Source organism: Bacillus sp. FSL W8-1141 (assembly GCF_038593205.1).
Taxonomy (GTDB): domain Bacteria; phylum Bacillota; class Bacilli; order Bacillales; family Bacillaceae; genus Bacillus; species Bacillus altitudinis.
The window spans coordinates 2,171,857-2,229,527 of sequence record NZ_CP151973.1; the positions used below are offsets into that span (position 1 = coordinate 2,171,857).

The 57,671-nt window shown below is 41.9% G+C and carries 58 protein-coding genes (2 of these 58 only partly in view); 8 read left to right on the top strand and 50 right to left on the bottom strand.

Going from position 1 to position 57,671, the window contains the following annotated elements:
- Positions 1 to 1,578, bottom strand: the 5' portion of a protein-coding gene (locus tag NSQ52_RS11040) for a M20/M25/M40 family metallo-hydrolase (protein WP_212360039.1). The gene continues 36 nt to the left of window position 1, outside the view; the window shows 1,578 of its 1,614 coding nt (coding positions 1–1,578); it begins with the start codon at positions 1,576 to 1,578; its stop codon lies off the left edge, out of view.
- Between the two features lie 140 nt (positions 1,579 to 1,718).
- Between NSQ52_RS11040 and namA the strand changes: the two genes are divergently transcribed.
- Together namA and NSQ52_RS11050 are read left to right on the top strand one after the other, a co-directional pair.
- Positions 1,719 to 2,735 (top strand): NADPH dehydrogenase NamA, encoded by a 1,017-nt coding sequence (gene namA / locus NSQ52_RS11045; RefSeq protein WP_024718910.1) that lies wholly within the window; start codon positions 1,719 to 1,721, stop codon positions 2,733 to 2,735.
- A gap of 119 nt (positions 2,736 to 2,854) precedes the next feature.
- Positions 2,855 to 3,619, top strand: coding sequence for an alpha/beta hydrolase (locus tag NSQ52_RS11050; protein WP_041091946.1), 765 nt, complete (start codon positions 2,855 to 2,857; stop codon positions 3,617 to 3,619).
- 44 nt (positions 3,620 to 3,663) lie between these two features.
- On the opposite strand, the gene NSQ52_RS11055 is transcribed toward NSQ52_RS11050, so the two are convergent.
- Entirely contained in the window at positions 3,664 to 4,971 is a 1,308-nt protein-coding gene (locus NSQ52_RS11055; RefSeq protein ID WP_039165881.1) for an aminotransferase class I/II-fold pyridoxal phosphate-dependent enzyme, read from the bottom strand.
- Positions 4,972 to 5,110: 139 nt separating this feature from the next.
- Complete coding sequence (gene rnz / locus NSQ52_RS11060) at positions 5,111 to 6,040, bottom strand: ribonuclease Z (RefSeq protein WP_039165882.1); 930 nt, start codon at positions 6,038 to 6,040, stop codon at positions 5,111 to 5,113.
- Between the two features lie 222 nt (positions 6,041 to 6,262).
- Here rnz and zwf point away from each other — a divergent pair, with 222 nt between their 5' ends.
- Positions 6,263 to 7,738: a glucose-6-phosphate dehydrogenase gene (zwf, locus tag NSQ52_RS11065; protein ID WP_058336671.1), complete on the top strand. Its 1,476-nt coding sequence runs from the start codon at positions 6,263 to 6,265 to the stop codon at positions 7,736 to 7,738.
- Between the two features lie 50 nt (positions 7,739 to 7,788).
- Here the strand turns inward: zwf and NSQ52_RS11070 are convergent, their stop codons facing one another.
- The 9 genes from NSQ52_RS11070 to NSQ52_RS11110 all read right to left on the bottom strand — a co-directional run bounded on the left by NSQ52_RS11070 (position 7,789) and on the right by NSQ52_RS11110 (position 17,399).
- Complete coding sequence (locus NSQ52_RS11070; RefSeq protein WP_008342268.1) at positions 7,789 to 8,511, bottom strand: GntR family transcriptional regulator; 723 nt, start codon at positions 8,509 to 8,511, stop codon at positions 7,789 to 7,791.
- A gap of 175 nt (positions 8,512 to 8,686) precedes the next feature.
- Positions 8,687 to 10,093: a glycoside hydrolase family 1 protein gene (locus NSQ52_RS11075; protein WP_058336670.1), complete on the bottom strand. Its 1,407-nt coding sequence runs from the start codon at positions 10,091 to 10,093 to the stop codon at positions 8,687 to 8,689.
- Positions 10,077 to 11,423 carry a PTS cellobiose transporter subunit IIC gene (celB, locus tag NSQ52_RS11080; RefSeq protein ID WP_342473338.1) on the bottom strand — a complete coding sequence of 449 codons (1,347 nt, stop codon included), beginning with the start codon at positions 11,421 to 11,423 and terminating at the stop codon, positions 10,077 to 10,079. The genes NSQ52_RS11075 and celB overlap by 17 nt, the downstream gene beginning before the upstream one ends.
- Positions 11,424 to 11,448: 25 nt before the next feature.
- Positions 11,449 to 11,781, bottom strand: a complete 333-nt coding sequence (locus tag NSQ52_RS11085; protein WP_017357943.1) for a PTS lactose/cellobiose transporter subunit IIA — start codon at positions 11,779 to 11,781, stop codon at positions 11,449 to 11,451.
- 3 nt (positions 11,782 to 11,784) lie between these two features.
- Complete coding sequence (locus tag NSQ52_RS11090; protein ID WP_017367558.1) at positions 11,785 to 12,096, bottom strand: PTS sugar transporter subunit IIB; 312 nt, start codon at positions 12,094 to 12,096, stop codon at positions 11,785 to 11,787.
- Positions 12,097 to 12,674: 578 nt separating this feature from the next.
- Positions 12,675 to 13,460 (bottom strand): SDR family oxidoreductase, encoded by a 786-nt coding sequence (locus NSQ52_RS11095; protein WP_041091776.1) that lies wholly within the window; start codon positions 13,458 to 13,460, stop codon positions 12,675 to 12,677.
- A gap of 13 nt (positions 13,461 to 13,473) precedes the next feature.
- Positions 13,474 to 14,319, bottom strand: a complete 846-nt coding sequence (locus tag NSQ52_RS11100) for a GRP family sugar transporter (RefSeq protein WP_201297802.1) — start codon at positions 14,317 to 14,319, stop codon at positions 13,474 to 13,476.
- A gap of 315 nt (positions 14,320 to 14,634) precedes the next feature.
- Entirely contained in the window at positions 14,635 to 16,044 is a 1,410-nt protein-coding gene (gene gndA / locus NSQ52_RS11105; protein ID WP_025207592.1) for an NADP-dependent phosphogluconate dehydrogenase, read from the bottom strand.
- Positions 16,045 to 16,142: 98 nt separating this feature from the next.
- On the bottom strand, positions 16,143 to 17,399 hold the full coding sequence (locus NSQ52_RS11110) for a DNA polymerase IV (RefSeq protein WP_007501120.1): 1,257 nt from the start codon (positions 17,397 to 17,399) through the stop codon (positions 16,143 to 16,145).
- A 120-nt stretch (positions 17,400 to 17,519) separates the two neighbouring features.
- Here NSQ52_RS11110 and NSQ52_RS11115 point away from each other — a divergent pair, with 120 nt between their 5' ends.
- Together NSQ52_RS11115 and NSQ52_RS11120 are read left to right on the top strand one after the other, a co-directional pair.
- Entirely contained in the window at positions 17,520 to 17,801 is a 282-nt protein-coding gene (locus tag NSQ52_RS11115) for a hypothetical protein (RefSeq protein ID WP_008342247.1), read from the top strand.
- Between the two features lie 64 nt (positions 17,802 to 17,865).
- Positions 17,866 to 18,645 carry a membrane protein insertase YidC gene (locus tag NSQ52_RS11120; RefSeq protein WP_045034397.1) on the top strand — a complete coding sequence of 260 codons (780 nt, stop codon included), beginning with the start codon at positions 17,866 to 17,868 and terminating at the stop codon, positions 18,643 to 18,645.
- Between the two features lie 126 nt (positions 18,646 to 18,771).
- Here NSQ52_RS11120 and NSQ52_RS11125 read toward each other — a convergent pair whose 3' ends face one another.
- Genes NSQ52_RS11125 through mce form a run of 4 tightly spaced genes read right to left on the bottom strand, consistent with a single transcriptional unit; the run spans position 18,772 to position 22,267 of the window.
- Positions 18,772 to 19,236 carry a chemotaxis protein CheW gene (locus tag NSQ52_RS11125; RefSeq protein ID WP_008342245.1) on the bottom strand — a complete coding sequence of 155 codons (465 nt, stop codon included), beginning with the start codon at positions 19,234 to 19,236 and terminating at the stop codon, positions 18,772 to 18,774.
- A 14-nt stretch (positions 19,237 to 19,250) separates the two neighbouring features.
- Complete coding sequence (locus NSQ52_RS11130; protein ID WP_035390776.1) at positions 19,251 to 20,372, bottom strand: tripeptidase T; 1,122 nt, start codon at positions 20,370 to 20,372, stop codon at positions 19,251 to 19,253.
- Positions 20,373 to 20,388: 16 nt separating this feature from the next.
- Entirely contained in the window at positions 20,389 to 21,852 is a 1,464-nt protein-coding gene (locus tag NSQ52_RS11135; protein WP_047945445.1) for an acyl-CoA carboxylase subunit beta, read from the bottom strand.
- The gene (mce, locus tag NSQ52_RS11140) at positions 21,845 to 22,267 is read right to left on the bottom strand and encodes a methylmalonyl-CoA epimerase (protein WP_217967007.1); all 423 of its coding nucleotides are present in this window, start codon (positions 22,265 to 22,267) and stop codon (positions 21,845 to 21,847) included. The genes NSQ52_RS11135 and mce overlap by 8 nt, the downstream gene beginning before the upstream one ends.
- A 101-nt stretch (positions 22,268 to 22,368) precedes the next feature.
- On the opposite strand from mce, the gene prli42 reads away from it, so the two are divergent.
- On the top strand, positions 22,369 to 22,461 hold the full coding sequence (gene prli42 / locus NSQ52_RS11145) for a stressosome-associated protein Prli42 (protein ID WP_017357951.1): 93 nt from the start codon (positions 22,369 to 22,371) through the stop codon (positions 22,459 to 22,461).
- A gap of 39 nt (positions 22,462 to 22,500) precedes the next feature.
- On the opposite strand, the gene NSQ52_RS11150 is transcribed toward prli42, so the two are convergent.
- The 6 genes from NSQ52_RS11150 to NSQ52_RS11175 all read right to left on the bottom strand — a co-directional run bounded on the left by NSQ52_RS11150 (position 22,501) and on the right by NSQ52_RS11175 (position 27,019).
- Positions 22,501 to 23,010: a L,D-transpeptidase gene (locus tag NSQ52_RS11150; protein ID WP_008342241.1), complete on the bottom strand. Its 510-nt coding sequence runs from the start codon at positions 23,008 to 23,010 to the stop codon at positions 22,501 to 22,503.
- 52 nt (positions 23,011 to 23,062) lie between these two features.
- Positions 23,063 to 24,016: an aromatic acid exporter family protein gene (locus NSQ52_RS11155; protein ID WP_007501130.1), complete on the bottom strand. Its 954-nt coding sequence runs from the start codon at positions 24,014 to 24,016 to the stop codon at positions 23,063 to 23,065.
- 111 nt (positions 24,017 to 24,127) lie between these two features.
- Positions 24,128 to 24,850 (bottom strand): amino acid ABC transporter ATP-binding protein, encoded by a 723-nt coding sequence (locus NSQ52_RS11160; RefSeq protein ID WP_008342240.1) that lies wholly within the window; start codon positions 24,848 to 24,850, stop codon positions 24,128 to 24,130.
- On the bottom strand, positions 24,843 to 25,502 hold the full coding sequence (locus tag NSQ52_RS11165; RefSeq protein WP_024718895.1) for an amino acid ABC transporter permease: 660 nt from the start codon (positions 25,500 to 25,502) through the stop codon (positions 24,843 to 24,845). Before NSQ52_RS11165 ends, NSQ52_RS11160 begins: the two co-directional genes overlap by 8 nt.
- Positions 25,503 to 25,621: 119 nt before the next feature.
- Positions 25,622 to 26,386 (bottom strand): transporter substrate-binding domain-containing protein, encoded by a 765-nt coding sequence (locus tag NSQ52_RS11170; RefSeq protein ID WP_008342238.1) that lies wholly within the window; start codon positions 26,384 to 26,386, stop codon positions 25,622 to 25,624.
- Positions 26,387 to 26,581: 195 nt separating this feature from the next.
- Positions 26,582 to 27,019, bottom strand: coding sequence for a BrxA/BrxB family bacilliredoxin (locus NSQ52_RS11175; protein ID WP_024718894.1), 438 nt, complete (start codon positions 27,017 to 27,019; stop codon positions 26,582 to 26,584).
- 167 nt (positions 27,020 to 27,186) lie between these two features.
- Between NSQ52_RS11175 and NSQ52_RS11180 the strand changes: the two genes are divergently transcribed.
- Positions 27,187 to 28,080: a YegS/Rv2252/BmrU family lipid kinase gene (locus NSQ52_RS11180; RefSeq protein WP_326241961.1), complete on the top strand. Its 894-nt coding sequence runs from the start codon at positions 27,187 to 27,189 to the stop codon at positions 28,078 to 28,080.
- A gap of 14 nt (positions 28,081 to 28,094) precedes the next feature.
- Here the strand turns inward: NSQ52_RS11180 and NSQ52_RS11185 are convergent, their stop codons facing one another.
- From NSQ52_RS11185 to NSQ52_RS11225, 9 genes are all read right to left on the bottom strand, one after another.
- On the bottom strand, positions 28,095 to 28,388 hold the full coding sequence (locus NSQ52_RS11185) for a YesK-like family protein (protein ID WP_008342236.1): 294 nt from the start codon (positions 28,386 to 28,388) through the stop codon (positions 28,095 to 28,097).
- Between the two features lie 68 nt (positions 28,389 to 28,456).
- Positions 28,457 to 29,713 (bottom strand): dihydrolipoamide acetyltransferase family protein, encoded by a 1,257-nt coding sequence (locus tag NSQ52_RS11190; RefSeq protein ID WP_342473339.1) that lies wholly within the window; start codon positions 29,711 to 29,713, stop codon positions 28,457 to 28,459.
- Between the two features lie 19 nt (positions 29,714 to 29,732).
- Positions 29,733 to 30,716: an alpha-ketoacid dehydrogenase subunit beta gene (locus NSQ52_RS11195; protein WP_096881610.1), complete on the bottom strand. Its 984-nt coding sequence runs from the start codon at positions 30,714 to 30,716 to the stop codon at positions 29,733 to 29,735.
- A 12-nt stretch (positions 30,717 to 30,728) separates the two neighbouring features.
- Complete coding sequence (locus NSQ52_RS11200; RefSeq protein ID WP_039165916.1) at positions 30,729 to 31,721, bottom strand: thiamine pyrophosphate-dependent dehydrogenase E1 component subunit alpha; 993 nt, start codon at positions 31,719 to 31,721, stop codon at positions 30,729 to 30,731.
- Between the two features lie 17 nt (positions 31,722 to 31,738).
- Positions 31,739 to 33,163 carry a dihydrolipoyl dehydrogenase gene (gene lpdA / locus NSQ52_RS11205; RefSeq protein WP_135009229.1) on the bottom strand — a complete coding sequence of 475 codons (1,425 nt, stop codon included), beginning with the start codon at positions 33,161 to 33,163 and terminating at the stop codon, positions 31,739 to 31,741.
- Complete coding sequence (gene buk, locus NSQ52_RS11210; protein WP_026050108.1) at positions 33,153 to 34,280, bottom strand: butyrate kinase; 1,128 nt, start codon at positions 34,278 to 34,280, stop codon at positions 33,153 to 33,155. The genes lpdA and buk overlap by 11 nt, the downstream gene beginning before the upstream one ends.
- 27 nt (positions 34,281 to 34,307) lie before the next feature.
- On the bottom strand, positions 34,308 to 35,402 hold the full coding sequence (gene bcd / locus NSQ52_RS11215) for a branched-chain amino acid dehydrogenase (protein WP_024718888.1): 1,095 nt from the start codon (positions 35,400 to 35,402) through the stop codon (positions 34,308 to 34,310).
- Between the two features lie 25 nt (positions 35,403 to 35,427).
- On the bottom strand, positions 35,428 to 36,321 hold the full coding sequence (yqiS, locus tag NSQ52_RS11220) for a phosphate butyryltransferase (protein ID WP_008342231.1): 894 nt from the start codon (positions 36,319 to 36,321) through the stop codon (positions 35,428 to 35,430).
- 125 nt (positions 36,322 to 36,446) lie between these two features.
- The gene (locus NSQ52_RS11225; RefSeq protein WP_041506974.1) at positions 36,447 to 38,519 is read right to left on the bottom strand and encodes a sigma-54-dependent Fis family transcriptional regulator; all 2,073 of its coding nucleotides are present in this window, start codon (positions 38,517 to 38,519) and stop codon (positions 36,447 to 36,449) included.
- Positions 38,520 to 38,668: 149 nt separating this feature from the next.
- On the opposite strand from NSQ52_RS11225, the gene NSQ52_RS11230 reads away from it, so the two are divergent.
- Entirely contained in the window at positions 38,669 to 38,905 is a 237-nt protein-coding gene (locus NSQ52_RS11230) for a DUF2627 domain-containing protein (protein WP_017357960.1), read from the top strand.
- 33 nt (positions 38,906 to 38,938) lie between these two features.
- Here the strand turns inward: NSQ52_RS11230 and NSQ52_RS11235 are convergent, their stop codons facing one another.
- The 19 genes from NSQ52_RS11235 to spoIIIAF all read right to left on the bottom strand — a co-directional run.
- Positions 38,939 to 39,676 carry a glycerophosphodiester phosphodiesterase gene (locus tag NSQ52_RS11235; protein WP_274660593.1) on the bottom strand — a complete coding sequence of 246 codons (738 nt, stop codon included), beginning with the start codon at positions 39,674 to 39,676 and terminating at the stop codon, positions 38,939 to 38,941.
- Between the two features lie 226 nt (positions 39,677 to 39,902).
- Complete coding sequence (locus tag NSQ52_RS11240; RefSeq protein ID WP_019743381.1) at positions 39,903 to 41,003, bottom strand: Rap family tetratricopeptide repeat protein; 1,101 nt, start codon at positions 41,001 to 41,003, stop codon at positions 39,903 to 39,905.
- A 449-nt stretch (positions 41,004 to 41,452) separates the two neighbouring features.
- On the bottom strand, positions 41,453 to 42,256 hold the full coding sequence (gene spo0A / locus NSQ52_RS11245; protein ID WP_342473341.1) for a sporulation transcription factor Spo0A: 804 nt from the start codon (positions 42,254 to 42,256) through the stop codon (positions 41,453 to 41,455).
- Between the two features lie 283 nt (positions 42,257 to 42,539).
- Positions 42,540 to 43,817 (bottom strand): SpoIVB peptidase, encoded by a 1,278-nt coding sequence (gene spoIVB, locus NSQ52_RS11250; RefSeq protein ID WP_007501161.1) that lies wholly within the window; start codon positions 43,815 to 43,817, stop codon positions 42,540 to 42,542.
- A gap of 198 nt (positions 43,818 to 44,015) precedes the next feature.
- Positions 44,016 to 45,749: a DNA repair protein RecN gene (recN, locus tag NSQ52_RS11255; protein ID WP_342473342.1), complete on the bottom strand. Its 1,734-nt coding sequence runs from the start codon at positions 45,747 to 45,749 to the stop codon at positions 44,016 to 44,018.
- Between the two features lie 34 nt (positions 45,750 to 45,783).
- Positions 45,784 to 46,233: a transcriptional regulator ArgR gene (argR, locus tag NSQ52_RS11260; RefSeq protein ID WP_007501163.1), complete on the bottom strand. Its 450-nt coding sequence runs from the start codon at positions 46,231 to 46,233 to the stop codon at positions 45,784 to 45,786.
- 367 nt (positions 46,234 to 46,600) lie between these two features.
- Positions 46,601 to 47,455, bottom strand: a complete 855-nt coding sequence (locus NSQ52_RS11265; RefSeq protein WP_007501164.1) for a TlyA family RNA methyltransferase — start codon at positions 47,453 to 47,455, stop codon at positions 46,601 to 46,603.
- Positions 47,452 to 49,353 carry a 1-deoxy-D-xylulose-5-phosphate synthase gene (gene dxs, locus NSQ52_RS11270; RefSeq protein WP_007501165.1) on the bottom strand — a complete coding sequence of 634 codons (1,902 nt, stop codon included), beginning with the start codon at positions 49,351 to 49,353 and terminating at the stop codon, positions 47,452 to 47,454. Before dxs ends, NSQ52_RS11265 begins: the two co-directional genes overlap by 4 nt.
- Before the next feature lie 151 nt (positions 49,354 to 49,504).
- Positions 49,505 to 50,395 carry a polyprenyl synthetase family protein gene (locus NSQ52_RS11275; protein WP_284725452.1) on the bottom strand — a complete coding sequence of 297 codons (891 nt, stop codon included), beginning with the start codon at positions 50,393 to 50,395 and terminating at the stop codon, positions 49,505 to 49,507.
- Positions 50,385 to 50,645 carry an exodeoxyribonuclease VII small subunit gene (locus NSQ52_RS11280; protein ID WP_003215880.1) on the bottom strand — a complete coding sequence of 87 codons (261 nt, stop codon included), beginning with the start codon at positions 50,643 to 50,645 and terminating at the stop codon, positions 50,385 to 50,387. Before NSQ52_RS11280 ends, NSQ52_RS11275 begins: the two co-directional genes overlap by 11 nt.
- The gene (gene xseA / locus NSQ52_RS11285; protein WP_274660595.1) at positions 50,629 to 51,987 is read right to left on the bottom strand and encodes an exodeoxyribonuclease VII large subunit; all 1,359 of its coding nucleotides are present in this window, start codon (positions 51,985 to 51,987) and stop codon (positions 50,629 to 50,631) included. Before xseA ends, NSQ52_RS11280 begins: the two co-directional genes overlap by 17 nt.
- 70 nt (positions 51,988 to 52,057) lie before the next feature.
- Positions 52,058 to 52,909 carry a bifunctional methylenetetrahydrofolate dehydrogenase/methenyltetrahydrofolate cyclohydrolase FolD gene (gene folD / locus NSQ52_RS11290; protein ID WP_007501171.1) on the bottom strand — a complete coding sequence of 284 codons (852 nt, stop codon included), beginning with the start codon at positions 52,907 to 52,909 and terminating at the stop codon, positions 52,058 to 52,060.
- Positions 52,910 to 52,920: 11 nt separating this feature from the next.
- Positions 52,921 to 53,316, bottom strand: a complete 396-nt coding sequence (nusB, locus tag NSQ52_RS11295) for a transcription antitermination factor NusB (RefSeq protein WP_012010530.1) — start codon at positions 53,314 to 53,316, stop codon at positions 52,921 to 52,923.
- A 209-nt stretch (positions 53,317 to 53,525) separates the two neighbouring features.
- Positions 53,526 to 53,933 (bottom strand): Asp23/Gls24 family envelope stress response protein, encoded by a 408-nt coding sequence (locus tag NSQ52_RS11300; protein WP_017357965.1) that lies wholly within the window; start codon positions 53,931 to 53,933, stop codon positions 53,526 to 53,528.
- A gap of 25 nt (positions 53,934 to 53,958) precedes the next feature.
- Entirely contained in the window at positions 53,959 to 55,308 is a 1,350-nt protein-coding gene (gene accC, locus NSQ52_RS11305) for an acetyl-CoA carboxylase biotin carboxylase subunit (RefSeq protein WP_024718863.1), read from the bottom strand.
- An 11-nt stretch (positions 55,309 to 55,319) separates the two neighbouring features.
- Positions 55,320 to 55,802, bottom strand: coding sequence for an acetyl-CoA carboxylase biotin carboxyl carrier protein (accB, locus tag NSQ52_RS11310; protein ID WP_024718862.1), 483 nt, complete (start codon positions 55,800 to 55,802; stop codon positions 55,320 to 55,322).
- 194 nt (positions 55,803 to 55,996) lie between these two features.
- Positions 55,997 to 56,629 carry a SpoIIIAH-like family protein gene (locus NSQ52_RS11315; protein WP_173408461.1) on the bottom strand — a complete coding sequence of 211 codons (633 nt, stop codon included), beginning with the start codon at positions 56,627 to 56,629 and terminating at the stop codon, positions 55,997 to 55,999.
- A complete protein-coding gene (gene spoIIIAG, locus NSQ52_RS11320) occupies positions 56,629 to 57,300 on the bottom strand; it encodes a stage III sporulation protein AG (protein WP_035390787.1) in 672 nt (223 codons plus the stop codon). The genes NSQ52_RS11315 and spoIIIAG overlap by 1 nt, the downstream gene beginning before the upstream one ends.
- On the bottom strand, positions 57,293 to 57,671 hold the 3' portion of the coding sequence (gene spoIIIAF, locus NSQ52_RS11325; protein WP_024718859.1) for a stage III sporulation protein AF. Its footprint extends 254 nt past the window's final position; only the last 379 of its 633 coding nucleotides appear in the window; the start codon falls outside the window, past its right edge; it ends in the stop codon at positions 57,293 to 57,295. Before spoIIIAF ends, spoIIIAG begins: the two co-directional genes overlap by 8 nt.

Below are 57,671 nucleotides of genomic sequence, written 5' to 3' on the forward strand. Positions count from 1 at the left end.
TAAGAGCGATGGCAAAACGCCAAAAGAGAATGGGACATGCAGCCGTTCTGTCCATTTGTGCGCATCCTTTCCTAATGGACCAACGTTGATGACAGGAACGTTAAGAGCTTCTTTTTCTCCTTGTGGTAACGAGTAGCCTTTTTGGTATAGCGGCATGTTGGCTGTATAATCGGCTATATCTTGATTTTCAAGCTGTAAGTAGCTTAAATCAGATAAACCAGGAAAATATTTGACTTCTTCTACTTCGATTCCATAGATCTCTTTTGCTTCTCTTTGAATCTTCTTTAAGGTCGTTTGAATATGCAGATCGTTTGTTGAAGAAACAGATGGGTAAAATGGCGGACTATAAAACAACACAATCAGTGCTCCATCTTCCTTACAAAGGGTCGTCAGTTCTGATACAATTTTGGTTGAAAAATCACGATCCCCAAGCTCACCCCGGTTGGCAAAGGCGTAGTTGACAATTCGCTCGACCTCCTGCTTGCCGGATCGTTCAGCAGCTTTTTCGTACAGCTCATGATACGTTAACACCGTGATGTTTGTATCGATGGGTGTAAAATGTTTAAAGCGTTGAAATGCAGCGGTTTTCTGTTTGAGATTGGCTTCGATTTGGGCTGCTGCTTGTTTCGCAGTTTCATAGAGGAGCCCGTGAAGCTCTTCACTAGAGCGGTTCATCATCAGCACATTAAATAAAGAAACAGCCGTGTGAGGCGTTTGAACAGAGTAAGCTTCTTTCAAATCCTTTTGCATCAAATTGGTCGGAGGCGGTGTCACTTCACCATCTACTTCCTCACAATAATCACTATTTAGTTCTAACAGCCTGTTTAATTCAGATACCATAAAATTTGCATTTAATCCTGAGAAGGGCTCACCTACATGTGTTTCAATTCCTTTGCAGAAAAATCCCGCAAGTACCTTCCCTATACTACCTGTATAGATGTATTGGTGCGCATCCCCGGGATACTTTTCAAACATCGGCTCACTGTTTAAACACGCGGTATACTCAAGGTCATACGTCTCCTTGAGTTCCTTTAGTTTCGGAACAGCCTCCAGCATCCCCTGTGAATTCACTTCTTCATCTGGCACTGTGACGAGCAGAATATTTCCTTCAAACCTCCCCGCCATCGCTCTTTCCAGCATGGAAAGCTGGACAGTCAGGCCTGCTTTCATATCCATGGACCCTCGTCCAAACAGCCAGTCACCTGAAGCTAAATCCTCTCTTGCCCTTTTTGGAAGAAGTGCACTTTTTTGAGAAAAGGACGCCATTAACTCTTCGGGCTTACACGCCATATTTTGAAATTCTCCGTAATCCTCTGTATCGACGACATCAAAATGGCTCAGGAGTAAAACAGTACGTGGCAGCGTACTTCGTTTGACAAGTGCCGTTAAAAAATACCGGCCATCTTTCATTGGATGCAAAGCCAAGTGATCAGGATGCTGCTCAAAATATGGCCGCTCCCTCAGCAAGTAATATAAATATTCCGCTAATGCGACTTCTCCCGTTGTACCAGATATGCTTTCATACTGCATCAGAGCTGTGAGTAGCTCCTTTAGTTCACTTTCCGTTTGCCATTTCATCCGTTTATCCCCCTTTGATGTCCATATCTTTCATTATACAAAATCATGTTCAAAAGCTATATGGTTTGAGCACCTTTTATGACGAATGTTTGAATGACTGTTATAATCGGCTATACCATTCTATGAGGAGGCGAAGGTAATTGGAAACAAAGCTTTTTTCACCTTGGACATTAAAAGGTGTCACACTCAAAAACCGCATCGTCATGTCCCCGATGTGTATGTATTCATCCTATGACCGTGATGGAAAATTACAGCCTTTCCACTTTGCACATTATATTTCCCGTGCGCAAGGTCAGGCCGGATTAATTATGGTCGAGGCAAGTGCTGTTTCACCTGAGGGAAGAATTAGTGATCAGGACCTCGGAATTTGGAGTGATGAGCACATTGAAGGGTTTGCCTCATTAAACGAACAAATCAAAGCGTACGGAACAAAAACGGCCATCCAGCTAGCCCATGCAGGACGCAAGGCTGAGCTAGATGGTGACATTCTTGCTCCATCCAGCATTCCATTTGACGAGCAATCTAAAACACCTCTTGAGATGTCTATCGATCAAATAAAAGACACCGTTCAGGCGTTTCAAGATGCCGCTGTCCGCGCCAAGAAAGCTGGATTTGACATCATTGAGATTCATGGTGCGCATGGCTATTTGATTAACGAATTTCTCTCACCGCTTGCCAATCACCGGACAGATGAATATGGCGGTTCACCAGAAAATCGTTATCGCTTCTTGAGAGAAGTTGTTGATGCAGTCAATGAAGTGTGGGATGGACCATTATTTGTCCGTGTATCCGCTTCTGATTACACAACAAAGGGACTAGATATTGCAGATTATATTGGCATTGCCGCATGGCTGAAAGAGCAAGGAGTCGATCTAATTGATGTGAGCTCAGGCGCTGTGGTGCAAGCCAGTATTAAAACATTCCCCGGCTACCAAGTCACCTTTGCTGAGAAAATAAGAGAAGGTGCCGGCATCCAAACAGCCGCTGTTGGTATGATCACATCTGGTGTACAGGCCGAAGAAATTTTACAAAATCAGCGTGCTGACTTGATCTTTATCGGCAGAGAATTTTTACGGGATCCGTATTTCCCAAAAACAGCCGCTAAAGAGCTTCGTACATCCATCGAAAGCCCGCGCCAATACGATCGCGCTTGGTAACATCTTTAAGCAAAAAGGTGTCTATTTTTTGAAATAGGCATCTTTTTTGTTTTTAAGAGAAACATCTTTGCCTTTTGTGCCGTCTTTTAGCTAAAGAACCACTTAGAGGAGATGGAAGAATGAACTCGGCATTGATTGAAAGAACGTATCATATAGATGGACATCACTTTTATACAAGGCATCGTCAAGGAAAAAAGCAAGCCACCATTATTTTTGAAGCAGGATATGGAATTTCAGGCGATACGTGGGCGAATATCGCTCGTGATATTGACCCAGAGCTTGGTGTTTTCTTATATGACCGTTTAGGTAATGGAAAAAGCAGTGAAAGCAAAGAAGGAAGAACTTTGCATGATCTTGCGGATGATTTAGATACACTCTTACATCAAGCCAATATTCAGCCGCCATTTCTCATTGTGGCGCACTCATTTGGCTCTCTTGTCAGCCGCTTATGGGCAAGCCGCAGAAAAGAAGATGTTATCGGTATGGTCCTTCTAGACCCAGCAAGTGAGGAGCAAGAGCAGGTCATTCTGCCGCTCTTATCAAAGGAAGAACGCACTTCATATATGGCGCAGTTCACAGCAGAATGTACACATGAGGACTTTGAGCAAATGCTGCGTACGATCAAAGAGGAGCAAACGCATTATGGGATGATGCCCCTTCTTGTCATTTCATCAGGCAAAAGCCGCTTGTTTCATCCAGCACATGAAGCTTGGCTCAGGCTTCATAAACGAATGCTCACATTGTCATCCCAAAGCGGATGGATTCAGGCGCAGAACAGCTCGCACTATATTCATCACGATGAACCACATATTGTGCAGCTTGCGATTTATGATGTGTGGTGTGCAGCAAAACAGCCTGTCTCTTATTATCAAACAGCTAACTAAAAACAAAAACTCCTTGACCGGACATCAGTCAAGGAGTTTTTTCATTATACCGTTGGTGCTGATTGACTTTTCTCAGACAGCAACTTTTCAATGCTGACAAGCTGAACACATAACGTAAAGATGTCAATCGCCTGCTCTAGTTCTTCAAGTGTTGGGAACGTTGGCGCAATACGGATGTTACGATCAAGCGGATCGTTTCCATAAGGATATGTCGCCCCTGCACCTGTTAGTGTCACACCGGCTTCTTTCGCTTTTTGCACAACAGCTTTTGCACAATGATCGAGTGTATTTAAGCTAATAAAATATCCGCCATTTGGTTTGTGCCACTCAGCGATGCCTGTTCCACCAAGCTTTTCATCAAGGATCGAAAGAACGAGGTCAAATTTCGGCTTAATAATCGCTGCATGCTTTTTCATATGTTCCTTCAATCCTTCTGGATTCTTGAAGAAACGAAGGTGTCTTAATTGATTGATTTTATCTGGCCCAATGGTTTGAACTGATAGCTGTTTTTGAATAAAGCTGACGTTGTCCTGACTAGATGCCATTAGTGCAACACCTGAGCCTGGGAACGTAATTTTAGAAGTAGAGGCGAACATAAACACACGGTTTGCATGTCCTGCTTTGTCTACTGCTTGAAAAATATCTTTTAACGTATCAGGCGTATCTGTTAGATGGTGGACTGCATAGGCATCATCCCAAAAAATACGGAAGTCGTCTGCTTTTGTCTGCATAGAAGCAAGACGGTCAACAACCTCATCTGAATACGTAATGCCGTCAGGGTTACTATATTTCGGTACACACCAAATCCCTTTGATGGCTTCATCTTCTGCAACCAATTTTTCCACCTGATCCATGTCAGGTCCATCCGACTTCATATCTACCGTAATCATCTCTATGTTAAAATGCTCACAAATGGCAAAATGACGATCATATCCTGGGCTTGGTGCAAGGAATTTTACCTTTGGAAGCTCTCCCCAAGGTGTTTTGCTGCCATATACGCCGTGAGTCATAGCACGTGCAATTGTGTCATGCATCATATTCAGACTAGAATTACCGCCAATGATGATTTGTTCTGGCTTCAGATTGAGCACACTTGCAAAAAATTTCTTTGTTTCAGGAAGGCCTGTCAAGCCGCCATAGTTTCGCACATCTGTACCATCCTCAGCTGTCATTGCATCCTTTGATGTCACGACATCGAGCATGCCCATAGATAAATCGAGCTGTTTTGGTGAAGGTTTCCCTCTAGACATGTCTAAGTGTAAGTTTTTACTTTTGTACGTTTCATATTCTTTTTGTCGTGCTGCATATAGGTCATTTAATTCTGCTTCACTTAACGCTGTAAAACCGCTCATCTTTGATTGTGCCTCCCGTATTCTTCATAGTGTAATTCGTCATTTGTTTTTTCTTCACCATTTTACCACTACCTGAAAAAGAGCGTCATCATAAATATCAAAAAAATCACACAACTTTTTTTGACGATTCATCCAATTTTTACAGGGTACGGTCAATAGGAAAAGAAAAGAAATCATGTGCAGCTTCAGTCAGCGGGAATATATCGCGGGCTTCTTTGAGTAATTGTTTCAGTGACTCTTCCCCTTGGTACCGTGCACTAATATGGGTCAAAATCAGTCTTTTTGCGCCTGCTTCCTGCGCTGTTTTTGCTGCCTGTTCTGTCGTACTGTGATAATAATTATAGGCTAGTTCTGCATCTTCTTTCCCAAATGTTGCTTCATGGACTAACACATCCGCATTCTTGGCAAGCCTTGTTATATTCTCGCACAAACGGGTATCTCCTGAAAATGCAACGATTCTCCCTTTTTTAGGGGGTTCCAAATAATCGGTTCCATCAATCATTCTTCCATCTTCGAGTGTAACGGTTTCCCCATTTTTCAACTTCTGATACAAAGGTCCAGGTTTTACACCGATTTTTTTTAGGTCTTCGGCTTTTAGTGCACCAGGTACATCTTTTTCCACGACCCGATAACCGTAAGCTGGGATCCCATGAGACACTCGTCTTGCTTCTACTTGAAAGGTCTCATCTTCAAAAACGATCCCTTCCTCTATTTCTATGATATGCAGCGGATAAGTCAAATGCGTTTGTGTCGCTGAAAGTGCCGCGTTTACAAAAGCTTTAATGCCGCTTGGACCATATATCGTCAATTCATCCTCTCCGCCTTGAAAGGACCTGCTGCCAAGCAGACCCGGGAGACCATATACATGATCACCGTGCATATGCGTGATAAAGATCTTCTCAATTTTTCTTGGTTTAATCGTTGTATGTAATATTTGATGCTGCGTCGCTTCTCCGCAATCAAAAAGCCACACGGCTTTTCTCTCTTCTAAAAGCTTCAGCGCAGTGCAAGTGACGTTTCTTGTTTTTGCAGGAATGCCTGCACCTGTTCCTAAAAAGAGCAGTTCCATTACGATTTCCTCCTACAGCCGGTATACAATCTCTTCATTCATATAGAATACATGAAGACAGGATAAATGTGAATTCAGCGGAATTTTTGAAAAAAGTCAAACTCGGGCAGAAAAAGTCGAATCAAATGTTTGCTTTACGAACAATGAACCTTTAAAATAAAGAAAATGTACATACATTCTCGGTTTTTACAACAATGCTACGAATAAAGTGAGGTACTTTTCGTGAATACAGAAACTAACTATCCAAAAGCAGTCATTGTCATTTTTGGCGCAACAGGAGACCTTGCAAAACGCAAGCTCTACCCTTCTATACATAGACTTTATCATAGCGGAAAGCTTGGAGATCAATTCGCCGTTGTAGGTGTTGGACGTCGTCCTTGGTCTCATGAAGACCTAAGAGCTGTGGTAAAAGAGTCGGTCTCTTCTGATGATGCAGAAGCAAAAGCAGAGGAATTTATTTCTCATTTCTATTACCATGATTTTGATGTCTCAAGCCCTGCTTCCTATCAAGCACTGAACACGCTTCTTTCTGGTCTTGAAGATACATACAGTATCCCGAATAACCGGATGTTCTATTTAGCGATGGCACCAGAATTCTTCGGAACCATTGCGAAGTTTTTAAAAAGTGAAGGCGTATCAGAAACGACTGGATGGTCTCGACTTGTCATTGAAAAACCGTTTGGTCATGACCTGCCTAGTGCCAAAACATTAAATGAAGAGATCCGAGATGCATTTACAGAGGATCAAATTTATCGTATTGACCACTATCTTGGTAAACAGATGGTGCAAAACATTGAGGTAATTCGTTTTGCGAATGCGATCTTTGAACCGCTTTGGACAAACCGCTATATTTCAAACATTCAAATCACATCGAGTGAATCATTAGGTGTCGAAGACCGTGCGAGATATTACGAGAGTTCTGGTGCACTGAGAGATATGGTACAAAACCATATGCTTCAAATGGTTGCACTACTAGCCATGGAGCCACCGATTAAGCTCAATACAGAGGAAATCCGTAGCGAAAAACGGAAAGCATTGCGTGCGCTTCGTCCATTCTCGAAAGATGAAGTGGATCAATTCTTTGTCCGCGGACAGTATGATGCAGGAACGATTGATGGCAATATGGTTCCTTCCTATCTTGAAGAGCATAATGTGGACCCAAACTCCAACACAGAAACATTTGTTGCAGGGAAACTTCTCATCGATAACTTCAGATGGGCCGGGGTACCATTTTACATTCGTACAGGAAAACGTCTAGAAAAGAAATCCACTCAAATCGTGGTGCAATTTAAAGACATTCCGATGAACCTGTACTACGGAAACGGGAATTCCATGCATCCAAACTTACTTGTGATTCACATTCAGCCAGACGAAGGTATCACCCTTCACCTGAATGCTCGCAAGCTTGATGGCGGAACGTATGCTAAACCAATTAAGCTTGACTATCAAACAAATTACAACGACATCATGAATACACCAGAAGCGTATGAAAAGCTAATTCATGACTGTTTGCTAGGTGACGCAACAAACTTTGCCCACTGGGATGAAGTAGCACTGTCTTGGAACTTTGTTGATCCAATTTCAGAAAAATGGGCTGAAACCAAAACGTTAAAACCAAATTATCCTGCTGGTTCTATGGGACCAAAAGAAGCAGATCAGCTTCTTGAAAAAGATGGATATCACTGGTGGAATATATAAAATCAACAAAAAAAGAGCAGTCTCCCGATTGAGGGGGTTCTGCTCTTTTTTTAAAGTCGTGTTTTCGTAATTTCAACCGTTGAAAAATCAAATTTATCATAGCGATGATGGCTAAAGGAATATTCAAACGGACGGCCTGTGTTTAAATAAGCCACCTGCTCCACTTCTAGCACCGGATCCGTAGGGTCACAGCCTAAATATTGCTGATCAAGCTGATCTGATTTAGCCGCTCTAATTTTTTTGTGCGCTCCTGCTACTTTTAATTGCAGTGTGTTTGTAATGTAGCTATAGATGGAACCCAATAAAACCTCTTCATCTATTCCTTTAATGACATTGACAGGCATAAAGGTTTTTTCTAATACATATGGCTCTTCTTCTACCAAACGGAGCCGAATAATGTCATAGACAGGTGTGCTTGAGTCAATGGATAAATGAGCTGCCACCTCTTCACTTGGAAAATGCACATCAAAGCGAATGATTTGGCTCGTCACGTTTTTATCTGCCATCACTTTCGTGAACCCTTTATTTTCATGACCTGATACGTTGATCGCACCTTGATTTAGTGCTGCCTTCACAATAAATGTGCCATGACCTCTTTTTCTAAAGAGCAGACCTTCCGCCACTAAAAGATCGAGCGCACGCTTCATCGTCATTCTGCTGCATTTAAATTCAGCGGCAAGCGAGTTTTCATCTGGAATGGGTTGATCTTCTGGATAATATGCTGTTCCTATTCTTTTTCTAATTTCTTCTGAAATGAGTTCGTACTTTGTCATCTCACACCACCAACTGACTTGTTTTTTCATATCCTATTATAGCGCTTTCTAGCCTTCCTCTCATTCTACACTAAGCCTAGTGCGCTTAAAAGGTTCGAGCCACTTTCATTTCACCCCTTTCATCTTTACATAAGAAAAATACTTGCCCTTTTCAAGGAAAGAGCAAGTATCTTGATTAGAAACCATTATTCTCTGAAACCGATTGAAACCAATAGCCACTTTTTTTGATGGTACGTTTCCCGTCTTCCTCAAGGTCCACTGAGACAAATCCATAGCGATTTTTATAGGCATTCGACCATGACCAATTATCCATAAACGTCCACAGATGATAGCCTTTTACATGACTTCCTTCTTGAATGGCTTGATGCACCCATTTAAGATGCTCAGAAATAAAATCAATGCGGTAATCGTCATGAATCATTCCTTCTTCATCCTGAAACCGCTCTTCTCCTTCAACACCCATTCCATTTTCAGAAATAAAGCATTCAATATTCCCATAGTCTGTCTGGACTTTTTTCAATATATCGTAAATACCCTTTTCATAGATTTCCCAGCCGCGGTACACATTCATTTTTCTGCCCGGCATTTCAAAAGAATCGAAATAATGATCTGGCATAAATGGTGCATCAGGGTGAGGCATATGTTCCTTTGCTTTCACTCTTCTTGGCTGATAATAGTTGATGCCGAGAAGGTCGATCGTGTTCTCTTGAATGAGTTCAAGGTCTCCTTCCTCCATAGCCGGCATCAATCCTTCTTTCTTTAACACGTCCACCAGCTTTTCAGGGAAATGTCCTTTCACTGCTGGATCTAGGAAGGACCGGTTAAAGAAGGCGTCAGCCATCTCAGCTGCTTCGACATCCCGCGGATTCTGGCTTCGCGGATACGAAGGAGTAAGGTTCAGGATAATGCCTATTTTCCCATCCTGCTTCATCTCTTTATAAGCCGCAATGGCCTTAGCATTTGATAAAATCTCATGAAATCCAACTTGCACTGCCTTTTGGAAATCAACTTCGTTCGGATAATGGAAGCTATACATATATCCACCCTCTACAGGGACAATCGGCTCATTATGGGTAAACCATTTTTTCACCCGGTCGCCAAATAGCTGAAAACACAATGTCGCATAGCTGACATAATCGTCTACGACCTGCCTGTTTACCCATCCTCCCGTCTCCTGCAACGCCATTGGCATATCAAAATGATACAAGTTCACAAACGGTTCAATGTCATTCGCTATCAGTTCATTGATCACATCATTGTAAAAAGCCACAGCTTCTTCATTAACAGCCCCTTTTCCCTCAGGTAAAAGGCGTGACCATGAAATAGATAGACGAAACGAGTTGTGCCCAATCTCCTTCATGAGGCGGATATCCTCTTTGTATTTACGATAAAATTGCGAGGTGACACCTGGACCGACGCCCTGAAAAAAACGATTCGGCTCTTTTTCAAACCAGTGATCCCAAATGTTCGGTCCCTTTCCATCTCCTGGATAACTGCCTTCTGTTTGCGTAGCAGAGGCAGAAGATCCCCACCAGAAACCTTCTGGAAATGTATATGATTGACTGTTAGTTTCCATCGACATGTATTGAGTCTCCTTCACCTTTGATGTTTGTTTGTTTCGTTTTTTCTGTCGTGACTATTTTTTCATTTTTCACATTCATACGATCAATAAATTTTAGGAACGGGAACCAAATGACAAACACAATCATTAAATTAAACAGCTGAAGCAGACCGCCCGCTAATGAATTTGTTGCCATGACTCCGCTAATAAAGATCGGGACTGTCCAAGGAATATTCACGCCTGTCGGAGGCGGCACAATACCTGTGGCCATCGCAAAATAAGAAATACAAGTAATCACCATTGGCGCCAAAATCCACGGAATGAGAATAAGCGGATTCATCACAATCGGTAAACCGAAGATAATGGGTTCATTGACGTTAAATAAACCTGGTCCTAAGCCGAGCTTTGCTACTTGTTTCAATTGCTTACTTTTAAGAAAGATTAAAATCGTAAACACAACAGCTAGCGTCATACCGGTTCCACCCATACCCACTGTATAGATTTCGATAAACTGCTTGCTGATGATGTTCGGAACCTCACCTGTTTTTGTGTAGCTTTCTAGATTTTGAATGGACAATGTATTCCAAATCGGGTCCATGACAGAGTTGATAATAATTTGGCCGTGGAGCCCAAAGAACCAAAGAATTTGTATAAAGAAAATAGCGATCAAGGTCGGAATGATACCGCTTCCAAGTCCGACAAGCGGCGCCTGAATCGCATTGTAAATCAAGTCATGCATGTTGGTTTTGAACCCTTGTGTAATGATGATATTGATCAGTAAAAAAGTTGTAAGTGTCAAAGTAGCCGGGATAAGTGCAGCAAAAGACTTAGAAACAGCTGGCGGAACCCCTTGCGGCATATTGATGACAAATTTCTTTTGGACAAAATAGCGATAAATTTCAGCTGACAAAAAGCCTGTGATCATTCCAAGGAACATTCCCTTTGCGCCTAAACGATCGACTGGGATGACGTCTGCAATGGATGCACCGCCCTCTTGTTCTAGTAAAAATGGCGTAAGGAGCAGGAAAGAGGCTAAAGCGATCACACCGCCAAAGACAGCTTCCACATCATAGCTTTTCGATAAATAGTAGCCAATCCCAAATACAACAAACACACTCATAATGCTGATGGTCGCACTAGGTGCAATATTCAGTGCAGACTGAACACCTTCCAGTGCTGTTTGACTCATGATCTTATCTAAAAATGGCAAATTCATTAATACGACCATGATGGAACCAAAAATTGTTAATGGGAACGCAAGCATAAAGGCATCCCTTAATACCCCTAGATAGCGATTGTTGTTCAATCTCCCAGCAATCGGAACCAAAATCGCACTTATTTTATCAAACATTGGTTTCCCCCCTTGTTTACACCCTTTATTGTTTCAGTGATTGCAATATCGGTAAGAGCTCTCCCACAAGCTCTTTTATTGTCATCGTTGACATGAAATGATCTTCGGCATGCATGAGCAGCAAGGAGAATGAAATCGTTTCTCCGCTTGCCTCTTGCTGTACCATTTGAAAATGGATATCATGTGCATTCCGCAAATCATCTTCCGCTTCTTTGAGAAGGTCAGATGCTACTGTTTCATGACCTTCTCTAAATTGTTTAAGAGATTGAAGCAATTTGCTTCGTGCATTTCCGCTGTGTAAGATCAATTGAAAACTGATTTGTTCTTCCGTGAGTCCTTCGAGCGTTTTCTTTTCCATCCTTTAAGATTCCCCCATCAATGAAACCGCTTGTTCATACGCTTTTTGTCCATCTGCTAGCCCATACGCCTGCATATCGATGACCTCTACTTCAATCCCATATTTTTGAGCTTCTTTTTGAAGATCCCCTTTTAAAAAGCTCATTTGCGGTCCAATTAATACAACATCGGCATGTGCCATTTCTTTTTTCGCTTGGTCTTGTCCGACTGCCCAAATCTCTGCTTCTTCCCCTATAGACTCAGCATGTGCCTTCATCTTTGTGACTAGTAAACTCGTAGACATACCTGAACTGCATGCTAATAAAATACGTTTCATTTCTCTCACCCCATTGTTGTAATAAAAGCGCTTCCAGTTAATATTATATATTTTTATTTTTAAATGTCTAGACATTTAATTTTATATGTATGTATTTTATTTTAAAAATGACCGTATCAATACTCACATCAAGCTTTCAGAACAAAAGAGATCTCATCCAGATATGAACGAGACCCCTTTTCTTTTAAAAAATACTCTCCGAATGAACCATAAAGTAGCTTCTTCTTCAGAAGACAGTCTTTGAGAACTTTGTTAAAATAAGTGCTAATGACTTAGCTCATTCAAAAACCCATAAATCATGAGAAGTAACTGCCCCGAGATGGAAACAGATGCTATTCCCACTCAATTTGATGGATAGGTAAACGTCTTTTGCTGCTACTTTTCGAATCTATTCATATCTTTGCAATCAAAATTTGTGTAAAGCCTGTAAAAGAAACGAGCATATTTGAATAGGGCGTATAAACGGATAAAAGCGTGTGAATGTTTATACACACGCTTTTCACTAGTCTTCACATGCACATACTAGATCATAATTTGGTGTTGTGTTATCCTCTGAGCCCAGCCCGTGATCATCACGATTATCCTTTTCCTGCTTGGAATCCAGGGTACTTGGTCATACCGCCGTCTACATATAACGTCAACCCTGTCACATAGCTCGCCTCTTTTGATGCAAGCCAGACAGCACATGCTGCCACTTCTTCCGGTTTTCCGATATAACCAATCGGTATCAGCTCAATGACTCCCTTTTTCAATGCTGGATCATCAAATTTTTCGGCATTGATCGGGGTATCAATTGCGCCTGGTGCAATGCTGTTTACACGAATTTTTTTAGGCGCATATTCTAGTGCCAGCGTTTCCGTCAAAAGCTTGGCGCCTCCTTTACTTGCTGCATAATGGACAAAATGAGGCCACGGAATTTGCTGATGGACCGACGACATATTAATAATCGACCCCTCGATCCCGTGTTCTGTCATATACTTTAATGCATCACGGCATCCTAAAAACATACCTGTTAAATTGGTGGACATCACTTTGTTCCAGTTATCTAGCGTCATTTCAGTTGAAGGAACTTCATTTTCAATTCCTGCATTATTGATCATGACATCAAGACTGCCATATGTATTGACAGCTTGATCAATCATCGCCTTCATATCCTCTTCTTTTGATACATCCCCTTGAATTTTGACAGCCTGTCCGCCACTTTTTTGAATCTCAGCAATCGTGTCGTCCGGGTTTTCTTTATCTGAGAAATAATTGATCACTACATTGGCTTTTTCTTGTCCAAACCGGCGCGCCATCGCCTGACCTATCCCTGTACCTGCTCCTGTGATGAGAACTGTTTTCCCTTCCAAATCTGGATACATTCGCTTAAACCTCCTATTTTGTAAAACCTAGCAGCACACCGCCTGCGATAATCATCAAGCAGCCTGCAATGACAAAGCTTGTTTTAGATGCTTTCTCTTTTAATAAATAAATACCGCCTAAAGTCGAGATGACAATTCCTGTTTGAGACATGGAAAAACTTACTGCTACGCCAATGAGTGGAATCGCCAAAAGAAGTCCTAGATTTCCTGTCGACCACACAAGACCAGCAATGATATTTCTGAACGTATATTTGCTAAACGGGTCTTGCTTTAGACTAATCGCTAACGATGAAAGCAGCATGCCGACAGATTGCGGAACGAGCGCAGACCAGCCATCTATATGAAACCATCTTAAAATGACGACATATCCGACGTAGCCTACGGTTGAGATGAGCAAAATGATGATTCCCTTTTTAAAATTGCCGCCTTCGTTCCCGCCACTCTTTCTTTGACCGAGGGATGTCATGACAACGCCAGCAATAATAAATAAAATGGCACAAGAACCAATAAGTATGACCGTCATGGTCTGCCATTCTTTGAAAACGATGACACCAAATAATGTCGTGCTCACAAGCTGCATACCCGTTGATAAAGGAACAGCCTTTGACACCCCTAGAAAGGCGACACTTGATAGCTGATTCATTTGCCCAATACTCCAAAAGATCCCAGAGATAACGGAAACCGCAAAAATAAGCGGTGTCAGTTCCGGCATTTTGATCAAATAGGCGCCGATTGAAAACAAAAAAGCGCCGAGGGTAATGCCGAGTGTTTGCTGATAGGCGTTCCCGCCAAGTTTGACACTGATGAGAACAATACTTCCCCAAAATATCGCTGGGAGAAGTGCATATAAAATGCCCACTTCTATCCCTACTTTCTGTTCTTTTTTACTTAGCATCCCTCTTTTTCGGATTTTTAGCCGAATAGATGTAAACACAAAAAAGACCTTACCAAAGGTAAGGTCACAGCGTGTAGACAAACCCTCGCATTCGGTGTCAGTCCTGCGTGCTGGTGCTCACGAATGTCAAATTCGCTCCGCTCCAGTACTCGGCCTTCCTAGCCTGCAAAGGTTTTCTATCACGCTAAAAAGAAGTCAAAGGGCTAAAATCAAGTTCATTTTAGCCCTTTGTCAACAATCTAAGACCTTACCAAGGTAAGGTCTTTTGAGGTTTTATACTTATTTCATCCATTCAGTATGGAAGACGCCTTCTTTATCTGTGCGCTCATACGTATGTGCGCCGAAGTAGTCACGCTGTGCTTGAATTAAGTTAGCTGGAAGGACAGCTGTACGATAGCTATCAAAGTAAGCTAGTGCACTTGAGAATGAAGGAACAGGAACACCTTGTTCTACTGCAAGTGAAATCACTTTACGAAGTGATGATTGATAGCTTTCTACGATATCCTTGAAGTAAGGATCAAGCAATAGGTTTTTCAATTCAGGGTTACGGTCATATGCTTCTTTGATTTGCTGCAGGAAGGCTGCACGAATGATACATCCACCACGGAAGATCATCGCAATTTCACCGTATTTCAAATCCCAGTTATACTCATCAGACGCTGCTTTCATTTGCGCAAAACCTTGTGCATATGAGCAGATTTTACTCATGAAGAGAGCTTTTCTAACAGCTTCGATTAATGCTTGTTTATCTTCAGCTGATTGAGTTGGCTCAGGCCCTTGAATTAATTGACTTGCTTCCACACGCTCATCTTTCATCGCAGAAATAAAACGAGCGAAAACAGACTCCGTAATGATTGGAAGCGGGACACCTAAATCAAGTGAGCTTTGGCTTGTCCATTTTCCAGTTCCTTTTTGGCCAGCTTTATCTAAGATGACATCTACTAGCGGCTGGTTCGTTTCTTCGTCCACTTTTGTGAAAATGTCAGCTGTGATTTCGATTAAGTAGCTGTCAAGTTCTCCTTTATTCCACTCTGAGAATACTTCATGAAGCTCCCCTGCTGATAAACCAGCGACATGCTTCAAGATAAAGTATGATTCAGAGATCAATTGCATGTCTCCGTACTCGATACCGTTATGAACCATTTTGACATAATGTCCTGCTCCATCTGGACCGATATACGTTGTACAAGGCTCACCATCTACTTTCGCAGAGATGGCTTCTAAAATTGGTTTCACTAGCTCGTGCGCTTCTTTTTGACCGCCAGGCATGATAGAAGGACCTTTAAGTGCGCCTTCTTCACCGCCAGAAACACCTGTACCAATGAAGTGAATACCACTTTCCGCAAGCTCTTGGTTACGTCTTTGTGTATCCTTGTAATATGTATTTCCACCATCAATTAAAATGTCACCTTTCTCTAGGTGAGGAAGTAATGATTGAATGGTTGCATCTGTTGCTGCGCCTGCTTTTACCATTAAAAGAATTTTACGCGGCGTTTCAAGCGATTGAACAAATTCTTCAATGCTGTATGTGCCTACAACGTTTTTCCCTTGTGATTCTTGAAGAAACTCTTCTGTTTTGCTGCTAGATCTGTTATAAACGGACACGGAGAAACCGCGGCTTTCAATATTTAGGGCAAGGTTTTTCCCCATAACGGCTAGTCCAACGACACCGATTTGTTGTTTTGACATAATTCTGACGTCCCTTCTAACACACTATATTGATTACTGCTGAAATGATGTACCCTTTGAAATTACCACAACATCACCTCTTTTATCAAGTTTTCAGGCTAGTCATTTCCTCTTTCGTCCTGAAAAAAGTCTTTATTAAAACTTGTACCACTTGTTTTGCTCTCTTTTTCCTTAATGGTCACTCCTCTTTGAATGAGTGGTTTACCGTATTTTTCTTTCAGTCCGTCTAAAAGAGATTGGAGCGGTTCGTCTTTTGCATCTTCTGTATAAGAGAATAAATCAAGCTGCTTGACGGCTGATTTTCGTTCCACAAGATCGGTCCCCGTCACGCCTAAAAGTCTTACTGGCTGGTCATTCCAATGCTTTAGGAATAGCTGCTTTGCCGCCTCAAATAGATCTTCCTTTCGATCAGTAGGATTCGTGAGTGTGACGCTCCGTGTGATATTTTTCCAGCTTGCATACCGAATCATAATGAGCAGCCGGTTTGCCATCACTTCTTTTCTTCGTAATCTGGCACTCACCGATTGCGACAGTTTCTCTATTAATGAGACGAGTTCATCTGTATCATCAGAATCGTGAGGAAGAGTGGAAGAATTGCCGACAGATTTAAATTCGTATATTCTTTCTGGATCGACAATGCCGTCATGCTCTCCGTTTGCCTTTTGCTTTAACCTCGGTCCATTGATGCCTAATAACTCTTTCAGCGCATATTCATTCGCTTTCGCTAAATCTTCAATTGTATGAATTCCGATGGTTTTCAGCTTATCTGCCGTTTTCTGTCCAACCCCATGCATGTCACCTGCAGGGAGCGGCCAGAGCATTGTCGGGACATCTCGTTTACGCAAAATGGTAATGCCCATTGGCTTTTTCCAATTAGACGCCATCTTCGCTAGAAATTTATTTGGTGCAATGCCAATACTCGAAGGAAGCATGAGCTCTTCTACTAGCCTCGTTTGAATATCATGAGCGGTTTTCACGGCATGCTCAGCATAAGGTGTATCGGTTAAATCAATATAGCCTTCGTCAATTGAAACGGGTTCAACTAAGTCACTATATTCTCTTAATATGGTAAACATTTCTTGTGAGGAGCTGCGGTACCGGTCGAAGTTGGGTGTACGCACAATCAGTCCCGGACATAGCCGCTTCGCTTCCCAGAGTGGCATCGGCGGCTTCACCCCGAGTGCTCTTGCCTCGTAGCTGCAGGTCACAACAATCCCTTTGCGCTCTTTTGCATTTCCGCTAATGGCTAAAGGTTTCCCTCTCAAAGAAGGATCATACGCCATTTCTACCGATGCATAAAAACTATTCATATCAATATGAAAAATGATTCGCCCCTTCTTTTGAGAATCAGCCATTTGCTTGCCTCCTTAGGTGATCTACTTTCCTTCACTTCACCGTAATTTCACCTGTTTGTTCCATTAGACATTTCATATGGTGTATAGTACACTGTGAGTAATGAAATGGATGTGATAATCATGATTATTGATACATTCAATGAAGTCTTTTTCCTTGTTGAATTCTTTACGATTATTCTTCCAGCGCTGACCGCCATCGGTATTGCCTTCTTATTAAAAGACTGCCGAATGAACGAGCACCTCGGAGGACATCGTTTAGAAGAGTTGGATGCATCTTGTTTGAATCGAACAGACTTTCTGTTTATCATATATGATCGCATTACAACTTGGATTAGTAAAGTCATTCGAATGAAAAGATCATCAAATGATGATGAAGACCATTCGCTTCCTCTCTCTTATTAGATTTTATTATTGAGGAGGAAATGAATTGAAACGTTTATTGACTATTTGTACGACTTTATTTTTTATGATGGTAGCGTCACCTGCATTTGCTGCAAGTGCGCAAACAAATACAAGCTCTGATGGGTTTTTCCATCATTATTTTGTTCAGCCTTTTTCTGAGTTGATTATCTGGCTTGCGAACTTTTTCCATGATGACTACGGTTTATCTATTATGTTCGTAACATTGATTGTCCGACTGCTTATTTTCCCGCTTTTTGCAAACCAATTTAAAAAGCAGAGAGTGATGCAAGAGAAAATGGCACTCGTTAAGCCTCAGATTGACCAAATACAAAGCAAATTGAAAAAAACAAAAGAACCTGAAAAACAAAAAGAACTGCAAATGGAAATGATGAAAGTATATAAAGACAACAATGTGAACCCGCTGGCAATGGGCTGTCTGCCGATGCTGATTCAAATCCCAATTGTTCTTGGCTTTTACTCGGCAATCCGCTCAACACCTGAGATTGCGACGCATTCGTTCTTATGGTTTAACTTAGGACAAACTGATCTTTTAGTGGCGATCTTTGCAGGGGCCATGTATTTCTTGCAATTTTACGTCACACAAAAATTCGCAAAGCAATCAGGCACCCAAACAGAAGCCGCACTGAAACAAGCAAAAATCATGGGCATGATTTTCCCAGTCATGATGCTGTTTCTATCAATTAATGCTCCCGCTGCTCTTCCTTTATATTGGATGACAAGTGGACTTTTACTCACCATTCAAACGATTATTTTAAATGTGATGTACCAAAAATCAAAAACAAAAGCTGCGGCAAATGATTCAATTAACCCAGCAGCTGAATAAATGATAGCCCCCTTACCCGAACATGATAAGGGGGCTTTATTTGTCTTCTGTAGAGCGCATCAAATAAAAGATGCGTGAGCTCCGGCACGCAAAATGACCCCTTATCCATGGATAAGGGGCCTTTGTTTATGCTAATTCCTCTTTCAATCGCTCAGGCAATTGATCAAGATCCTCAATTTTCCCTAGAAACTTATTAGGGTCCACTTGTAAAATCATCTTGTTCTCTCTCTCAACGACGCCGAAGAAATATTCAGATGCTTTTGTGTTCATATGAAATGGCTTGATCTCACTTAGCTCGATATCAATGATATCTTTTGCATCAGAAACAAGGCAGCCAATCATTTGATCGTTTAATTCAAATAGTAGAACCTTAGACTGTTCGGTTACATCCAGAGGTTTTCCGTGCAGCATGACACCTGTGTCACTGACTGGAATGACCTCTCCTCTTAACGACATGAGTCCTTTAATCTCTTTTGGAAGGTTCGATACTTCTTGTAAATAAGGGACCTTCTCAATTGAGCGTATATGTTCTACGCTGATACCAAAATCCTCTTGTCCCACCTGGAAAATAATGATCTTTTGCGTGCTCACAGAGTCTCCTGCCTTTACGATGGATTTGTCGTTTCTTCGATAATGGCGAGAACCATTTCAGCTGTCTTGACTAATTCTTCAATCGGCATTTTCTCATTTTTCGTATGAATATCTTCATATCCAACAGCTAGGTTGACGGTCGGGATGCCGTTTCCAGCAATGACGTTTGCATCACTGCCTCCCCCGCTTGTCTGTAGTTCTGAAGGACGGCCAATTTTCGCAGCCGCTTTTTTCGCCACTTCAACGACTTGATCGCCGTGTGAGAATTTAAAGCCTGGATACATGATGTCAATTTGTACATCGGCACTTCCACCCATTTCTTTAGCGGTTTTTTCAAAGGCTTCTTTCATTTTCGCTACTTGCGCTTCCATTTTTGCCGGTTCTAAAGAACGTGCCTCTGCCAAAATATCCACTTGATCACAGACAATATTCGTTTGTGTTCCGCCTTCAAAGCGGCCGATATTCGCCGTTGTTTCTTCATCAATACGGCCAAGCGGCATGCTCGCGATCGCTTTTGATGCAATCGTAATCGCAGAGACGCCTTTTTCAGGTGCCACACCTGCGTGAGCTGTTTTTCCGTAAATGGTTGCACGTACTTTCGCCTGTGTTGGCGCAGCCACGATAATGGTACCGACCTTGCCATCTGAATCAAGGGCATAACCATATTTTGCTGTCATCAGTTTCGGATCTAACGCTTTTGCTCCTACAAGTCCTGATTCTTCACCAGCTGTAATGACAAATTCAATCTTGCCATGCGGTACATTTTTCTCTTTTAGGACACGGATCGCTTCAAACATCGCGGCAAGCCCTGTTTTATCGTCAGCACCAAGAATGGTTGTGCCATCTGTCTTGACATAGCCGTCTTCAATGACTGGCTTAACACCATTACCTGGTACAACTGTATCCATATGAGAAGTAAAATAAATCGTATCTGCCTCTTGATTCCCTTCAAGTGTGCAAATAAGATTGCCTGCTCCGTGGCCGGTTGTCTCTTTTGAATCATCTTCAACTACATTAAGCCCTAAACCAGTAAATTTCTCTTTTAGGACTTCAACAATTTTTTCTTCATGTTTCGTTTCTGAATCGATTTGAACAAGTTCTAAAAATTCGTCTAATAAGCGTTTCTCATTGATCATGATGATGTTCCTCCTCTTATAGCGGCATGTTTCCATGCTTTTTTAACGGTCTATCTTCTTCCTTACTGCGAAGCAGGTCAAATGAGCGAATGAGCCGCTCTCTCGTTTCATCTGGCATTAAAATATCGTCGATTAATCCTAATTGTGCTGCCTTCATGACACTAGGTTCATTGTCCACCTCACGCAAGGCAGGATGAACAATTTCGTCTGCAAACGATTTTCCCATGACATCAATTTCTGCCTCTGGCCATGCATACACAAAGTCAGCACCTAAGCCCTTACTATTCATCGCAACGTATGCACCGCCAAATGCCTTTCGCAAAATCACAGTGATCTTTGGAACGGTCGCCTCAGCGTACGCATACAGAAGCTTTGCGCCGTGGCGGATAATGCCTGCATGCTCAGCTTTCTCACCTGGCAAAAAACCAGGAACGTCCACAAGGGTTAAAATGGGAATATGAAATGCATCGCAAAATCGAATAAACCGAGCCGCTTTATCAGCAGCATTGAGGTCAAGGCTTCCTGCCAGCACCTTAGGCTGATTGGCTACAAGACCAATGGAAGACCCTTGTAATCTGGCAAAACCTGTGACGATATTTTTGGAGAAACAACGCTGCGTTTCAAAAAATGAGCCGTGGTCGGTGATCGCTGTCACCACTTGTTTGACATCATAAGTACGTGATGGCTCCTTTGGCAAGATGTTCCCAAGATCGCTCGCATCATGCTTTTGCACCTTACGATGAATGACAGGCCGTCGTTTCGTTGGTATGTACGTTAAAAGCGTTCGAACTGCTTTTAACACGTCTCTCTCATCTTTCCCTGTATAGTGCACATTCCCGCTTGTTTGATGCTGAACCGCTGCACCTCCAAGTCGGTCAGGACAGACCGTCTCTCCTGTTGCTTTTTCTATCACTTTCGGACCAGTTAAAAACATATGAGCTGTTTGCTCCGTCATGAATACAAAATCCGTCAATGCAGGTGAATATACTGCACCTCCCGCACAGGAGCCTAAAATAACGGATATTTGCGGAATTTGACCAGAGTACAGCACATTCCGTTTAAAAATCTGACCGTATCCCTCTAATGATACCACACCCTCTTGAATTCTCGCACCACCTGAGTCTTTTAGACCGATAACAGGCATTTGATTTTTAGCAGCCAAATCCATTAAAGCCGCTATTTTTTTCGCATGCATGTCCCCTAGCGAACCCCCGTACACGGTCGCATCTTGTGCATAAACGCCTACTTGTCTCCCATGAATCAGTCCCGTCCCAGTGACAACGCCATCCCCTAAATGTTCTGAGCGGGAGCCTTTAGCAAATGACTGGATTTCCATAAAGCTGCCTTCATCAAGAAGTTCATGAAGCCGCTGACGAACAGTCAGCTTTCCTTTGTTTCGGTGAGCCGCTGCTCGTTTTTCACCGCCTCCCCTTAAAGCTTTCTCGCGCCATTCAGACAAGTCATTGAACGATTCATGCATCTTCCTGTTTCTCTCCTTTCAAAGGCTCACACAATTCAATTAGCACACCTGACGTTTCTTTTGGTGAAATAAACGCAATGCGCTTTCCGTTCGCACCATTTTGTGCGCCTTTTTGAATGAGCTGTACACCGAGCTCGTCAAGTTGACTGAGATCAGCCTGAATGTCACCTGACTTTAATGCAATATGATGAAGCCCCTCTCCTCTTTTTATTAAAAAGGTATGTAATGTGCTGTGATTTGACATCGGTTCAATCAACTCAATGTGCAGATCACCTAGGGAAGCAAAAGATACCTTGACCCCTTGATTCGGAAGTACTTCTATGTCTGAAAATTCCCAGTTAAACAGCCTAGAGAACGTACGTGCTGTTTTTTGAATAGAAAAAACGGCAATGGCTATATGATCGATTTGATTCATCCGTTCACTTCCTTTGTACATCACTTGTCGCCTGCGTAAAAACGAGCTAGAATAAAGAAAGGTGCGCTCGTCGCAAAAACATTTGATTATAGGGGTGCGATATGTCTCAGAAATTCATGAAATTTATGGTATTGCTCATGATTAGCTTACTGTTAATTTCTTCACTTTTAGCAGGAGCGGCAGCCTTTTTATAAAGTGTTGATAAAAAAGGAGACAAGCAGGTGATTCGTTTTTTAACGAATGGCCTGTTTGTCTTTGGCCAGCTTTTCAAATGCATCGCTTGATGTCGTGATCCATACCTTTGTACCAACTGGAAGCTGATCAAATAGCCGTTCTACATCTTGATTATGAAGACGTACACAGCCTGCCGTAATAAATTTCCCTATCGATGTCTCATCACTTGTTCCATGAATGCCATAGGTTCTCCCGTCGGTTCCTCGCGCATCAAATCCAATCCACCTTCGGCCGAGTGGGTTATTCTTCGCGCCGCCTTCAATATTTTTTCTTCTGTAATAAGGATCTTTCGCTTTGATCATAATCGTAAATTCACCTTCTGGCGTTAAATCAGCTGTTTTGCCAGTAGAAGCCGGGTAGACTTTTTGAATTTTCCCATGATCAATATACGCAAGCTCGTTCGTTTGTTTATTAATAATGACATACGGATCTCCTGGAAGCGGGTTTTGCCCGAGCGGCCAGATGGGTGAAAGGGACATGGTCAGCACAGTATAAAATAAAAGACGCATAGGCTCCTCCTTTTTCATTAGATTGACCAATGAAGGAGGAACTCATGCGTCTTTATTCTTTCATCCCTTTAAAATAACTTTTCAACACCAAATATTGTTCCATTTCCCCGAGGAAATGAAAGAGTGCGGCTCTAGCTTCAAATTCTTCACGTGTTTGCGGAAGCGGCAGTGCATCAAACTCTTCTTTCATATCAATCAGGCGTCTTAAGAACTTATGCGCCGTGTTCCCTGGGTGAATATGTTCTCGTAAATCTCTAATATATTCTGCAATGATTTGCCCATGCTCCGTTGTAACAGATATGGACGTAATTTTCGGAAGCACCCGCTCAATGATTTCAAATTGCTTTTGTCTCATGTTGAAATAATGATAATAGAGATTTTCATGTCTTAAGACATGATTTTCAACATCACGGTATGCAAGAGCTTTCGCTTCTTTAATCAATTGATGCGTCTCTGGAATTTCTTTTCCTGTCCAGTCTTGTTTTCCGGTCATTAAATATTGCTCGATTTCTTCAAAGATTTTCGCAAAATTCGCTTCAATTTGTTCACTGTATTGTTTCAGCTTTTTATCAACGCTAGGCATATACAGGTTCATAATGAGTGCGACCCCTACACCAATGGTGATGAGTAAAAGCTCATTCCAGATGAGATGAAGCGTAATGCCTCCAGACATATACAAATGAAGGATAATCACTGAACTTGTGACAATCCCTTCTTTAATCCGAAGTAAGACCGTTGTTGGAATAAAGACGAGCAGCATCAGTCCAATGACGAAAGGATGATAACCAATTAGATCAAAAAACAAATAAGAAAATAAGATGGCAAGACTGCATGCGGCAAAGCGGGCCCCAGATGCGAGGAGTGACCTTTTTTTCGTCACCTGAATACAAAGGATCGTAATAATGCCGGCAGCTGAATAGTTTTGCAGACCGAGCATTTGTGCAATATAAATGGCTAGAGCTGTTCCTAATGCTGTTTTCAGCGTTCGGTAGCCGATTTTAAACATGATGTGATTCACTCTTTTCTGTCTACTTTTGTGAAATGATGAACTTTTTTTACTTTCCCCATTATAATCAAAAAAAGAAGGAGATGTTAAGTCTCCTCCTCGTTTTTTTCATTATAATATTTTTTGTAAGAAATCTTGAGCACGCTGTGAAGACGGAGATTCAAAGAATTCTACAGGATTTGCATCCTCTACAATTTTCCCATCATCCATAAAGATCACACGGTCTGCTACTTCTTTTGCAAAGCCCATTTCATGTGTGACGATCATCAGCGTCATCCCAGATTGAGCGAGCTCTTTCATGACCTCTAATACTTCCTTTACCATTTCTGGATCAAGAGCAGACGTCGGCTCGTCAAAAAGCATGATGTCTGGTGTCATCGCAAGGGCACGTGCAATGGCGACACGCTGCTTTTGACCACCTGACAGCCGGTTCGGATAATCATCTTTTTTCTCTAAAAGTCCGACCTTTTTTAAAAGATCCTCTGCCTGCTTGATGCTGTCTTCCTTCGATTGGTTCTTCACATTCATTGGCGCATACGTAATATTTTCTAGCACTGTTTTGTGCGGGAATAAGTGAAAATGTTGAAACACCATACCAATATTCTCGCGCACTTTTAGTGCATTTGTTTTTGGATTGGTAATTTCCGTCCCCTGAATCGTAATCACTCCAGAAGTCGGTTTTTCAAGTAAGTTAATACAGCGAAGAAATGTTGATTTTCCTGAACCAGACGGCCCGATGACAGCTACCACTTCGCCTTCTTTAATCGTGGTATCAATCCCTTTCAACACTTCATTTTTACCGAAAGATTTTGTGAGTTTCTCTATTTTAATCATTTGATTTTAACTTCCTTTCCACCGATTTGCCGACGAAGGTAAGAATAAGCACGATGACATAATAGATGAGACCCGCAAAAATAAGCGGTTCAAGATAGTTATAGGTGACGGCACCTGCTTGATAGGCTCGTCTCATGACATCGCCCAGTCCAATGACTGTGACAATCGCTGATTCTTTTGTCAGTGTAATCGTTTCGTTCACTAGTGCTGGGGAAATATTTTTGAATGCTTGCGGAAGCAATAAGTCCTTCATCATTTTAGCATACGGGATACCTAAAGCAACGGCCGCTTCTTTTTGCCCTTTATCAATGGCATTGATTCCCGCACGAATGATCTCAGAAACGTACGCCGCCGAGTTTAGTGAAAAGGCGGCTACAGCTGCCCAGTATTGATCAATTTGAAAGCCGAGCAGCTGCGGAAGACCAAAATAAATAATCAAAAGCTGAAGCACAAGCGGTGTGCCTCGGAAGATTGACGTATAAAAATCGGCAAGCCAGATAAGCGGCTTAAATACACTAATTTTACAGAGCGTTAATAAGATCCCTAAAATAAAACCAAGGAACAGTGATACCACAACAATAGAAAGCGTTACTTTAAGACCTTCTAAAATAAAGGGCATCTGAGGTATTACATCTTTAAAATCCATCATGATATTCTCCTTTTTTCCTACAGATAAAATCAAAGAATAAACAGGAAAAAAGTTCAACACATGTTGAACTTTTCAGCGCTTTCTACTTGATTTTCATGAATGACGCTGATCCTTTTCCTGACTTACTTTTCATCAGCAAACCATTTTTTAATGAGTTTATCAAGTTCGCCATTATCCTTCATTTCTTTTAATGATTTATTGAATTTCGCTGTTAAGTCGCTATTTTTTTTGAATGCAATGGCTGAACCTTCGTTTGAGCTATTCAATCCAAATGCTTGGAAATCTTTTTCCTTTTTCAAGTAGCCAGCTGCTACTTTATCTTCAATAATGGCTGCATCAAAACGGCCTGCTTTAATTTCTTGAATGATATCAGAGATTTTATTACGATCTTCAACCGTTAAGTTATATTTCTTTTGCAATCCGTTTGCTTCATCTTGCTGGATAGAACCTAATTGAACGCCAACCGTTTTGTCTTTTAAATCTTTCTCTGTTTTTATACCGCTAGATTTTTTTGATACAACCAAGTTTTCAGCGTTGTAGTAAACATCTGAGAAATCAACTTGTTTTTTACGCTTTTCAGTAGGCGTCATGCCTGCAAGCACAATATCAGCTTTATTTGTTTTAAGAGCTGACACGAGGCTTGCAAAGTCCATATCTTGAATTTCTAGCTTATAGCCGTTCTTTTTCGCTAGAGCTGTAGCAAGGTCGACATCAAAACCGATAATTTTATCACCGTCTTTTGATTCAAATGGCGGATAATCTGCTGAAGTCGCCATAATGAGTGTTTTGTCGTCTCCTGATGCGTTTGAATTATTAGAAGAAGTTCCGCATGCTGCTAATGCAGCTGCAAGACCAGCTGTCATAAGTAATAATAACCACTTTTTCATATGATAATGCCTCCTAGTATTTAAAATCATGAGTAGATTTGAATATTTATTCACTATAATGTATTTTAAACACTTTCTTTTTGATATGCAATAGTATTTTGCTAAAATTATTTTGATTCGTATGTCATATAAAACAAAAAAACAGACCGATCAAAAGACCGGACTGCCTCTAAATGATTCATTCAAAAGTACATGTTACACTTCTTCGCAATACTCATCGAAAGCGGCTTGAAGTTTTGACACCACTTCCATCGGTTCATGTCCTTCGATTTCGTGACGTTCGACCATTTTCATGATTTTCCCGTCTTTTAATAGAGCAAATGATGGTGAAGATGGCGGGAAGCCTTCAAAGTATTCACGTGCTCTTGCGGTTGCTTCTTTGTCCTGTCCAGCAAACACTGTGAGCAATTGGTCTGGACGCTTATCGTAATGAACAGAATAACCAGCCGCTGGTCTAGCAATACCGCCTGCACAGCCGCACACTGAATTCACCATGACAAGTGTCGTTCCTTTTTTCGTCAGCGCTTCATCGACTTCTTCAGCTGTTGTCAGTTCCGTATAACCTGCCTGTTTAATCTCTTCTCGTGCTTGTTTCACAATATCATTCATAAATAAATTAAAATCAATATTCATAACCGTCCACTCCTTCTACGTACCAAACCATTTTAACTACATCATATCAAGGAAAACGCCGGCGGGCAAATGTCTTGTTTCGCCCCCTTCACTTTTTTCAAACGTCGTTTATGACCTGTGGAATTGGGGAAAAGTGATAGTAAAGTGATGAAAGGGAGAACTGCGTGATGGCACAATTCAAAAAAGCGATACTCATTTATAACGGAAATGCTGGACAAAAAAACATGGAAAAAACACTAGGTCAAACAGTGCCTCTTCTTTCTTTACATATTGATGAACTCATCCTTAAGCCTACAAAACAGCCGAATGATGCCTATCATTTCTGCCGTGAAATGGATGAGTCGATTGAATTGCTGATTATACTAGGCGGAGACGGAACCGTCCATGAATGTATGAATGGAATTGGCGGTTTAGAAAAAAGGCCGACTGTAGCGATCTTACCTGGCGGGACGTGCAATGACTTTTCTAGAACGCTGGGCATCCCTCAGCAGATGCCAAAGGCCGCTCAAATGGTGATAGATGGCACTGAAAAAAAGGTCGATTTAATCAAAGCAGAGGATCGATACCTTTTAAATTTTTGGGGGATTGGTCTCATCGCAGATACCTCAAACAATATTAATGATAAAGAAAAAGCTGTCCTCGGAAAAATCAGCTACTTCACGAGCGCTCTTCGAACCCTTCAGCAGACAGAACCTTTCTACGTACGCATTGAAACTGAAGAGGAAAACTGGGAAGAAGAAGCTGTGATTGTCCTTGTCATGAATGGGCACTTTATCGGTACAAATAAATTAGATCTGCCAAATGCTTCAATTGATGATGGAAAAGCCGAAATTTTAATTTGCAGAAATACGAGTTTCTCTGCTTTAAAAGAGATTTTTTCAATGAACCGCGAAGAGCTAGAGGATTTTAAAGGTGACCTGTCTCTTATACAAGCATCCCGCATTCATATTCATACTAAAGAGGAAATGGATGCAGATACAGATGGTGAAGTATACATGACCGCTCCTTCTTCCCTTGAAGTATTAAAACAGCATTTGACCTTTATTGTTCCAGCAGAATAAAGAAAACGCCTGCATCATTTCGATGCGGGCGTTTTTTTGATATAACGTCTGTATAAATATTCAAGTGCATACCCTAGCAGTGTACCTATCAGAAGGGAAATGCCTAATAAACTATTGGCGACTCCTTTAAATCCTCCTATCATCAACAAGCAATAGGCGATTTGAATGATTGAAACGATCGATATGATGAGCAGTAAGCGTTCAGGATGATTGCGTGATTTGGAAATATACCGAAGAAAAGCGAACGCAATGGCTGTGATAAACATCAGACCGATCGTAAGAAAAGCAAAAAAATCTAGTCCAGACATCTCATCGCTCCTTTCTGATTGATATGGAAATCCCCCTCTCATTGTGAGAAGGGGACATATAAATGAGCTTAATAGACGGACGTCTCTTCGTCAATGCCTTCAAGAATTTGTTTGATTCTTTGCAGGAATCTACCGCATACAAGACCATCGAGTACTCTATGATCTAATGAAAGACAAAGATTCACCATATCTCTTGCGGCAATCATACCATTTACAATCATCGGGCGCTTTACAATAGATTCTACTTGTAAAATGGCTGCTTGCGGATAGTTAATAATCCCCATTGATTGAACCGAACCAAATGAACCTGTGTTGTTCACAGTAAAAGTACCGCCTTCCATGTCACTTTGCTTCAGTTTGCCTTGTCTGACCTTGGAAGCAAGTTCATGAATTTCTTTGGCGATTCCCTTAATCGTTTTCTCATCCGCATCTTTAATCACTGGGACAAAAAGAGCATCATCTGTCGCAACAGCAATGGAGACATTGATCGCTTTCTTTTGAACAATTTTATCACCAGCCCACATGCTGTTCATTTCAGGGAATTCCTTTAAGGCCTGAGCCACTGCTTTGACAAAGAACGCAAAAAACGTCAAATTAAAGCCTTCTTTTGCTTTGAATTGATCTTTTAGCTGATTTCTTCTTGTCACAAGGTTTGTCACATCCACTTCCATCATCGTCCAGGCATGTGGAATTTCATGCTTGCTTCTTAGCATGTTTGCGGCAATCGCCTGTCTAATCGGCGTGACGGGTAGCTCTACATCGCCAGGCATTGAAGAGATGGAAGGAGCCGCTTTTGCTTGTGACGGTTGCGCAGGTTCTGTTTGACCCGTACCTTCACTCACAGGTGCTGCCGTTTCTTTTACGCCTCCACTCTCGATAAGCTTCAGCAAATCTTTTCTTGTGATTCTGCCGCCAGCTCCCGTTCCTTGAACAGCCGTTAAATCAATTCCGTGCTCATCTGCTAAACGCAGGACTGCCGGAGAGTATCGTTTCTTTTGACTCTGATCCGGGTTTGTTTCGTCAGCTTTTGGTGCTTCACTTTGCAGAGGTGCCTCTTCTTCTTTCGCACTCTGCTGCGCACTGCCTTCTACTTCAATTTCACAAAACACTTCTCCTACTTGAAGTGTATCACCTTCTGCAGCCGCTAGTTTAGTGATTGTTCCTGTAAAGGATGATGGAACCTCTGCATTTACTTTATCTGTCATGACTTCCGCAATCGGATCGTATTTATTCACATGATCGCCAGGTGAAACGAGCCATTTGCTAATGGTTCCTTCTGTTACACTTTCACCAAGCTGAGGCATTTTCATTTGTTCAGTTGCCACTTTGAAACCCTCCTCTTTCTTAAAACGCCGCTAGTTCTCTCATTTCAGCTTCTACCTTATCCGGATTAACCATGAAGAATTTCTCCATTGTCGGTGCATAAGGCATTGCAGGGATATCAGGTCCTGCTAGACGTCTAATTGGCGCATCTAAATCAAACAAGCAGTGCTCTGAAATGATGGCCGCCACTTCACTCATGATGCTTCCTTCTTTTGTGTCTTCTGTTAACAAGAGTACTTTCCCTGTTTTTGATGCCGCTTCAATAATCGCTTCTTGATCCAGCGGGTACACTGTACGTAAATCGAGAATATGAGCAGAAATTCCGTCCTTCGCAAGGCGCTCTGCTGCTTGGAGGGCAAAATGAACACAAAGGCCATATGTAATGACCGTAATGTCATCGCCTTCTCGTTTCACATCCGCTTTTCCAATAGGGAGCGTATAATCCTCTTCAGGCACTTCTCCTTTAATGAGACGGTATGCACGTTTGTGTTCAAAGAACAATACAGGATCTGGATCACGCACTGCGGCTTTTAACAACCCTTTGACATCATAGGGTGTAGAAGGCATCACAATCTTTAAGCCTGGCTGATTGGCAAAAATGGCTTCGACCGATTGCGAATGATAAAGCGCCCCGTGTACGCCGCCCCCGTAAGGAGCACGAATGACCATTGGGCAGCTCCAATCATTATTGGAACGATATCTAATTTTTGCAGCCTCTGAAATAATTTGGTTGATGGCTGGCATAATAAAATCCGCAAATTGCATCTCCGCGATCGGACGCATTCCATACATAGCAGCCCCAATACCTACACCTGCAATCGCTGATTCGGCAAGAGGTGTATCCATGACGCGCGCTTCTCCAAATTGCTCGTAAAGACCCGCTGTTGCTTTAAATACGCCGCCTTTTTTCCCGACATCCTCTCCGAGCACAAACACTTTCGGATCTCGCTCCATTTCTTCTTTCATCGCTAATGTGATAGCGTCTATATATGACATAACAGGCATTTTTCTTCCCCCTTACTCCGCATACACGTAACGAAGTGCGCTTTCTGCATCGGCATAAGCTGCGTTTTCCGCTTCATCAGTGGCTTCGTTTACGATTTGCATGATTTCTTTTGTCATCTCTTCTTTCATTTCAGAAGTCATGACATTTCCTTCGATTAAGTACGTTTCATATTGAATGAGCGGATCTTTCTTTCTTGCTTCGAGCACTTCTTCCTTTTCTCGATAGCTAGAATCATCGTCATCGCTGGAATGCGCAGTTAACCGGTAAGAAATGGTTTCGATCAATGTTGGGCCTTCGCCTCTTGCCGCACGGTCTCTCGCTTCTTTGACCGCTGCATACACTTCAAGCGGATCATTTCCATCAACCGTCACTCCAGGCATTCCGTACCCTATTGCACGATCTGAAATACGCTCACATGCCACTTGTTTGTCATACGGGACAGAAATCGCATACTTATTGTTTTCACACATGAAAATAACAGGCAGCTTATGCACCGCAGCAAAGTTGGCGCCTTCGTGGAAGTCCCCTTGGTTTGAAGAGCCTTCACCGAACGTGACAAAGCTAACAAAATTCTTTTGCTCTAGACGCCCAGCAAGTGCGATTCCAACCGCATGAGGAACCTGTGTTGTCACAGGTGATGATCCAGTCACAATTCGGTTTGATCTTTGCCCAAAATGACCTGGCATCTGTCTCCCGCCTGAGCTTGGATCGTCTTTTTTCGCAAAACCAGACATCATTAAATCTTTCGCCGTCATCCCGAATGCAAGGACAACCCCCATATCACGGTAATAAGGTAAAACGTAATCCTCTTCCCTATTGAGGGCAAAAGCGGCACCGACTTGCTGCGCTTCCTGTCCTTGACAAGAGATGACGAATGGAATTTTTCCAGAACGGTTTAAAAGCCACATCCGTTCATCAATTTTTCTTGCTAAAAGCATGGTTCTATATATGTCAATCGCTTGTTCATCTGATAATCCTAATTCCTGATGACGCATGTTACTCATCATGTTTCCCTCCTTGATTAAAAATGGATCGCCTTTCCGTCAACAGCCAGTGCTGCCTCGCCAATTGCTTCTGACAAGGTTGGGTGCGGGTGGATCGTCTGTCCCACTTCCCACGGAGTTGCATCTAGTACTTTGGCTAATCCAGCTTCAGATATCATATCTGTTACATGAGGACCAATCATATGAATCCCTAAGATATCATCTGTCTTTTGGTCAGCAATGATTTTGACAAATCCATCAGACTCTCCAAATACAAGCGCTTTTCCGATGGCCATGAAGGGAAACTTCCCAATCTTGACTTCGTAGCCTTGCTCTTTTGCCGCCTGTTCAGTCAGTCCAACACTAGCGGTTTCTGGGTGAGAGTACACACATTTAGACACGAGCGTTTCATCAAGTGGCTTTGGATCTTGACCAGCCATATGTTCCACTGCAATCATGCCTTCATGTGATGCGACATGTGCCAGCTGAAGACCGCCAATGACATCACCTATTGCGTAAATATGCGACTCTTTCGTTTGATAATGCTCATTCACGACAATGCCTTGCTTTTCTGTCTGGATGTCCGTGTTTTCAAGTCCTATGCCTTCCACGTTTGGCACTCGGCCAACTGAGAGAAGCAGTTTCTCTGCTTCAAACGACTGAATGTCTCCACCTTGTTCCACTTGGATCTTGACGAGATTCTCGTGCTTTTCGGCAGTATCTGGCAGAACCTTCGCATTTGTCACTAAGGTGATGCCCTTTTTCGTTAAAAGCTTTTCCATTTCTTTAGAAATATCTTGATCCTCTGTTGGTAAAATGCGATCTGCAAATTCGATCACTGTGACTTTAACGCCAAAATCGTTAAGCATGGAAGCCCATTCGATCCCAATCACGCCTCCGCCGACAATCAGCATGGACTGAGGAAGTTCTTGCAGTTCAAGTGCTTCGTCTGATGTAAGGATGTGTGTTCCATCCGCTTCAAGTCCGGGCAGGACGCGCGGTCTTGACCCAGTCGCAATGATGACCTGCTTTGGAATCAGCATTTCATTTTCATCACCATTCGCCATTTCTACCGAGATGGTGCCTGGCATTGGCGAAAAGATCGAAGGGCCTAGGATACGGCCTATTCCTTCGTATACATCAATTTTCCCTTGTTTCATTAAGTGTTTGACGCCGCCTGCTAATTTGTCGACAATCTCTGTTTTTCTTTTTTGTACGTTGGCAAATTGTAAGGCAATTCCGCTTGCTTCAACGCCAAAATCAGCGGCACGTTTGACCGTTTGATAGACTTCTGCACTTCTAAGAAGCGCTTTAGATGGGATACAGCCTTTATGAAGACATGTTCCACCGAGCTTTGATTTTTCTACGACTGCTGTTTTCAATCCAAGTTGAGAGGCACGAATGGCCGCTACATAGCCGCCTGTGCCTCCACCAAGAATGACGAGGTCATATTCAGTTGCCATGACTTGTCACTCCTTTCTCCGCCTTTTGATCATTTGGGTATTCTTTTGGTGATTCTTCTTCTTTTAAAATGCGAAGCGCCCCTTCTGCTAAGGATTGCAATTCATTTTCACCTGGGTACACAACAACATCTGAAATCCAGTCAATGTATCCTCTAATGCTTGACGTAATTTGTTTGCTGTACGCAAGGCCACCTGTTAACACAATGACGTCAACAGCTCCTTTTAAAACCGCACTAGCCGCACCGATTTCTTTGGCAATTTGATAGCACATCGCTTCATAAATAAGCGCCGCACGCTCATCGCCTGCTTCAATCATGCGCTCTACTTTTACTGCATCTGTCGTACCAAGATAGCCCGCAAGTCCGCCTTCGCCAATAATACGTTTGAGCATTTCCTCTTGCGAATATTCACCAGAAAAGCATAAATTAACAAGGTCACCTGTTGGAAGAGTACCTGCCCGCTCTGGGCTGAAAGGACCCTCGCCATGAAGACCGTTATTCACATCAATGACTTTTCCTTTTTGATGTACACCAATCGTAATTCCGCCGCCCATATGGGTAATGATCATGTTCAAATCTTCGTAACGCTTTCCAAACGAAGCAGCCGTTTTTCTTGCGACTGCTTTTTGATTTAAGGCATGAAAAATGCTTTTCCGCTCAATTGTTGGCAGTCCTGAAATACGAGCAATCGGCTGTAGTTCATCTACGACTACGGGATCAACAATAAAAGCTGGGATGTTAAGGCCAAGTGCAATTTCTCGGGCAATAATTCCGCCTAGATTAGAGGCGTGCTGGCCAGCATACCCTTCTTTTAGATCTTCAACCATTTGCTCATTTACTTCATATGTGCCACCTTCAATCGGACGAAGAAGACCACCGCGTGCGCAAACTGCATCAAACTTTGAGATGTTCATCCCCTGTTCATGCAGTGTTTTCAAAATGGTTTCTTTACGGAATGAAAATTGATCAATGATATGAGGAAACTGCTTGATTTCCTCATCTGTATGTCTTAATGTCGTTTCAAAAATAGATCGTTCATTATGAAACACACCGATTTTTGTTGAAGTAGAGCCAGGATTAATAGTGAGAATACGCCATTCTTTTGTCAGCAAAAACAAAACCTCCGTTTCAACTCATTCATCCATTTAGCGACGACTTAAAATATGTTGACCATTTTGCAGGAATTGGCTTCTTGATTTGCGCATTCTTTCAATTCGCTCTTCAGCCAATCGGTCTGCCGCTTTATAAGTGGGAATGGCATCACGGTTAGAGATTTCAATCACTCGCTCAATGTTTTGGTAAATGCCTTCTACTTTTTTCATTGCACGATCTGCATTATAGCCATAAAGCTCATCTGCAACGTTAATCACACCGCCTGCATTGATCACATAATCCGGTGCGTACACAATGCCCATTTCATGAATAAGATCTCCATGATGTGTTTCTCTCAGCTGGTTATTCGCTGCACCTGCGATGACTTTTGCCTTTAATTTAGGAATTGTCACATCGTTAATGGTTGCACCGAGTGCACATGGTGCGTAAATATCACATTCTTGATCATAAATATCATCAGGGTCTACCGCTTTTGCACCGAAGTCTTCTACAGCTCGCTGAACTGAGTCTTTGTTGATATCAGTGACGATGAGCTGTGCGCCTTCTTCATGCAGGTGTTTACATAGGTTGTAAGCCACGTTTCCAACACCTTGAACGGCAATTGTTTTTCCTTCTAATGAATCTGTACCGAATGCTGCTTTTGCAGCTGCTTTCATCCCTTTATATACACCGTAAGCAGTCACTGGAGATGGATTTCCTGAAGAACCAAATGCAGGAGAGATGCCTGTGACAAAGTCTGTTTCTTCATGGATAAGATCCATATCTTCTACCGTTGTACCGACATCTTCAGCGGTGATATAACGGCCATTTAATCCTTGAATGTAACGGCCAAAAGCACGGAACATTTCTTCATTTTTTTCTTTTCTCGGATCACCAATGATGACCGTTTTACCGCCGCCAAGGTTAAGCCCTGCCGCCGCATTTTTATAAGTCATACCTCTTGCAAGACGCAAGGCATCTTCGATAGCTGCTTCTTCATTTTCATATGTCCACATTCTTGTTCCGCCGAGTGCCGGCCCAAGTGTTGTATCATGAATGGCAATGATGGCTTTTAAACCAGACTGTTCATCCTGACAAAATACAAGCTGTTCATAATCGTATCGTTCCATATATTTAAAAAGTTCCATTTTCTATTCCTCCTAATACTTTCGCTTAATTAGATGTACAGATGGCAAGTGCAATTGAATAGAGCTTGCTTTCAGCTGAATCAGACCGGCTTGTTAAAGCAATCGGTGCTTTCGCTCCTGCCACCACAGCTCCCACTTTTGCATGAGCAAAGTAGATGAGAGATTTATAAAGAATGTTGCCTGCTTCAATGGTTGGCACAAGCAAAATATCTGCATGACCAGCCACATCACTCGTAATATTTTTATGAGAAGCTGCCGTTTGAGAAATGGCATTATCTAAAGCAAGCGGCCCATCAATCAGACAGCCAGAAATTTGACCTCTTCGATTCATTTGCGCAAGGCTTGCAGCTGTGAGCGTCGAATCCATCGCTGGGTTTACGACTTCTACCGCTGATAATACCGCCACTTTGGGCATATCATTTCCGACAGCTTGTGCGACTTGAACGGAATTCACCGTAATTTCTTTCAGCATATTTAAATCAGGCGCAATGTTCATCGCAGAGTCCGTCACATAGATAAAACGGTCAAAGCCCGGTACTTCGAAGGCAGCAACATGTGAAAGGACACTCGCTGTCCGAAGCCCATATTCTTTATTTAGGACAGCTTTTAACAGTACGGCTGTCGGGACATGCCCCTTCATGAGAATATCTGCATGATTTTCACTTACTGCCTGAACGGCAATTTTGGCAGATTCTTCGGGTGAATCTGAATGAATAATATCTATCCAGTCTTCATTAATCTCATGCTGTTTGACTAGCTCCTTTAGGTTGCGTTTGTTTCCAACCAGCAGGAAGCGAGCGACTTTTCGTTCGATTGCCATTTTGATGGCATGAAGCACTTCTTCGTCTTCTGCATGAGCCACAGCCGCTGTTTTATTCTGCAGCTGCGAGGCTTTGATAATCAGATCGTCAAGCTTCATACTTGCCCACCTTTCCTTGTGCTCGGTTCCTCTTTTTATATGCAAGTTCCGTGCCAGCTTGAAATGTGTGAAAAATAAGCCTTTTTGCAAAGAAATTATGCAATTTCTTGCAGGTTACGTGCATGTTACTGCATGCTATCTTTTGCAAGCTGATACTTATCCATTTTATAGTAAAGATTTCGAATGCTGATCCCTAACGTTTTCGCTGTTTTTGTGCGATTGAATTGATGTTTTTCAAGGGTTTGTTTGATCAACTGCGCTTCAAATGCTTCTACAGCATCCGAGAGCGTCTCCCCCTCAAATTGACTAACAGCCAGTTCCTGCTGCTCTTTTTCCTCATGCTCGTCTGACTCCATGAAGGCGATATGCGCTTCATCGATCCATTCTTCTTGCGGATTCAAAAAGATCATCGCTCGTCCAAGCACATTTTCAAGCTCTCTCACGTTGCCTGGCCAGCTATATGATCGAAGTCTATTAAGCGCACGATCTGTTAAGCCGCTGACGTTTCGCCCATAGTCTAAATTGATCTTCTGGATGAGGCGTTTACTTAATGATTCAATATCTTCGAGACGCTGTCTGAGCGGTGGGATCGATATCGGGTATCTGTTCATTCGATAATATAAATCCTCTCTGAACTTTCCTTCTGCCATCGCCTTTTCAATATTGACATTTGTCGCTGTGATCACACGCACATCAACCGGTATCGCTTTCGTTCCGCCTACCCGAACAATTTCTTTTTCCTGCATGACACGCAGCAATTTCGCTTGGGTACTTGGCGTCATTTCACCGATTTCATCTAAAAAGATACTGCCGTGATTGGCTTCTTCAAACAGCCCTTTTTTCCCGCCACGCCTTGCACCAGAAAACGCTCCTTCCTCGTAGCCAAACAGTTCTGACTCTAAAAGAGTTTCTGATAAGGCAGCACAGTTGACACGGACAAAGCGGTTGTACTTGCGATCACTTTCATTGTGAATGGCATGCGCAAACAGCTCTTTCCCAGTACCTGATTCTCCGCGGAGTAAAATGGTTGCCGGCGTTTTTGCGCCCAGCTTTGCCTGCTCAAGTGCGACAAGCATTTGTTCACTTTCTCCAATAATGTCTTCAAATGTGTACTTTGCTTCAAGTGTTCGGATGAGCTGTCTTGCTTTATTTAATTCATTCGTCAATGATTGAATTTCGGATACATCGTGAATGACCCCGACACTGCCTTTTAGAATGCCGTCAACAATAACAGGTGCTACATTGACGATGACATCTTTTTTATTTGGACCAACCTTCATTCTGACGCCTCGAACTGGTCTTCTTGTTTCAAGCACCTTTAAGTGCATGCTTTCCCCTTCGGAAATATCAGCTCCTGCTGGTTTACCCACGACCTCTTTATCCGTTAAACCGGTCATTTTCGTATAAGCACGGTTGATCAAAATACCTTTCCCCTGCTCATCGACAACCGATATGGCTTCATCTGATGATTGAATAATGGCCTCAAGCATCGTTCTTACTTCTTTGAGGTTTGTTACTTCTTCCGCAAGCTCCACCGCATCTGTAATGTCTTTAAAGATGGATAAAGCACCTAACATTCTCCCCGCGTCATCAATAATCGGCAGACGGGTGGTCACAATTTGAATTTGCTGATTCAAAAATTGCTTTTGGTTAAATTCCGGCTCCCTTGACCTTAGTATATCGGGAAGTTTCGTGTTCGGAATCACTTCTCGAATGTGACGGCCAATCGCATCCTTTTGCGAACACCCCACCATTTTGGCAGCCGATCGATTAAACAGTACCACTTCTTCATCCATATTAATAAAAATCATGCCATCGTTCGTTGCATTAAAAATGCGGTCATGTTTATAGGTTTGTTCCTTCAATATTTGAATGAGCTGTTGTTTCTCTGCCATTAATTCTGAAATGACGTATGCCATCGAGCTTGGCACAATCACAGCATGCTCTGGTTTTTGTTCAATTAATTCTTTCAGTACAGCAGAACTGCCTGTGGTTTCAATGATGATATCAATGTCATCTTTTATGTATTCTTTCCAATCCGTCGTCGTCTCAATTCCATTCTTTTTCGCTTCATCCATCCCCGGTGCCTCGAGATCAAGGTCGGCGATCGCAATGATTTGAACCGTATTTGTTTTCAGCAATGTTTCAAGCAGTGCTGATCCACCTTGTCCTGCACCGACAATCAAGACTCTCTGCATCCCGTTACCCCTTTATATGAAAAATTTTGCACACCATATTTTTCCGTTGCAAAAAATTGCACAACACCTATATTACCACGTTTTCCTTTCTTGACAAAATATTTTTTGAATTAGACAATGGAAGTAAATGACGTTTAAGGGGACATTTGATGGGGAGAATACTGGCATTAGTGATTATTTTAATACCTGGAGCCTTTGCAGCACTTGGCATTAAGCTGCTGCGTGACACTGTTTTCGGCATCATCATTGCACCATTTCCATATTTATGGCTGCAAGGAATTGCAGGGTTGTTATTTTTAGGGGGAGGTCTTTATGTTGTTGCAGGATTTATTTTATATAGGGACCGTAAACGAAATAAAGTAACAACTCGTTTTAAGCAAAGGTAATCATGAAAAAGACCCGCTGTTGATAGCGGGTCTTTATTTCATTTCTTCTCTTATTTTGACGGCTCGATCAGGAAAATCAGTAAAGATTCCATCAACACCCAATCTCAACATATTTTTTATTTGCTTCTCACTGTTTACAGTAAACGGTCTAATCACTTGTTGGTCCGCATGGAGAGCGGCTACTACTTCTTTTGTCACCCCAGCGCCCTTTATATTCGGATGGTAGCCCTTAGCTGGGATTGTTTTTAAATACATGTCCGGTTGATGAATCACATCCATCGTGAGGACCGCCAGTTCAATGTGAGGCATCAGCTTGTGAAAAAGAGCTAAGCTGCCGTGATGAAATGATGAGACAAGTACTCGATCCTCTATTTGAAAGTGCTCAATTTGCTCTTTTACTTTTTCTTCAATCCCTGGATATCGATAAATAGAGTTTTTTAATTCAATGTTGATCATAAAGGATGATCTCTGCGTCACTAGCTCTAATACTTCTTCTAAAAGAGGAATGGAGACCGCACCCGTTTCATCATAGAAAGAATGACTGGCATCTCCTCTTTTTAACTCTTCATATGTATAGTCTTTCACTAACCCTTTCATATTGGTCGTTCGGTTCAGCTTTTCATCGTGAATGACAGCTAGTCTGCCGTCCTTGGTGAGCTGAACATCAAGCTCAATCCCATCCGCTCCAGAATGGAGTGCGTGCTCAAAGGCAATCATGGTGTTCTCTGGATAGTTTCCTTTAAAGCCTCTATGTGCAAAAATTTTCGTCATATGCCACCTCTAAATATGATGATTACCTATATTATGACGTGTCTTTTTTCGTTTTTCCAGTTTGAGCACATAAAAAAACCTCTTCTAATAAGAGAGAAGAGGTTGACAGGTAAATTCGATCACGTAATCGCTCTGATGGCTTGCTCTGTCGTCTCTGCGTCAAGAGCAAAAAGGGAAGAAACAACTGCGACTGCTGTAACGATTGTTACACCTAACAACAACTTTTTCATAAGATAACCTCCACTTTCTTTTGAAGTATTTGTGCATCGAATTTCTTTTCAAGAAAACGAATGGCATTTTGATAATCATTTCGTTCCTTGAAGTATTTCGATATTTGTTCAGACAAATCCTCAAGCTCCACATATAATCTATTTTTTTCTATGTAGTCTAATTTTTCAGAGAATACGTCTGCTGCTCCACTATTTTCGCACATCAAATCCAAAATTTCAAATTTTACTATATATTCATTATTTTGGATATCACAGCTATATTGAATCCCCTCTTTAATATATTCTTTCGCCTCATGATCTCCTAAATGAACTAAGGCATTTGCGAGAACATATAAAGATTGGATGAAATAATGGCTATTGTCGCGATGAATTTGAATGCTCATCCCTTTTTTGGCGTATTGCGCACTTTTTTCATAATCAGGTTTTGCGTAATAAAGAACCGCTAAATTGTGATAGCACTTCCCAATCAGCACTTCATTGTTAATGCGCTTACTTTTCTCAAGTGCCTCTTGGTACTTTTCCTCAGCTTCATCAAACTGTAGTAAATCAATACAGTTGCTCGCATGTAAAATTAAGCTGTCAATCGCCTGTGCGGTATATTCCTCATGCGCTTTAAACGTATCAATGGCTTTTTTAATATGATTAATGGAAATGAAATTTTGCTTCAGTTCGTAATAAATGGAAGCGACTTTATGATGAAAAGTTCCTACTTCAAGATCTTCATTCACACGTTTTAGCCGCTGCTCAGCAATCTTATAAAAACTAATCGCCTCATCATATTTTTTGACATAGGCAGCATATTGGCCTTTATAAAAGTAAAAATAAAAATTAATAATGTCATCTGCTTTTTCATCCAGCGTTCCGACACTTTTCATAATCTGATTGGCTTTTTCAATATTTCCAAGTAACATTTCATGTCTGCCGTCGACTAGCTGATAATAAAGAAGAACTTCTCGATCCTCATCTGTATTTTTTAGCAAATTCTGAATTTTCTCTTTATAGACAGCAGATTTTTCTAGGTCATTCTGAGAAATGACCCTCGTCCACTTGCTAATTTCGTTCGCAACCTCAGCAGAGTGGATTTTCAGCTTTCCCATAACCTCACCCTCTTCTTTTCATTATTATAGCATAGTAAAAGAATGTGAAAATTATTAAATTCGACAATGGGAATATTCAGTTCAAATGGCACAATCTCTAAGAAGCCAGTGACTTTAAAACGCCAACCAATCAGGTCAATAGAAATAGAACTTTCGATCTCATTTACTTTATTTACTAATTACATAAGACCTTTTCCTCTCATCCTTTTTCTTACGAATGAGCGTTTTCTTCTTCTATAAGCCAATTGATTAGCGTAGCTGATTACCACTATTTTATGTCCTATTCATTTCTTTCATGCTTTATTTTTCATTTTATTCTGAAAATAAAGCGACCCGTTTGTCCAATTTAAACATTAAAGATGATTTTATCAACATAACCATTTTTTAGCAATATTTTACGAAAATAAAAAAACGCCTCATTGAAGAAACGTTTTTTTATGGAAGGTGACTTAGCTTGCTCTATGCTCTAAACGCAGACGATCAGCCACCATGGCAATAAATTCGGAATTGGTCGGTTTGGCTTTTGACATGCTGACTGTGTAGCCAAAGAGTGACGAAATGGAGTCAATATTCCCTCTGCTCCAAGCCACTTCAATGGCATGACGAATCGCTCGTTCTACCCTGCTGGCTGTCGTGTTAAATTTCTTTGCAATGTCTGGGTACAATACTTTTGTAATACTGCCGAGTAGTTCAATATCATTGTACACCATCGAAATGGCTTCTCTTAAGTATAAATAGCCTTTAATATGAGCTGGCACGCCAATCTCATGAATAATCGTCGTAATGCTCGCATCTAAGTTCTTACGTTTCGGTTCAGGTTTGCTGCGAAGGACACTGTTTTGGATAGATGAAGATCGATGGCTGACTTGTGTGCCGTTTCCACTGACTTGACGAATATGACCTACGAGGTTTTCCATATCGAATGGTTTCAAAATGAAATAGGATGCACCCAAATCGACTGCTTTTTTCGTTACGTCTTCTTGTCCGAAAGCCGTCAGCATAATGACACTTGGCTGTTTGGTCATTTCTTTGTTTTCACGGAGGCGTTCCAGTACAGCAAGACCGTCTAAATGAGGCATGATAATATCTAAGAGGAGAACGTCGGGCTCTTTATCTTTAAATAATGTCAGACATTCCTGACCATTATACGCCACGCCAAGTACTTCCATATCTTCCTGTCCCTCAATATACTCTGTCAAAAGGCCAACAAGTTCTCGATTGTCATCAGCTACACACACTTTAATTTTCTCCACGTTCTTTCCTCCCCAATGTCGATTCCTTAGTCTTTTGCATTTCTCTTCTGAGTGTTCAATTCGACAAAACCATGCTATCCCCTTTAAAAAAGTTTAATTTTCCGAATAATAGAGCATTATCTAGCTTTTTCTACGTTTTTCTTAATGAATCGACGATTATTGCAATTTGACAACACACTGTTTTCCATTTTGTCGAAAAATCTCTTTTTCCTTATTTTATAACATGATGGAAGAGAAAGAAAGGGTAGAAAAAAACTGCCGGAAGATTCGCGGCAGTTTTTCATCAGCTTGCTTTTTTGTTTTTTTGATAAAGATCAATTCCTGCTTCTGACAGCATCCATTCAATGTGTACGCCGTATCCGCTTGTCGGGTCATTGACGAACACGTGAGTGACCGCTCCAATGACTTTGCCATTTTGGATGATCGGACTTCCGCTCATTCCTTGAACAATCCCGCCCGTTTTGCTTAATAAGCGTTCATCTGTTACTTTAAGCACCATTCCTTTTGTTGCCGGGAATTTTTGCGGTGTTGTGCTGACGATTTTAATATCAAATTTCTCTACTTTATCATGGTCCACAACCGTTAATATTTCGGCTGGACCTTCTTTTACTTCATTTGATAATGCGACGGGAAGTGGTTTGTCTGCTACATGATTTTCAAGTTTTTCGGTTAACGTACCAAATATACCGAATGGACTGTTACGTGAAATATCACCTATCGTTTTTCTTTCGGAAGAAAACCTGGCCAATTTTTCTCCAGGGTTGCCTCCTGTCCCTTTTTCAATGGATGTGACAGTTGATCTGACAATTTCACCATTGTCGACCACGATTGGTTTTTTTGTATCCATGTCAGAAATCACATGCCCAAGGGCGCCATATTTTTTAGAAGATGGTTCAAAGAAGGTCATCGTCCCGATTCCTGCTGCGGAATCACGAATATAAAGACCGATTCGATAAGTACCTTCACTTGCATCTTTCGCGGGTGTTAATGTCGTTTGAAAGGTTTTATGGTCTCTTTTTATGAGTAAATGAAGGGTTTCCCCCGTTTTTCCGGCTTTCTGAATAAATGGGGTGAGGTCATTCATCTTCTCCATTTTCTGACCATTGATCTCAATGATCATATCCCCTGATTGAATGCCTGCAGCTTCACCTGGTGATTTTTTGCCGTCTGCTGTTGTGATTTGATGAAAACCGACAACGAGAACTCCGACAGAATGGAGTTTGACGCCAATGGATTGTCCTCCAGGAATGACTTTTAATTCGGGAAGAACATCGACTTTTGTTTTCTTAATAGGAAATCCTTTAAAATCATAAACAATTTCGGCTTTTCCCGCCTTTTGTCCCGTTACTTCAAGTTGATTCTTTTTCTCTGAAAGACTAAAGGCTGGTGAAGAAGCATTGGCTGACGCTTCAATGGACGTATCAATCGAATGCTTCTCGTGTTCAAATACTGCGACAGTTGTTGGAATGCTGATATATTCCTTCACTATGCTCATAAACCCTGTACTTATTAAAGAAACAAGGAGAATCACACCAATGGCTTTTCTCATCTTTTCGGGCATTCATTTTTCACTCTCCTCGCTCCTTACCCACACCAGAACATTAATGTTTTGGCTACATCTTTACTTTTGCCTTCTTAGCGAGGATTTATAACCGACACCTTTAGAAAATGATTGGATAAATTGATAAAAGAAAAAGACGATTTCATGCGTATATACGGCGAATATGAGACAATATAAAAAAGGCAGCTGTTGTTTCAGCTACCCTGTCGTTTTGACATCATTTGCTTGGTGCAGTAATTCTTTTGCATGCTGTTTTGTGAGCTCAGTGACTTCTACACCAGCAATCATTCGGCCAATTTCACTCACTTTTTCATCATCACTGAGTGGTTTGACGTTCGTCATTGTTCTACCAGCTTTAGCGCGTTTTGAAATAAAAAGATGTGTATCAGCCATTGCTGCAACTTGCGGCAGATGGGTAATACAGAGTACTTGTGAGCCTGCTGCTACTTTATAAATTTTTTCAGCAATGGCTTGTGCGACTCTGCCGCTAACACCCGTATCCACTTCATCAAATATAATGGACGTCACTTCTTGTTTCGCTGAGAAAATACTTTTCACTGCCAGCATGACACGTGAAATTTCTCCTCCAGATGCTACTTTTGACAAAGATTTCATCGGTTCACCCGGATTTGTAGAAATGACAAATTGCGCTTGATCTATGCCATTTTTCCCAAGCTGTACGGGTTTTCCATCTAAAAGCGGGTAGTCCGTACTGCCAAAAGGTGCATATCGAATCGTAAAAGCGGTATCAAAAGAAGACTTCTCCATATATAAATCCTTCAATTCAGTTTGAATGTGCTTCGCCAGTTTTTTCGCCCATTTTTTACGGAGCTCTGACACGTTAAGCGCTTCAAGCAATGCATCCCGGCTTATCGCATCAAGTTTGTTTTTAAGTGTCTGCAAATGGCTGTCCCGATTTTGGATTTGGTCTATCTCCTCTTCAATCTTAGCCGCATATTCTAAAATTTCCTCAACGGTTGTGCCGTACTTTCGCTTCAGCTGCTTCATCTCATTTAGCCTAGACTCAATAAAATCAAGACGGGCTGGGTCAAATTCTAATTGGTCAAGCATGCTGCGCATTTGAAAAGTAGAATCTTCTAATAAATAATAGGAGTTTGACACTTGCTCAGAGAGCTTTTTCAGATCGTCGTTGATCTCAGAAACTTGCTCAAGCTCGCTTGAAGCCATTCCAACCCAATCAAGTCCTCCCTGCTCATTACGCAGAGCATTATATGCGTTTTGAAGCGAGGAAAAGATTTTTTCAAAATTGCTGATTTGATGACGTTCCTCTTGAAGCTTCTCATCTTCCCCAGGCTCTAATTGTGCCGCTTCAATCTCTTCCAGCTGAAATTGCAATAAGTCTAACCGATGAACCATTTCCTGTTCATTTTCAGACAGCTGTTTGAGTTTTTGCGCCGTCTTCATATATTGATCATACGCTTCTTGATACTGCGAGAGAGCAGGTGCAATTTCTTCTGCTCCAAATTGATCAAGCAAATGCAAATGATTTTCATCCTCCATTAACAGCTGATTATCGTGCTGGCCATGTATATCAAGCAAAAGCCGGCCAACTTCTCTTAAAAGCGAGATGGTGACAAGCTTACCATTAATGCGGCAAATGCTTTTCCCGCTTTGATTGATATCACGGCGAAGAATCATCATTTCATCAGATGCATCAATTCCTTGCTCCTCGCAAAGGGCAAATACAGGATGATCTGCTGGTACAAGAAAAAGACCTTCCAGCTCTGCTTTTTTTTCGCCATAACGGACAAATTCGGATGATCCTCTTCCCCCTACGAGAAGTGAGACAGCGTCAATCATGATTGATTTTCCGGCACCTGTTTCCCCTGTTAGAACTGTGAGTCCTTTTTCAAACGAAACCGTTAACTCCTCAATGATTGCAAAGTTTTTAATGGTTAGTTCTGCTAACACTCATTTGACACCTCTTTTTGTAAACCTGATCTCTTTATAGAAGCTCTAAAATTTTGGACGAAACGGTATCCGTATCGTCTGGCGTGCGGCAAATGATTAAGATGGTATCATCCCCACAAATGGTTCCCATAATTTCTTCCCAATCTAAATTATCCATTAAAGCACCGATGGCTTGAGCGTTCCCAGGCATTGTTTTTAGAACGATTAAATGACTGGCAGCATCCATTTTAATAAATGCGTCCATTAAGGAACGCTTTAATTTCGATAGCGGGTTAAACCGCTGATCTGCAGGAAGGCTGTATTTATATGTTCCGTTATTTGTTGGCACTTTGACTAAATGCAGTTCTTTGATATCTCTTGATACGGTCGCCTGTGTGATGTTATATCCATCCGCTTTCAAAATATCGACTAATTCGTCTTGTGTTTCGATTTCTTGGCTTGCGATAATTTCTCTAATCTTAATATGTCTTTGACCTTTGTTCATTTTGACCCCCCTAGACGTTAGAATCTCAGTTTGTCTTTACGTTCTATGTTATATGATGCACACTTCAAAAAACAAGCATTACGTGAGAAACGGTCAATTCTGATCTTTTGACCATGTAAAAAGGAATAATAGCGAGCGATTATTCCGTTCAGCATGTAGACAAACCCTCGCATTCTTTGTCAGTCCTGCGCTCTGGTGCTCACGAATCCCAAATTCGCTGTGCGCCAGTACTCGTCCTTCCTAGGGCTGCAAAGGTTTTCTATCACGCTGAAAAGAAGACAAAGGGCTAAAATCAAGTTCATTTTAGCCCTTTGTCAACAATCTAAAAGGAATAATAGCGAGCTATTATTCCTTTTGTTTCAATAATTCATGTGTCAGCCGGCTCAGGACTGTTTTTCTTTTCTTTCAATACGGCATGGGCTTCTTTGACGACTTTTTCAAGTTCAGATACTGGAAGTGCCGTATTCTCTTCTTGATCGGGATGCAGGACCAAGTGGAGGAGAAATTCGATATTTCCATCTCCGCCTGTAATCGGTGAAAACGAAACATCCTTTACATCATAGCCTTCTTTTGCAGCAAATTGATTCATTTCTTCTAGCACACCAAGATGTACAGAAGGTTCTCGCACAATGCCTTTTTTTCCAACAAGCTCTCTGCCCGCTTCAAACTGCGGCTTCACTAGCGCAATACAGTCGCCGCCTGGGATAAGAATATGCTTTAGTGCGGGAAGAATGAGTTTGAGCGAGATAAATGATACATCAATAGATGCAACCTCTGGTAATCCTTCGGTGAAATCTGCCGGAACAGAATGGCGGAAGTTGGTGCGTTCCATGACGATCACCCGATCATCCTGTCGTAATTTCCACGCAAGCTGATTGTAACCAACATCCACAGCATAGGATTTGACTGCTCCATTTTGGAGTGCGCAATCTGTAAATCCCCCTGTTGATGAGCCGATATCAATTAAAAGCTTTCCTTCAACGGTTAAATCAAATTCCTGAAGTGCCTTTTCGAGCTTTAGCCCACCTCGGCTGACATATTTCAGCGGATTCCCCTTCACAGTCAGCGGGGTATCACGAGCGATTTTTTCTCCTGGCTTATCCAAACGGTTTTCATTTGAGTAAACGATCCCTGCCATAATGGCGCGTTTTGCTTTCTCTCTCGTTTCCATTAGTCCTTGTTCGACTAATAAAACGTCAAGTCGTTCTTTCTTTGATGTCATGATCCAATTCCTTTTCTTGGTGCTGCGGGAAGCAGGTCACGCAATGTTTCAGCAACCTGTGTTTTCGTCAGTCCAATTTCCTCAAGTAGCGCATCGACACTTCCATGCTCAATAAATTCATCTGGAATGCCCATACGTTCTACTTTGATATGAGATGCTTTCTTATCGTGTATATATTCTAAAACGCTGCTGCCAAATCCACCCTGAAGCACCGCTTCTTCTATTGTTAAAATTGGCAAACCTTCAGACAGTATCTCATTTAACATGCCTTCATCAAGAGGCTTAATGAAACGTGCATTGACAACACGGATTGATTTCCCTTCTTTTTGCAGTTCTTCTGCTGCCTGCAGCGCCATTTTAATGGTTGTACCGAATGTTAAAATGACAGCATCTTTCCCGGGACGAAGAACTTCCCAAGAACCAATTGGGATGGTTTTCAGCTGTTCATCCATTTTGACGCCTAGTCCATTTCCACGCGGGAAGCGCATGGCGATTGGACCATCATCATATTGAATGGCTGTGTTGACCATATGCTGTCCTTCATTTTCATCCTTTGGCATCATGAGAACCATATTCGGCATATGACGCATGAAAGCAATGTCAAACACACCTTGATGTGTTTCTCCATCTGCACCGACAAGACCTGCACGGTCAATTCCAATGAACACATTGAGATTTTGACGGCAAATATCATGCAGCACTTGATCATAGGCTCTTTGAAGGAACGTTGAATAAATCGCTAAAAATGGCTTCATGTCCTGTGTAGCAAGTCCGGCTGCCATTGTTGCAGCGTGCTGCTCTGCAATTCCAACATCAAACATTCGCTCAGGGAATTCTTTTGCAAACCCTTCAAGCTTTGAGCCAACAGGCATTGCAGGTGTAATCGCGACAATCCGCTCATCTTCCCGTGCAAGCTTTCTGACGGTTTCACTGACGAGACCACTCCATGACGGTGCAGCTGCTGTCGGTTTTACAAAGTCACCTGTGTCGATTTTGTAAGGGCCTGTTCCGTGCCATGTGCCGATCTTATCAGATTCGGCCGGCTTATAGCCTTTTCCTTTTTTCGTGATGACATGAAGGAGAACCGGGCCTTTTGTTTTCTTTGCGTATTCAAGATTTTCAAACAAATCTTCATAGGAATGTCCATCTACTGGTCCTAAGTAAGTAAAGCCCATTTCCTCAAAGAACATACCAGAGACAAGCAAATATTTCAGACTGTCCTTGATACGTTCTGCTGTTGCAGCAAGCTTCCCGCCTACTGCTGGGATACGCTTGAATAAGTATTCAAGCTCGTCCTTTACCCATTGGTATTTACCAGCTGTACGTAGTCTGCCAAGCATTGTATGGATCGCACCAACGTTTGGCGCAATACTCATTTCATTGTCGTTTAAGATCACAATCATGTCTTTTTTTTCATCCCCGATATGGTTCAGTGCTTCTAACGCCATACCGCCGGTTAGTGCACCATCGCCGATAATCGGGAGAATGTATTCATCTGTTCCTTTAATGTCACGCGCTGCTGCCATTCCCATTGCACCAGATAATGAGGTTGAACTGTGTCCAGTCTCCCAAACATCATGTTCACTTTCATTTCGTTTGGGGAAACCGCAGAGCCCTTTATATTGACGAAGCGTATCAAACTCGGCGCCTCTTCCAGTTAACAGCTTGTGAACGTAAGACTGATGTCCAACATCCCAAAGAAATTTGTCTTTCGGGCTGTCAAATACTTTGTGAAGTGCAACAGTAAGTTCAACGACACCAAGGTTTGGACCAATGTGCCCACCAGAGTTCGCTAACGACTCAATTAAAAACGTGCGAATGTCCGCACTCAGCTCCTCTAATTCTGCATTTGACATTCCTTTTAGAAACGTTGGATTTTTTATTGATAAAAGATCCAATCAGGATCAACTCGCTTTCAACAAAATTTCTATCTACATATATAATGCCTTATTCCTATGAAAACCAATTCAGGAATAAGAGTTGTCTCATCATGATAAACTGTTTACAGTTTACCACAATTGCTCGAGGACCCTCAAATCTAGGCTGTTTTTAGTGATCTCGTGAGGCAATCAGATCGCATAAATCATGCAGCAAGTTTTGCTCCAACTCAAGATTTGAGACAATTTCTTTCGCACGAGTGATATGTTCATCCAGCTTTTCTTTTGCTCCTGAAAGCGTTAATAAAGAAGGATATGTCGACTTTTCATTTGCTGTATCGGAGCCGATCCGCTTTCCTATTTTCTCTTCGCTGCCTTCAAGATCTAAAATATCATCACGGATTTGAAAAGCAATGCCAATATGATAGCTGAATTCTCTCAGCTTTTCGATCTCATCATCAGATGCACCTGCCAGTATCGCACCAGCAACCACACTAAAGGTGAGTAGCTTTCCTGTTTTGCGGGCATGAATCGATTCTAATTCAGAAAGAGGGATTTGTTTCTGTTCTGCTTCCATATCATCAAATTGTCCGCCAACCATTCCGAGTGCACCTGCTGATGTAACAAGTTCATCGATGATTCGAAGCTTTTGATCAGCAGGTACATCGTCAGATAATTGCGATGTAATCAGACGGAAGCTTTCAGTGAGCAGCGCATCACCTGCAAGAACAGCTGTTGCCTCGCCGTATACTTTATGGTTGGTCGGCTTTCCTCTGCGCAGATCATCATCGTCCATACAAGGAAGATCATCGTGTATCAAGGAATACGTATGAATCATTTCCACTGCACAACCTACTGGTATACCGTCTTCTTCCTTTTTCCCATACGCATTTAAAAGAGCAAGAACAAGGACAGGACGCAGTCTTTTTCCGCCAGCTTTCAGAGAATAAAGCATAGATGATTTCAGCTCTTCTGGAATAGACAATTCCTGCACATATGTAAATAAATAGTCTTCAATTGCATGTTTTCGTGTTGTTAAAAATTCGTTTAAGTTACTTGTCACCAGCATCTGCCTCCTTCACAGAAAAAGGAGCCAGTTCACCGTCCTCTTTTAAAATGAAATCCATTTGCTTTTCAACATGCTGTAATTTTTCATGGCAAAGTTTTGAGAGCGTCATACCCTCTTGGAAATAGTGGATAGCTTGTTCTAGCGGTACATCGCCTTCTTCGAGCTTTCCCACAATCTCTTCAAGTCCTTTCATGGCCTCTTCAAATGTCATTTGTTCTTCTTTTTGTTTATTTGATTCTGTCATGATAATTGCCCTCCTTCTCAATAACCTCACAAATCAGACGTCCATCCTTCATTGTAATCGTCAGTTGATCCTTCGTTTCTACTTGATTCACACTTTTAATGAGCTCATCTTCTTTATAAGCTAAACTATAGCCTCTTTCCATGACTTGAAGCGGGTTTAATGCATTTAGTTTACCAAGAACCGATTGGAACTGCGAATGAATTGTTTTCATTTGCACATTCATGCTCCGAACGAGCTGTTCTGTTTCATTGGCGTGACGTTTTTTCGCCTGAAGCAGCTGCTCTTTTGGATGAAGCGGCTTCAGTCTATATGTTTGGCGGTCAAGTTGACTGCGTTTTTGTTCCATTTGTCTTGTCAGCTGTTTTTGAAAACGATCAAATATCATATCGAATTGCTGCTCTTTTTGCTCTTGTAATCGTTTTGGAAATCGGAAAGCATAAGAGGATTGAAGTGCCACAAGACGGTCTTTTGCTTGTGACGTTCGATTTTTTACTGCTCTTGTTAACCGAATGTCGATTGATTTGATTCGTTCAATTAAATCAGCGGTGCTTGGAACAGCTAGTTCTGCTGCTCCTGTTGGTGTGGGTGCTCTCATGTCTGCAGTGAAATCACTAATGGTAAAGTCTGTTTCGTGCCCAACTGCAGAAATGATTGGAATGTCTGATGCGAAGATCGCTCTTGCGACTGCTTCTTCATTAAAGGCCCAAAGTTCTTCAATCGATCCTCCGCCTCTCCCGACAATCAAGACATCACAAAGTTGTTTTTCATTGGCTTCTTTAATCCGTTCCACAATCGAACGCGGAGCATTTTCTCCTTGGACTAATGCCGGAAGCACAATGATCTTGGCCTGCTGATAGCGCCGATTGATCGTGGTAATGACATCTCGAACAGCTGCTCCTGTTGGGGATGTAATGACACCAACAACCTCTGGATATTCAGGAATTGTTTTTTTATAGCGCTCATCAAATAAGCCTTCACTTGCTAGTTTCTTCTTCAGCTCTTCATAGGCAAGATGAAGAGCACCAACACCATCAGGCTGCATTTCTTTTGCATATAATTGATAGCTTCCGCTCGGTTCGTAGACTTGAATTCCGCCACGTACGAACACTTTCATTCCGCTCTTTGGTGAAAAAGGTAGCTTGGACGCGGAGCGCTGGAACATAACAGCTTGCATACGTGCATTTTCGTCCTTTAAGGTGAAATAAACATGACCTCTTGAATGAATCTTCACATTTGATAACTCACCTTTGATCCAAATATCTTCTAAATGAGGGTCAACATCAAATTTTCTTTTTATGTATTTTGTAAGGGCTGTGACCGTCACAAAGGCTTTTTCACTCATGACGTATTCCTCCTCTTCAAAAACGCACATTCATCCACCGGCAGCACGCAGGTGGATGAATGGATCAAGCTTATGATAATGTACGTTTTGCTGATTTAACCGTATTGTGTGCAAGCATCGTAATTGTCATTGGACCCACTCCGCCAGGGACTGGTGTGATGTAAGAAGCTTTTTCTTTTGCTGCTTCAAAGTCAACGTCCCCTACAAGTTTCCCTGTTTCTAGACGATTGACTCCTACATCAATGACAATAGCGCCTTCTTTAATTTGGTCAGCTTTAATAAAGTTTGCTCGACCGACGGCAACAACTAAAATGTCCGCTTTTAACGTATGTTCTGAAATGTTCGCCGTTCTTGAATGACAGTAGGTGACGGTTGCATTTTCGTTTAATAGCAATTGTCCAACTGGTTTGCCGACGATATTGCTTCGTCCTACAACGACCACTTCTTTGCCAGAGAGATCCACACCTGTTTTGTTCAATAATTCAACAATACCTGCTGGTGTGCAAGGGAGGAATGTGTCTTCCCCAAGTAGCATTTTCCCGATATTCAGCGGATGAAAACCATCTACGTCTTTCTCTGGTGAAATTCGTTCAATGACGGCTTTTTCAGAAATATGTTTTGGCAGTGGAAGCTGAACAAGAATTCCGTGGAATTGATCATTCGCATTGTACTGATCAATCATCTTTAGCAATTCCTCTTCTGTTAAAGAAGCATCTAAATGATCAAGCTGGAAATGCATGCCCATGGCTTCTGCTGCTTTTTTCTTCCCGCGTACGTAAGAAAGTGAAGCCGGATCATCACCGATTAGAATAACGGCAAGACCAGGTGTGACTCCTTTTTGTTTTAGCTCTTCTACTTCTTTTGCTAATTGTTCACGCTTTTCTTTTGCTGTTTCTTTCCCATCGATGATTGTTGCTGTCATGTCGAATCCTCCTATTGCTGCTTTAGGTCGTTTTTAATGTTTGAAAGTACACCATTTACAAATTTCGGCGCCTTATCGTCACCGAACAATTTAGCCAGTTCAATGGCTTCATTCATTGAAACACTCACCGGGATATCTTCTTGATATACCATTTCGTACACAGACAGCCTTAAAATGGCTCTGTCTACGTTCGCAATACGATCAAGTTTCCAATTCACAAGATGCTGTGAAATCATGTCATCGAGCTTGTCCTTTTGTTCGAGCACACCGAAAACCAGTTCCTCGAAAAAAGGATCTGATTCTTGTTCATCCAGCGCATGTGTAATGGCCTCTTTCGGATCAATATTGCTGACATCAATTTGAAATAATGTTTGTAGCGCCTTTTCTCTTGCAGTTCTTCTTTTCATTATTTACTCCTTTAACCACTTTATCCGCTTGTCGTTAAGCCATACAGAGATCATAACATATTTTGACCGTAGTCGCACCAAGATCCATGCGAGCTGTGACGAAAAACGAATCACTCCATGCGTGACGTAATCATCATGCGGAATTTTCCCAAAAATGGGCTTTAAAAAACCAAAGAGGCAATGCCTCCTTGGTTTCACTTCAACCCTTTTTACATTTCTTGATCAACTTCAGCTTCAGCTGTTTTTGTATCAAATTGAATGCCAACGACATGAATGTTGATTTCATTAATCGTTAAGGCCGTCATGTTTAATAGGGTTTGACGGATATTTTCTTGAACAGCAGTGGATACCTTTGGAATGGATAGGCCAAATTCAACCACACAATACACATCAATTGTGATGCCTTCATCAGAGACATCTACTTTCACACCTTTACGGTGATTTTTCTTCCCAAAGCGTTCTGCCACATCAGCAGCGAAGTTGCCGCGCATTTCCGCAATTCCTTCGACCTCTGATGCAGCGATCCCAGCAATGACTTCAATCACTTCTGGCGCAATTTGCACTTTTCCCAATTGATCTTCATCAAGGTTCATTTCAAGCAAATTGTTTTCTGACACGATCATTCACCTCCGAAAGCTGTTATTATTTCATAATTTGATACGTTTCTAAAAACTTCGTATTAAAATTACCGCTCACAAATGTTTCGTGCTCTAGTAATCTGAGGTGGAATGGAATCGTTGTGTAGACTCCTTCAATGACGAATTCTTGAAGCGCACGTTTCATTCTTGCAATTGCTTCTTCTCTCGTTTTACCATATGTGATCACTTTCGCAATCATACTATCGTAATATGGCGGAATCACATAACCAGGGTAAGCGGCAGAATCAATACGTACTCCTAAACCGCCTGGCGGAAGGTACATTTTAATTTCACCAGCAGAAGGCATGAAATTTTTCTCAGGGTTCTCTGCGTTAATACGACATTCAATCGCCCAGCCTTCGTATACGACATCCTCTTGCGTAAGGGAAAGCTTTTCACCTGAAGCTACTTTGATCTGTTCTTTGATCAAATCAACACCAGTGACCATTTCCGTTACAGGATGCTCTACTTGGATACGTGTATTCATTTCCATGAAGTAAAACTTCTCTTCATTATAATCGTAAATGAATTCAACCGTTCCGGCACCTGTGTATTCAACAGCTTCGGCTGCTTTTACGGCAGCTTCACCCATTTGCTCACGAATATCTGCATTTAGTGCAGGTGATGGCGTTTCTTCCAGAAGCTTTTGCATTCTTCTTTGGATAGAACAATCACGTTCACCTAAGTGAATGGTATTCCCATGCTGATCAGCAAGGACTTGAATTTCAACGTGTCTAAAGTCTTCAATGAATTTCTCCAAATAGACACCTGGGTTCCCGAAGTTTTGTGCTGCTTCCTGCTGCGTGATGGTGACACCGTTAATGAGCTCTTCTTCTGTGCGAGCCACACGGATACCTTTACCACCGCCGCCTGCAGTTGCTTTAATAATGACAGGATACCCAATACTAGCTGCTGTTGAAACAGCATCATCAAGATCTTTTACAATTCCTTGAGAACCAGGGACAATTGGAACTCCAGCTTGCTTCATTGTTTCTCTTGCCACATCTTTCGTTCCCATTTTGGAAATTGCTGACGCAGTTGGTCCAACAAAGATGACATTACATTCCTCGCAAAGCTCTGCAAAGTCTGCATTTTCAGCAAGGAAACCATATCCTGGATGGATGGCATCTGTACCTGTTAGTTTTGCCACACTGACAATATTTGTCACATTTAAATAACTATCTTTTGAAGCAGTCGGTCCGATGCAATATGCTTCATCAGCCATTTGAACATGCAGCGCATCACGATCCGCTTCAGAAAATACCGCAACTGTTTCAATTCCAAGCTCTTTACAAGCACGGATGATTCTAACTGCGATTTCTCCTCTGTTTGCAATTAATAGCTTTTTAATCATGATCGTACTCCTTACTCTGCTTTCACTAGAAAGAGGGGTTGTCCGAATTCTACAAGCTGACCGTTTTCAGCTAATACTTCGACGATTTCGCCTTTTACTTCTGCTTCGATTTCATTAAACAGTTTCATCGCTTCAACGATACATACAACTGAGTTTTCCTTCACTTTAGAACCTGTTGTCACATATGGATCTGCTTCTGGTGAAGAAGAAGCGTAAAATGTGCCAACCATTGGGGATGTGATTTTATGCAGGTTTTCAGACGCGGCTCCCTCTTGTGCAGGGGCTTCGGTCTGAGCTGGAGCTTGTGCTTTAGGAGCTTGTTGAGCTGGAGCTGCTTGGACAGGAGCCACTGGTGCTTGTGCCGCAACTTGCTGAACGACTTCTTTATTTTTCTTTAACTTGATTTTTGCGCCTTCATTTTCGTACGTAAATTCATCAATTGTTGATTCGTCAATTAATTTAATTAGTTCATGAATCTCTTCAATTTTTAACATGGATTTGCACCCCTATGTATGGATTTATCTTTTTTTATAGGCTAGTACTAAAAGTACATACTATAACCATCTTACAGGAGGATTTCGTTGAATTCAACTATTAATGTGATGAGACACCTCGCGCAAGCACCTGAAAAAGGGCGTCAACCCGCATGAAAAAACGCCCTTTTCAGAAAAGGGCGCTTGTGCATTTTTTATTGATTCGATGGCTCAAAAGTGACGGCTACGTTATCAAGCCCTCTCATTTCTTTTGTGACCAAATCAATAATATCTGCTGCTTGGGACTTTGATTTTTTATCAGAACGAACCGTGATGTTCACTTTATCTCCTTCTGCACTGACGAGCGCATCTTTATATCCTTTTGTTTTGATTAATGTCTCCAGCTGACGCTCTGTTCCTTCTGCCTCACTAAGCGCTGTCATTTGATCATAAGCTTCACTTTTTTCTTGCGCTGTTGCATCATCGCTAGACACGATTTCGTTATACTCTTCACGCTGCTTGCTGCGCTTATCTTCCAGTTCAAGTCTGTAGGTTGTGAAAAGTTCATCGTCGGTCTGCTCTGATACAGCCTTTCCTTCTTCTCCACTTGTTTCAACATCTTCTTGTTTCGCATTGGTTTCTTTGTCAGTTGATTTCTCTTCTGCGTTCTTTTCGGTTCCTTTATCAGTCCCTTTTTCTGGCTCAGTCTTTTTCTCTTCCATTCCTTTTGATTTTGTATCTTCTACTGTCACAGCATTCTCACCTTGTGGGGACATGATATAGTACACACTTAATACGACAACTAAACTTAGCATCGTTAATAGCCAAACCGTTTGTTTTTTTAACATCATTCCGAATCCTCCTTGATTTTTTTAGGGGCAACAGCCACTCTATGGCTCGGTACATCAAGCACTCGTGTAACCGCTTCAATGATGGTTTTCTTTATTTGAACGTTGTCTACTCCTTGAGCAACAACGAGGACACCTCGAATGTCTGGCTTTTTCGTTTGGACAACAACAGGTGTTTCTTCATTTCCATTTTTAATAATGACAATCTCTTCTTCTTTTGTTTGATCCGTGACACTTCGCACGCCGCCTTCTTTGTCTGTTTCCTCGGTCGTAGTGCTTTTATTGGATTTGTTTTTTTCAAACACTTTTAAAGAAGTTGCGTCTACATTTACCACGATGGATACATCCTCAACACCAATGATCGTTTCTAAAATTTCTTTCAGCTGATTTTCGTATTCTTGTTCAACATCCTCTATCGAGTTGTTTGACTTACCTGAAGAGGATGGTTTGAACACCGCCTGCTCTTCTGAGGATGTTTTTTTAGACGCAGGAACAGCAGCCTCTTGTTTGCTTGATGGCGGTGACAGAATTTGACTGACTAACATGAATGACACGCCGATGATGAAGACAAGTAGTAAGTAATGGTGCTTCGTTAATTTTGGTTTCCCTTCACCTTTTTCAGGTGCTTGGAACATTGATTTCAGTTTTTGTCTCCAGTCCTTGTTATTCATGATCTGCTGCGTCACCTCCCTCAATGTTGAGCGCAATGTGTTCAGGCCGTGTATTCCAAACATCTGCAAGCGTCTCTTTCACCCTCGCCATCTCTTTTGCTGACGTCTCGGCGCTTTCCTCCTTTTGCCTGGAGAGATCAATGTCGACCTTTGCCACCGTTTCTACAGCATCACCTGTGAGCGGGACAAGGACTGCTTTGATGCGAAATTGATCTGCCTCCATATTCTGATCAAGGTGCTCCTCATCTGCCAACACTTCTACGTGTTTCATTTCATAGCTCTCCTTCTCCAGTGGCTCCTTTGCGCTTTTTTCTAGTTGGACAGCCATTTGCTTTAAAATATATGCACGCTGTGAAGCTTGTATTTCTTTT

Excerpts from the sequence above, each read along its gene's own strand:
- NSQ52_RS11050 (WP_041091946.1), top strand. The coding sequence starts at position 2,855 with ATGAACTCGGCATTGATTGAAAGAACGTATCATATAGATGGACATCAC.
- NSQ52_RS11055 (WP_039165881.1), bottom strand. The coding sequence starts at position 4,971 with ATGAGCGGTTTTACAGCGTTAAGTGAAGCAGAATTAAATGACCTATAT.
- rnz (WP_039165882.1), bottom strand. The coding sequence starts at position 6,040 with ATGGAACTGCTCTTTTTAGGAACAGGTGCAGGCATTCCTGCAAAAACA.
- NSQ52_RS11070 (WP_008342268.1), bottom strand. The coding sequence starts at position 8,511 with ATGACAAAGTACGAACTCATTTCAGAAGAAATTAGAAAAAGAATAGGA.
- NSQ52_RS11075 (WP_058336670.1), bottom strand. The coding sequence starts at position 10,093 with ATGTCGATGGAAACTAACAGTCAATCATATACATTTCCAGAAGGTTTC.
- celB (WP_342473338.1), bottom strand. The coding sequence starts at position 11,423 with ATGTTTGATAAAATAAGTGCGATTTTGGTTCCGATTGCTGGGAGATTG.
- NSQ52_RS11085 (WP_017357943.1), bottom strand. The coding sequence starts at position 11,781 with ATGGAAAAGAAAACGCTCGAAGGACTCACGGAAGAACAAATCAGTTTT.
- NSQ52_RS11090 (WP_017367558.1), bottom strand. The coding sequence starts at position 12,096 with ATGAAACGTATTTTATTAGCATGCAGTTCAGGTATGTCTACGAGTTTA.
- NSQ52_RS11095 (WP_041091776.1), bottom strand. The coding sequence starts at position 13,460 with ATGTATCCAGATTTGGAAGGGAAAACAGTTCTCATCACAGGAGCAGGT.
- gndA (WP_025207592.1), bottom strand. The coding sequence starts at position 16,044 with ATGTCAAAACAACAAATCGGTGTCGTTGGACTAGCCGTTATGGGGAAA.
- NSQ52_RS11110 (WP_007501120.1), bottom strand. The coding sequence starts at position 17,399 with ATGGCTGATTCTCAAAAGAAGGGGCGAATCATTTTTCATATTGATATG.
- NSQ52_RS11115 (WP_008342247.1), top strand. The coding sequence starts at position 17,520 with ATGATTATTGATACATTCAATGAAGTCTTTTTCCTTGTTGAATTCTTT.
- NSQ52_RS11120 (WP_045034397.1), top strand. The coding sequence starts at position 17,866 with ATGATGGTAGCGTCACCTGCATTTGCTGCAAGTGCGCAAACAAATACA.
- NSQ52_RS11130 (WP_035390776.1), bottom strand. The coding sequence starts at position 20,372 with ATGATCAATGAGAAACGCTTATTAGACGAATTTTTAGAACTTGTTCAA.
- NSQ52_RS11135 (WP_047945445.1), bottom strand. The coding sequence starts at position 21,852 with ATGCATGAATCGTTCAATGACTTGTCTGAATGGCGCGAGAAAGCTTTA.
- mce (WP_217967007.1), bottom strand. The coding sequence starts at position 22,267 with ATGAATCAAATCGATCATATAGCCATTGCCGTTTTTTCTATTCAAAAA.
- prli42 (WP_017357951.1), top strand. The coding sequence starts at position 22,369 with ATGTCTCAGAAATTCATGAAATTTATGGTATTGCTCATGATTAGCTTA.
- NSQ52_RS11150 (WP_008342241.1), bottom strand. The coding sequence starts at position 23,010 with ATGCGTCTTTTATTTTATACTGTGCTGACCATGTCCCTTTCACCCATC.
- NSQ52_RS11155 (WP_007501130.1), bottom strand. The coding sequence starts at position 24,016 with ATGTTTAAAATCGGCTACCGAACGCTGAAAACAGCATTAGGAACAGCT.
- NSQ52_RS11160 (WP_008342240.1), bottom strand. The coding sequence starts at position 24,850 with ATGATTAAAATAGAGAAACTCACAAAATCTTTCGGTAAAAATGAAGTG.
- NSQ52_RS11170 (WP_008342238.1), bottom strand. The coding sequence starts at position 26,386 with ATGAAAAAGTGGTTATTATTACTTATGACAGCTGGTCTTGCAGCTGCA.
- NSQ52_RS11175 (WP_024718894.1), bottom strand. The coding sequence starts at position 27,019 with ATGAATATTGATTTTAATTTATTTATGAATGATATTGTGAAACAAGCA.
- NSQ52_RS11180 (WP_326241961.1), top strand. The coding sequence starts at position 27,187 with ATGGCACAATTCAAAAAAGCGATACTCATTTATAACGGAAATGCTGGA.
- NSQ52_RS11185 (WP_008342236.1), bottom strand. The coding sequence starts at position 28,388 with ATGTCTGGACTAGATTTTTTTGCTTTTCTTACGATCGGTCTGATGTTT.
- NSQ52_RS11195 (WP_096881610.1), bottom strand. The coding sequence starts at position 30,716 with ATGCCTGTTATGTCATATATAGACGCTATCACATTAGCGATGAAAGAA.
- NSQ52_RS11200 (WP_039165916.1), bottom strand. The coding sequence starts at position 31,721 with ATGAGTAACATGCGTCATCAGGAATTAGGATTATCAGATGAACAAGCG.
- lpdA (WP_135009229.1), bottom strand. The coding sequence starts at position 33,163 with ATGGCAACTGAATATGACCTCGTCATTCTTGGTGGAGGCACAGGCGGC.
- bcd (WP_024718888.1), bottom strand. The coding sequence starts at position 35,402 with ATGGAACTTTTTAAATATATGGAACGATACGATTATGAACAGCTTGTA.
- yqiS (WP_008342231.1), bottom strand. The coding sequence starts at position 36,321 with ATGAAGCTTGACGATCTGATTATCAAAGCCTCGCAGCTGCAGAATAAA.
- NSQ52_RS11225 (WP_041506974.1), bottom strand. The coding sequence starts at position 38,519 with ATGCAGAGAGTCTTGATTGTCGGTGCAGGACAAGGTGGATCAGCACTG.
- NSQ52_RS11230 (WP_017357960.1), top strand. The coding sequence starts at position 38,669 with ATGGGGAGAATACTGGCATTAGTGATTATTTTAATACCTGGAGCCTTT.
- NSQ52_RS11235 (WP_274660593.1), bottom strand. The coding sequence starts at position 39,676 with ATGACGAAAATTTTTGCACATAGAGGCTTTAAAGGAAACTATCCAGAG.
- NSQ52_RS11240 (WP_019743381.1), bottom strand. The coding sequence starts at position 41,003 with ATGGGAAAGCTGAAAATCCACTCTGCTGAGGTTGCGAACGAAATTAGC.
- spoIVB (WP_007501161.1), bottom strand. The coding sequence starts at position 43,817 with ATGCCCGAAAAGATGAGAAAAGCCATTGGTGTGATTCTCCTTGTTTCT.
- argR (WP_007501163.1), bottom strand. The coding sequence starts at position 46,233 with ATGAACAAAGGTCAAAGACATATTAAGATTAGAGAAATTATCGCAAGC.
- NSQ52_RS11265 (WP_007501164.1), bottom strand. The coding sequence starts at position 47,455 with ATGACATCAAAGAAAGAACGACTTGACGTTTTATTAGTCGAACAAGGA.
- NSQ52_RS11280 (WP_003215880.1), bottom strand. The coding sequence starts at position 50,645 with ATGACAGAATCAAATAAACAAAAAGAAGAACAAATGACATTTGAAGAG.
- xseA (WP_274660595.1), bottom strand. The coding sequence starts at position 51,987 with ATGAGTGAAAAAGCCTTTGTGACGGTCACAGCCCTTACAAAATACATA.
- folD (WP_007501171.1), bottom strand. The coding sequence starts at position 52,909 with ATGACAGCAACAATCATCGATGGGAAAGAAACAGCAAAAGAAAAGCGT.
- nusB (WP_012010530.1), bottom strand. The coding sequence starts at position 53,316 with ATGAAAAGAAGAACTGCAAGAGAAAAGGCGCTACAAACATTATTTCAA.
- accC (WP_024718863.1), bottom strand. The coding sequence starts at position 55,308 with ATGATTAAAAAGCTATTAATTGCAAACAGAGGAGAAATCGCAGTTAGA.
- accB (WP_024718862.1), bottom strand. The coding sequence starts at position 55,802 with ATGTTAAAAATTGAAGAGATTCATGAACTAATTAAATTAATTGACGAA.
- NSQ52_RS11315 (WP_173408461.1), bottom strand. The coding sequence starts at position 56,629 with ATGTTAAAAAAACAAACGGTTTGGCTATTAACGATGCTAAGTTTAGTT.
- spoIIIAG (WP_035390787.1), bottom strand. The coding sequence starts at position 57,300 with ATGAATAACAAGGACTGGAGACAAAAACTGAAATCAATGTTCCAAGCA.